This window comes from Streptomyces sp. NPDC127108, assembly GCF_042677545.1.
Taxonomy (GTDB): domain Bacteria; phylum Actinomycetota; class Actinomycetes; order Streptomycetales; family Streptomycetaceae; genus Streptomyces.
The window spans coordinates 1-57,402 of the sequence record NZ_JBHXTE010000027.1 but is presented as its reverse complement, the minus strand read 5'-3'; the positions used below and the strand labels follow the sequence as shown (position 1 = coordinate 57,402).

At 74.0% G+C, this 57,402-nt stretch carries 42 protein-coding genes (1 of these 42 only partly in view); 17 read left to right on the top strand and 25 right to left on the bottom strand.

Features of this window, described 5'->3' with window-relative positions; all coding sequences use genetic code 11:
• Together ACFVHO_RS23325 and ACFVHO_RS23320 are read right to left on the bottom strand one after the other, a co-directional pair.
• Positions 1–879, bottom strand: the 5' portion of a protein-coding gene (locus ACFVHO_RS23325) for a FecCD family ABC transporter permease (RefSeq protein WP_385717769.1). 246 nt of this gene lie to the left of the window's left edge; the window shows 879 of its 1,125 coding nt (coding positions 1–879); it begins with the start codon at positions 877–879; its stop codon lies off the left edge, out of view.
• Entirely contained in the window at positions 869–1,906 is a 1,038-nt protein-coding gene (locus tag ACFVHO_RS23320) for an ABC transporter substrate-binding protein (protein WP_385717766.1), read from the bottom strand. Before ACFVHO_RS23320 ends, ACFVHO_RS23325 begins: the two co-directional genes overlap by 11 nt.
• 226 nt (positions 1,907–2,132) lie before the next feature.
• Here ACFVHO_RS23320 and ACFVHO_RS23315 point away from each other — a divergent pair, with 226 nt between their 5' ends.
• The 5 genes from ACFVHO_RS23315 to ACFVHO_RS23295 all read left to right on the top strand — a co-directional run bounded on the left by ACFVHO_RS23315 (position 2,133) and on the right by ACFVHO_RS23295 (position 7,901).
• Positions 2,133–3,479: an MFS transporter gene (locus tag ACFVHO_RS23315; protein WP_385717763.1), complete on the top strand. Its 1,347-nt coding sequence runs from the start codon at positions 2,133–2,135 to the stop codon at positions 3,477–3,479.
• Positions 3,472–4,359, top strand: a complete 888-nt coding sequence (locus tag ACFVHO_RS23310) for a TauD/TfdA family dioxygenase (protein ID WP_385717760.1) — start codon at positions 3,472–3,474, stop codon at positions 4,357–4,359. The genes ACFVHO_RS23315 and ACFVHO_RS23310 overlap by 8 nt, the downstream gene beginning before the upstream one ends.
• Before the next feature lie 143 nt (positions 4,360–4,502).
• Entirely contained in the window at positions 4,503–4,898 is a 396-nt protein-coding gene (locus ACFVHO_RS23305) for a molybdopterin-binding protein (protein WP_385717757.1), read from the top strand.
• 30 nt (positions 4,899–4,928) lie between these two features.
• Positions 4,929–5,780 (top strand): molybdate ABC transporter substrate-binding protein, encoded by an 852-nt coding sequence (gene modA / locus ACFVHO_RS23300; protein ID WP_385717754.1) that lies wholly within the window; start codon positions 4,929–4,931, stop codon positions 5,778–5,780.
• 84 nt (positions 5,781–5,864) lie between these two features.
• Positions 5,865–7,901 carry an ABC transporter permease gene (locus tag ACFVHO_RS23295; RefSeq protein ID WP_385717751.1) on the top strand — a complete coding sequence of 679 codons (2,037 nt, stop codon included), beginning with the start codon at positions 5,865–5,867 and terminating at the stop codon, positions 7,899–7,901.
• 370 nt (positions 7,902–8,271) lie between these two features.
• On the opposite strand, the gene ACFVHO_RS23290 is transcribed toward ACFVHO_RS23295, so the two are convergent.
• The gene (locus tag ACFVHO_RS23290) at positions 8,272–10,041 is read right to left on the bottom strand and encodes a GAF domain-containing protein (RefSeq protein ID WP_385717748.1); all 1,770 of its coding nucleotides are present in this window, start codon (positions 10,039–10,041) and stop codon (positions 8,272–8,274) included.
• Positions 10,042–10,082: 41 nt separating this feature from the next.
• Positions 10,083–11,120 carry a rod shape-determining protein gene (locus ACFVHO_RS23285; protein WP_385717745.1) on the bottom strand — a complete coding sequence of 346 codons (1,038 nt, stop codon included), beginning with the start codon at positions 11,118–11,120 and terminating at the stop codon, positions 10,083–10,085.
• A 422-nt stretch (positions 11,121–11,542) separates the two neighbouring features.
• Here ACFVHO_RS23285 and ACFVHO_RS23280 point away from each other — a divergent pair, with 422 nt between their 5' ends.
• Positions 11,543–12,802 carry an MFS transporter gene (locus ACFVHO_RS23280; RefSeq protein WP_385717969.1) on the top strand — a complete coding sequence of 420 codons (1,260 nt, stop codon included), beginning with the start codon at positions 11,543–11,545 and terminating at the stop codon, positions 12,800–12,802.
• A 21-nt stretch (positions 12,803–12,823) separates the two neighbouring features.
• Here the strand turns inward: ACFVHO_RS23280 and ACFVHO_RS23275 are convergent, their stop codons facing one another.
• From ACFVHO_RS23275 to ACFVHO_RS23260, 4 genes are read right to left on the bottom strand one after another with little or no spacing between them, the layout of a single operon-like run.
• Positions 12,824–17,353 (bottom strand): SAV_2336 N-terminal domain-related protein, encoded by a 4,530-nt coding sequence (locus ACFVHO_RS23275; RefSeq protein WP_385717743.1) that lies wholly within the window; start codon positions 17,351–17,353, stop codon positions 12,824–12,826.
• Positions 17,340–18,491, bottom strand: coding sequence for an AAA family ATPase (locus tag ACFVHO_RS23270; protein WP_385717740.1), 1,152 nt, complete (start codon positions 18,489–18,491; stop codon positions 17,340–17,342). Before ACFVHO_RS23270 ends, ACFVHO_RS23275 begins: the two co-directional genes overlap by 14 nt.
• 27 nt (positions 18,492–18,518) lie before the next feature.
• Entirely contained in the window at positions 18,519–20,579 is a 2,061-nt protein-coding gene (locus tag ACFVHO_RS23265; RefSeq protein WP_385717737.1) for a trypsin-like peptidase domain-containing protein, read from the bottom strand.
• Positions 20,576–21,094, bottom strand: a complete 519-nt coding sequence (locus ACFVHO_RS23260) for a CU044_2847 family protein (RefSeq protein ID WP_385717734.1) — start codon at positions 21,092–21,094, stop codon at positions 20,576–20,578. Before ACFVHO_RS23260 ends, ACFVHO_RS23265 begins: the two co-directional genes overlap by 4 nt.
• Positions 21,095–21,282: 188 nt before the next feature.
• Between ACFVHO_RS23260 and ACFVHO_RS23255 the strand changes: the two genes are divergently transcribed.
• Positions 21,283–25,074 (top strand): S8 family serine peptidase, encoded by a 3,792-nt coding sequence (locus ACFVHO_RS23255; protein WP_385717731.1) that lies wholly within the window; start codon positions 21,283–21,285, stop codon positions 25,072–25,074.
• Positions 25,075–25,327: 253 nt separating this feature from the next.
• Here the strand turns inward: ACFVHO_RS23255 and ACFVHO_RS23250 are convergent, their stop codons facing one another.
• Positions 25,328–26,872 carry an acyl-CoA synthetase gene (locus ACFVHO_RS23250; protein WP_385717728.1) on the bottom strand — a complete coding sequence of 515 codons (1,545 nt, stop codon included), beginning with the start codon at positions 26,870–26,872 and terminating at the stop codon, positions 25,328–25,330.
• A gap of 498 nt (positions 26,873–27,370) precedes the next feature.
• Complete coding sequence (locus ACFVHO_RS23245; protein ID WP_385717725.1) at positions 27,371–28,981, bottom strand: serine/threonine-protein kinase; 1,611 nt, start codon at positions 28,979–28,981, stop codon at positions 27,371–27,373.
• Positions 28,982–29,233: 252 nt separating this feature from the next.
• Here ACFVHO_RS23245 and ACFVHO_RS23240 point away from each other — a divergent pair, with 252 nt between their 5' ends.
• Positions 29,234–30,118: a RimK family alpha-L-glutamate ligase gene (locus ACFVHO_RS23240; protein ID WP_385717722.1), complete on the top strand. Its 885-nt coding sequence runs from the start codon at positions 29,234–29,236 to the stop codon at positions 30,116–30,118.
• Positions 30,119–30,138: 20 nt separating this feature from the next.
• Here ACFVHO_RS23240 and ACFVHO_RS23235 read toward each other — a convergent pair whose 3' ends face one another.
• The 10 genes from ACFVHO_RS23235 to ACFVHO_RS23190 all read right to left on the bottom strand — a co-directional run bounded on the left by ACFVHO_RS23235 (position 30,139) and on the right by ACFVHO_RS23190 (position 42,910).
• The gene (locus ACFVHO_RS23235) at positions 30,139–30,816 is read right to left on the bottom strand and encodes a hypothetical protein (protein ID WP_385717719.1); all 678 of its coding nucleotides are present in this window, start codon (positions 30,814–30,816) and stop codon (positions 30,139–30,141) included.
• Complete coding sequence (locus ACFVHO_RS23230; RefSeq protein ID WP_385717716.1) at positions 30,806–31,630, bottom strand: FkbM family methyltransferase; 825 nt, start codon at positions 31,628–31,630, stop codon at positions 30,806–30,808. The genes ACFVHO_RS23235 and ACFVHO_RS23230 overlap by 11 nt, the downstream gene beginning before the upstream one ends.
• Complete coding sequence (locus ACFVHO_RS23225) at positions 31,627–31,872, bottom strand: Trm112 family protein (RefSeq protein ID WP_385717713.1); 246 nt, start codon at positions 31,870–31,872, stop codon at positions 31,627–31,629. Before ACFVHO_RS23225 ends, ACFVHO_RS23230 begins: the two co-directional genes overlap by 4 nt.
• Positions 31,872–32,786, bottom strand: coding sequence for a hypothetical protein (locus ACFVHO_RS23220; RefSeq protein ID WP_385717711.1), 915 nt, complete (start codon positions 32,784–32,786; stop codon positions 31,872–31,874). The genes ACFVHO_RS23225 and ACFVHO_RS23220 overlap by 1 nt, the downstream gene beginning before the upstream one ends.
• A gap of 14 nt (positions 32,787–32,800) precedes the next feature.
• The gene (locus ACFVHO_RS23215; RefSeq protein WP_385717708.1) at positions 32,801–33,586 is read right to left on the bottom strand and encodes a class I SAM-dependent methyltransferase; all 786 of its coding nucleotides are present in this window, start codon (positions 33,584–33,586) and stop codon (positions 32,801–32,803) included.
• Positions 33,583–34,980, bottom strand: a complete 1,398-nt coding sequence (locus ACFVHO_RS23210; RefSeq protein WP_385717705.1) for a condensation protein — start codon at positions 34,978–34,980, stop codon at positions 33,583–33,585. Before ACFVHO_RS23210 ends, ACFVHO_RS23215 begins: the two co-directional genes overlap by 4 nt.
• Entirely contained in the window at positions 34,977–39,689 is a 4,713-nt protein-coding gene (locus ACFVHO_RS23205) for an alpha-(1->3)-arabinofuranosyltransferase (protein WP_385717702.1), read from the bottom strand. The genes ACFVHO_RS23210 and ACFVHO_RS23205 overlap by 4 nt, the downstream gene beginning before the upstream one ends.
• The gene (locus ACFVHO_RS23200) at positions 39,686–40,405 is read right to left on the bottom strand and encodes a class I SAM-dependent methyltransferase (protein ID WP_385717699.1); all 720 of its coding nucleotides are present in this window, start codon (positions 40,403–40,405) and stop codon (positions 39,686–39,688) included. Before ACFVHO_RS23200 ends, ACFVHO_RS23205 begins: the two co-directional genes overlap by 4 nt.
• Entirely contained in the window at positions 40,402–41,571 is a 1,170-nt protein-coding gene (locus tag ACFVHO_RS23195; protein WP_385717696.1) for a glycosyltransferase family 4 protein, read from the bottom strand. Before ACFVHO_RS23195 ends, ACFVHO_RS23200 begins: the two co-directional genes overlap by 4 nt.
• 304 nt (positions 41,572–41,875) lie before the next feature.
• Positions 41,876–42,910, bottom strand: a complete 1,035-nt coding sequence (locus ACFVHO_RS23190; RefSeq protein WP_385717693.1) for a DUF3068 domain-containing protein — start codon at positions 42,908–42,910, stop codon at positions 41,876–41,878.
• 251 nt (positions 42,911–43,161) lie between these two features.
• On the opposite strand from ACFVHO_RS23190, the gene ACFVHO_RS23185 reads away from it, so the two are divergent.
• From ACFVHO_RS23185 to ACFVHO_RS23175, 3 genes are all read left to right on the top strand, one after another.
• The gene (locus ACFVHO_RS23185; protein ID WP_193560699.1) at positions 43,162–43,314 is read left to right on the top strand and encodes a hypothetical protein; all 153 of its coding nucleotides are present in this window, start codon (positions 43,162–43,164) and stop codon (positions 43,312–43,314) included.
• Positions 43,315–43,364: 50 nt separating this feature from the next.
• Positions 43,365–44,627, top strand: a complete 1,263-nt coding sequence (locus tag ACFVHO_RS23180; RefSeq protein WP_385717967.1) for a helix-turn-helix domain-containing protein — start codon at positions 43,365–43,367, stop codon at positions 44,625–44,627.
• Positions 44,628–44,878: 251 nt separating this feature from the next.
• Positions 44,879–45,667 (top strand): hypothetical protein, encoded by a 789-nt coding sequence (locus ACFVHO_RS23175; protein ID WP_385717690.1) that lies wholly within the window; start codon positions 44,879–44,881, stop codon positions 45,665–45,667.
• Positions 45,668–45,778: 111 nt separating this feature from the next.
• On the opposite strand, the gene ACFVHO_RS23170 is transcribed toward ACFVHO_RS23175, so the two are convergent.
• A complete protein-coding gene (locus ACFVHO_RS23170) occupies positions 45,779–46,225 on the bottom strand; it encodes a MarR family winged helix-turn-helix transcriptional regulator (protein ID WP_385717687.1) in 447 nt (148 codons plus the stop codon).
• Between the two features lie 156 nt (positions 46,226–46,381).
• Between ACFVHO_RS23170 and ACFVHO_RS23165 the strand changes: the two genes are divergently transcribed.
• Together ACFVHO_RS23165 and ACFVHO_RS23160 are read left to right on the top strand one after the other, a co-directional pair.
• Positions 46,382–47,416 (top strand): NADP-dependent oxidoreductase, encoded by a 1,035-nt coding sequence (locus tag ACFVHO_RS23165; RefSeq protein WP_385717684.1) that lies wholly within the window; start codon positions 46,382–46,384, stop codon positions 47,414–47,416.
• Between the two features lie 121 nt (positions 47,417–47,537).
• Positions 47,538–47,966 (top strand): organic hydroperoxide resistance protein, encoded by a 429-nt coding sequence (locus ACFVHO_RS23160; RefSeq protein WP_385717681.1) that lies wholly within the window; start codon positions 47,538–47,540, stop codon positions 47,964–47,966.
• 213 nt (positions 47,967–48,179) lie between these two features.
• On the opposite strand, the gene ACFVHO_RS23155 is transcribed toward ACFVHO_RS23160, so the two are convergent.
• Positions 48,180–50,750 carry a M14 family zinc carboxypeptidase gene (locus tag ACFVHO_RS23155; protein ID WP_385717678.1) on the bottom strand — a complete coding sequence of 857 codons (2,571 nt, stop codon included), beginning with the start codon at positions 50,748–50,750 and terminating at the stop codon, positions 48,180–48,182.
• A gap of 167 nt (positions 50,751–50,917) precedes the next feature.
• Between ACFVHO_RS23155 and ACFVHO_RS23150 the strand changes: the two genes are divergently transcribed.
• Complete coding sequence (locus ACFVHO_RS23150; RefSeq protein WP_385717675.1) at positions 50,918–51,742, top strand: EI24 domain-containing protein; 825 nt, start codon at positions 50,918–50,920, stop codon at positions 51,740–51,742.
• On the opposite strand, the gene ACFVHO_RS23145 is transcribed toward ACFVHO_RS23150, so the two are convergent.
• Together ACFVHO_RS23145 and ACFVHO_RS23140 are read right to left on the bottom strand one after the other, a co-directional pair.
• Positions 51,729–52,958 carry a pyroglutamyl peptidase gene (locus ACFVHO_RS23145; protein WP_385717964.1) on the bottom strand — a complete coding sequence of 410 codons (1,230 nt, stop codon included), beginning with the start codon at positions 52,956–52,958 and terminating at the stop codon, positions 51,729–51,731. The two genes, ACFVHO_RS23150 and ACFVHO_RS23145, sit on opposite strands and share 14 nt — an antisense overlap.
• Before the next feature lie 146 nt (positions 52,959–53,104).
• The gene (locus ACFVHO_RS23140) at positions 53,105–54,001 is read right to left on the bottom strand and encodes a LysR family transcriptional regulator (protein ID WP_385717961.1); all 897 of its coding nucleotides are present in this window, start codon (positions 53,999–54,001) and stop codon (positions 53,105–53,107) included.
• A gap of 145 nt (positions 54,002–54,146) precedes the next feature.
• On the opposite strand from ACFVHO_RS23140, the gene ACFVHO_RS23135 reads away from it, so the two are divergent.
• Positions 54,147–55,037: an NAD(P)-dependent oxidoreductase gene (locus ACFVHO_RS23135; RefSeq protein ID WP_385717672.1), complete on the top strand. Its 891-nt coding sequence runs from the start codon at positions 54,147–54,149 to the stop codon at positions 55,035–55,037.
• 98 nt (positions 55,038–55,135) lie between these two features.
• A complete protein-coding gene (locus ACFVHO_RS23130) occupies positions 55,136–55,525 on the top strand; it encodes a RidA family protein (RefSeq protein ID WP_385717669.1) in 390 nt (129 codons plus the stop codon).
• Here the strand turns inward: ACFVHO_RS23130 and ACFVHO_RS23125 are convergent.
• Positions 55,500–56,411 (bottom strand): SGNH/GDSL hydrolase family protein, encoded by a 912-nt coding sequence (locus ACFVHO_RS23125; RefSeq protein WP_385717666.1) that lies wholly within the window; start codon positions 56,409–56,411, stop codon positions 55,500–55,502. The genes ACFVHO_RS23130 and ACFVHO_RS23125 overlap by 26 nt on opposite strands.
• 352 nt (positions 56,412–56,763) lie before the next feature.
• Between ACFVHO_RS23125 and ACFVHO_RS23120 the strand changes: the two genes are divergently transcribed.
• Positions 56,764–57,258 carry a DUF3145 domain-containing protein gene (locus ACFVHO_RS23120; protein ID WP_385717664.1) on the top strand — a complete coding sequence of 165 codons (495 nt, stop codon included), beginning with the start codon at positions 56,764–56,766 and terminating at the stop codon, positions 57,256–57,258.
• Positions 57,259–57,402 lie beyond the last annotated feature (144 nt).

The following is a 57,402-nucleotide window of genomic DNA, read 5'->3' as shown; positions in this document are numbered from 1 at the left end:
GGCCACCGCCGTCATCAGGGACGTCACGACGAGCAGCACCCAGCGCGTCCTGCGGACGTCCACACCGAGCGACGACGCCGTGTCCGTACCGAACGAGAACCCGTCCAGGGCGGCCGAGTTGAGCCACAGGACGAGCAGCCCCGCCGCCGTCACCGCCGCGGTCACCGCCGTCGTGTCCCAGCGCGCCGGGGCCATCGAGCCGAGCAGCCACTGCGTGATCGCCCGGATCGCCTCGGAGTCGCCGGACGCCATCAGGACGAGCGAGGTCAGCGCCGTGAAGAGCTGCGAGACGACCACACCGGTGAGGACCACCCGGACCGAGTCCAGGCCGCCCTTCCTGAGCAGCAGCATCAGCAGCCCGAACGACACCATCGCGCCCACGAACGCGCCGCCGGTCACCCCGAGCGAGGCGGACCCGACGCCGAGCACGACCACCGCGACCGCGCCCGTCGACGCCCCCGAGGAGATGCCGAGCAGATACGGGTCGGCGAGCGCGTTGCGCGTGATCGCCTGGAGCGCCGCGCCGCACACCGCGAGCGAGGCCCCCACCAGCGCCGCCATCACCACCCGCGGCACCCGCAGCTCCCAGATGAGCGAGTCCACCAGGCGCGGCAACGGCTCGACGTCCAGGCCCAGATGGAACCCGGCCGTGCGCACCACGTCGGCGTACGACACGTCGGTGGTGCCGATCCGGATGGACGCCACGAGGGAGACGGCGAGAGCGAGGCCGGTCAGGACGTAGAGGGTCGCCGCCGAGGGGGCGGACAGACGCGCGCGGCGCGCCGTCCGCTCCGGGGCCGGGTCCGCCGGAAGCGGCTCGGCCGCGGTGTCCCGGGCCGAGGGGTGCAGCAGGTCCGGGGCGCCCGGGCTAGCGGGCATACCCGAGGTCCTTCATCCCGGCCGTGAGGCGCGGCAGCGCGCCGACCGTGCGGACGGACGGGTCCATCTCCGTGCCCGGGATCTCGATGAACCGCTTCTTCTCGACGGCGTCGAGCTTCGCCGTCACCGGGTTCGCGCGGATCGCCTTGAGCTTGTCGGCCGCGCTGTCGCCGGGCTTGCCGCGCTCCGACAGATCGCCGATCACGATGAAGTCCGGGTCGCGCTCGGCGATCTGCTCCCAGGTGACGGTCGGCCAGTCCTCGTCGATGTCGTCGAAGGCGTTCTTCGCGCCGACGGTCCTGCTCATCTCGCTGGGGATCGCGCTCTTGCCCGCGACGTACGGGGTGTCGCCGTAGACGGAGTACAGCCAGACGACGGTGGGTTCGCCCTTGACCCGGTCCTTGGTCCTCGCCGCCTCGGTGAGCGTGGCCCGCTGCTTCTCGATCAGCTTCGCGGCGCGCTTCTCGACGCCGAAGATCCGGCCGAGGTCCCGGTAGTCCTGGAAGAGCAGCTCGAAGGGCGTCCTGGTCTTCTGCCCCGACCCGGCGGCGTTCTGCTTCGGGCAGTCCACGGCGCTCACGAACGACGGCAGGCCGAGGCCGGCGAGTTCCCCGCGGGTGCCGACGCGGTCCTTGGTGAAGTAGTCGGTGAAGCCGCCGATGGTGAAGTCCGGGGTCGCGGCGCGCAGTTGCTCGCTCGTGAGGATCTTCGGGCTGAGCGCGTCGACCGTGTCGTACGCCTTCTTGTACTCGGGCGCGATCTTCGTCTTCAGGTTGGACGTGCCCGCCATGCGGTCCTGGAGGCCGAGTTCGAGCAGCACCTCGGTGGAGGACTGGTCGAGGGCGACGGTGCGCTCGGGCGGCCCGTCGAAGCTGAGCTTCCGGCCGCAGCTCGTGACGGTCGTCTCCCGGCCGCCCGCCCTGTCGTCCGACGCGGAGCCGCCGCCGTCGGATGACGAACAGCCGACGGCCGTGAGGGCGAGCGTGAGGGCGGCTATGCCGAAGCGGGCGGGGTGGCGGTGACGCATGGGACCTCCGGTCTCGGGTGGGACGCGATAAGGGTACTGTAATGGCAATCATTTTCATTAGTGGGTCCCGGGGTGACTTCCGTCGTTCGACGACGCGTCACCGGCCCTCCGCAACTGCCTCTCTTCGCAGGTGAGTTGGGTGTCCTTCCCGGGCCGCATAACGATTTCGAGATCCGTACGAGGCCGTGGGAGGCCCGGGCGGACCATCAGGAGAGGAGTGCGTGACGTGGCGACTACGCCGATACGGACGGGGGCCGACGAGGCCCAGGAGGGCGACGGGGCCGAGGGCGCGGCCCGGGGGCCCGGGGTGCTGCGGGACCTGGCCTTCCTGCGGCTCTGGTGCGGGACCACCGCGTCCGGGCTCGCGACCTGGGCGCTGCCCTTCGTCCTCGGGCTCGCCGTCCTCGACCGGACCATCGGCGCGGCGACGCTCGGCCTGCTGCTCGCCGCCCGTACCGCGGGCTTCCTCGTGGCCGTCGCCGTCGGCGGGGTCCTCGCCGACCGGTACTCGCGGCGCGGCGTCGTCCTCTGGGCGGGCCTCGCCGCCGCGGCCGCGACCCCGCTGCTCGCCCTGGGCCTCGGACGTTCCCTCCCGCTGATGCTCGCCGCCGCCGTGGTCGCGGGCGCGGGCCAGGGCGCGTGCCGCCCCGCCTTCCAGGCGCTCACCGCCGAAGTCGTCGACGAGGACCGACGGCAGGCGGCCAACGCCGCGATGACCCTGTCCGTACGGGCCACCACGCTCGCGGGACCCTCCCTGACGGCGCTGCTCGCCGTCGCCCTCGACACCTGGACGCTGCTGCTCGGGATCGGGGTGCTGTGGCTGGTGGCGGCGCTGATGCCGGGGCCCGGGGCGGGGCGGCGGGGGGCCGCCGAGGCCGACGGCGCGGACGCCGACGGAGTGGGGGAGAGCGAGGGCGCCCGTCGACGGCCCTCGTTCCTCGCGGAGTTCGCCGAGGGGCTGCGGGAGGCGCGCCGCCACCCCTGGTTCCTCGCCGGGCTCGGCGCGCTCACCGTCGTCATCAGCACCGGCTACTCGGCGACCGGCGTCGCGCTCCCGCTGGTCAGCCGTGACAAGTACGACACCGGCTTCGTCCTCGCCGCCGCCATGACCGCGTACACGCTGGGCGCGCTCGGCGGGGCCGTCGTCGTCGCGCGCTGGCGCCCCCGCGCGCAGGGCTGGGCCGCGCTCGCGGGCCTCGGCCTGTACGGCTTCGCGCCGCTGAGCCTGCTGCTTCCCGTGCACTGGGCGGTCGTCGTGGCCGCGTACGCGGTGGCGGGGATCGGCATCGAACTGTTCAACGTGCCCTGGTTCACGGCGACGCAGCGCGAGGTGGCCCCCGACAAGCTGGCCCGCGTCTCGTCCCTCGACTTCATGCTGTCCTACGGCCTCGCGCCCGCCGGACTCGCCCTGATCGCCCCCGCCATCGAGCAGTTCGGGCCCCGGCCCGTGCTCGCGGTGTGCGCGGTGCTGTGCTTCGCGGCGCCCGCGGCGGCGGCGCTGGTGCCGAGCGCGCGCGGTTTCTCGCGGCAGGAGCCGGGTGCGGGGCGCGAGGGAGGCGTACGGGATGAGTGACTCCCTGCCGGACGTGGATCACCTCCCGGACGTGGCTCACCTGGCGGACGCGGATCACCTGCGGGACGTGGATCACCCGGTGGGCGCGGATCGGCTGACGGGCGGCGATCATCCTGTGGCCGCCGCCCCCGGCTGCGGCATCGTGCCGCCCCGCGTCCCGCCCGAGCGCGTCGACGAGGCCCCCGCGCTGCTCGCCGAGCACGGCGCCGTCGTGCTGTCCGCGTACGGCACCGGCGGCGCCGACCCCCTCACGCTCGCCGCCGCGCGGGTGCTCGGCGCCCGGCTGCGCGAGCTGTACCCGCAGCGGCTGCGGACCTCGCGGGACGGCGGCCCCGTCCACCTGCACGCGGACAGCTTCGACGTGTCGGTGGACGTGGGCGGCGTACCCAGCAGACGCCGCCACCCCGACGAGGACTACGTCTTCGTGCGCTGCGTGCGCCCCGCCCCGTCCGGCGGGCACTCCTTCGCGCTCGACGCGGGCCGGTTCGTGGACGGCCTCGCGGCGGCCGACCCCGGTCTCGCGGAGTTCCTGACCGGGTACGACGTGGATCTGTACGGGGCGTGGGCGGGCCTGCGCGGGCTGCCCGCGACACCGCGCGTCGGCCGGCACGTGGAGTGGACCCGCACCGGGCGCCGGATCCTGCGGCGCACCGACGGCGCGGTGCCCCTGCACCGGGATCCGGAGGCGGAGCACGTCACCGCACTCCTGGACCGCTTCACGCGGACCGTGCACGGCCTCGAAGGCGCGCTGCCGCGGTTCCGCCTCGACGCGGGCGACATCCTCGTCCTCGACAACTACCGGTGCTGGCACGGGCGGGACGGGCACACGGGGGAGCGGACGGTGCGGATCCTGACGGTACGGAGCACGGAGGCGCGGTGACGGGGCCCCGGGACCGCGGTCCGGACCGCGCTCCCGGGCCGCCTTGGCGCTTCGTCCAGCCGGTGGAACGCCCCCTCGCATCTGCGATGTAGGTTCGCCCGAACTTTTACAACTGCCAGGCAAACGGGCTTATCGTGCTGCACATGCAGTCCTACACCATCGGTCAGGCCGCCCGGCTCCTCGGCGTCAGCCCCGACACCGCCCGTCGCTGGGCGGACGCGGGGCGGGTCGTCACACGCCGGGACGACGCCGGGCGCCGCGTCGTCGACGGCCGCGACCTGGCGGCGTTCTCCGTGGAGCTGGCCCAGGCGGGCGCCACCGAGGACGAGGACACGTACACGTCCGCGCGCAACGCCTTCCCCGGCATCGTCACCGCCGTGAAGCTCGGCGACGTGGCCGCGCAGGTCGAGATCCAGGCGGGCCCGCACCGCCTGGTCTCGCTGCTCACCCGCGAGGCGGTGGAGGAACTGGGCCTGGAGGTCGGCATGGAGGCCACCGCCCGGGTGAAGTCCACCAGCGTGCACATCGACCGCGTCTGAACCCGCTCACGCACCCCAGGAGTCCCGCGCATGTCCCCCGTTTCCCCTGCCTCGCTCGTCTCCCGCGCCGTACGCTCCCGGCGGACCCGCCGCCGTGCGGCCGCCGCGGTCGCGGCCACCGCACTGCTCCTCCCGCTCGCCGCCTGCGGTGACGACGGCGACGGCGGCAGCAAGAAGGACAAGGGCGGCAAGGGCGGCAAGACCGGAGCCGCGCCCAAGGCCGACCTGACCGTGCTCGCCGCCGCCTCGCTCACCGACGTGTTCAAGACCGTCGAGACCAAGTACGAGGAGCAGAACCCGGGCACGAAGCTCACCTTCTCCTTCGCCGGGTCGCAGGAGCTGGCCGCGCAGGTCAAGCAGGGCTCGCCCGCCGACGCCCTCGTCACCGCCGACACCAAGACCATGGACGGCCTGAAGTCCGACGTCGGCTCGCCGAGCATCATCGCCAAGAACCGCCTCGTCATCGCCACCCGCGACGGCAACCCCAAGAAGATCAAGAGCCTCGAGGACCTCACCGACAGCGGTCTGAAGGTCGTGCTCGCCGCCCCCGAGGTGCCCGTCGGGCGCTACAGCCAGCAGGTCCTCGACGCCCAGAAGCTCAAGGTCAAGCCCGTCTCGCAGGAGACGAGCGTGCGGGGCGTGCTCAGCAAGGTCGAGCTGGGCGAGGCCGACGCGGGCATCGTCTACAAGACCGACGCCGCGACCGCCCCCGACAAGGTCGACGCCGTCACCATCCCCGACGCGCAGAACGCCGTGGCCTCCTACCCGGCCGCCACGCTCAAGGAGTCCGGGCACAAGGAGGCCGCGGAGGCGTTCGTGAAGTGGCTGACCACGCCCGAAGCGCAGAAGATCCTTCAGGACGCGGGCTTCCAGAAGCCGTGACCCGGCCCGGGCCCCGGCCCGTGAACCGCTGACCCTTTCCGGTCCGCTCCCTCCCCCCGTTCCGCCCCGTACGTCAGGACCTCGATGAACCGCTTCCGCAGCCGACCGAGGCCGGGCGGGGGCCGCGTCCGCGCGCCGTTCGTGCTCGCGGTGCCGGCGCTGCTCGCCGTCGCGTTCCTGCTGATGCCCCTCGTCGGGGTCCTGGCCCGTACGGAGTGGGGGCAGCTCGGCGACCACCTGAGCAGCCCCGGGGTGACCGAGGCGCTCAAGCTGTCGCTCATCGTGTCCTTCTGGACGCTCGGGCTCTCCCTGCTGCTCGGCGTGCCGCTGGCCTGGCTGCTCGCGCGGGCCCCGTTCCCCGGCAAGGCGCTGGTCCGGTCCCTCGTCCTGCTGCCGATGGTGCTCCCGCCGACCGTCGGCGGGGTCGCGCTCCTCCTCGGCTTCGGACGGCGCGGGCTGCTCGGGCCCTGGCTCGAGGACACCTTCGGCATCGTCCTGCCCTTCCACACCTCCGGCGCCGTCGTCGCGGCGACGTTCGTCTCCATGCCGTTCCTCGTCATCAGCCTGGAAGGCGCGATCGCCGGGCTGCGGCCCAGCTACGAGGAGACGGCCGCGTCCCTCGGAGCGTCCCCGGCGCGGGTGTTCCGCACCGTCACCCTGCCCATGGTCGCGCCCGGCCTCGCCGCCGGGGCCGCGCTGACCTGGGCGCGGGCGCTCGGCGAGTTCGGCGCGACGATCACGTTCGCGGGGAACCTGCCCGGGACGACACAGACCCTCCCGCTCCAGGTGTACCTGCTCCTCCAGGACTCACCGGAGGCGGCCACATCGGTGTCCCTGCTGCTGCTCGCCATCGCGATGGCGGTGCTTGTGGCGTTGCGGGGGCGGTGGACCGGGGGAGGCGGGGCCGCGGGAGCGGGCGGGGGGAGGAAGACCGTCGGGGACGGGGGCGGGGACGATCTGGACGATCTGGACGAGGGGGGTGTCGGCGGGGCGCGTGGCGATGGTGTACGTGGTCCGGGTGTCGATTCCGTACGGGATCCGCTCGCCGTCGGACCCCTCGCCGAGGTGGACGAATCCAGCGGGAGTTGGGCGCTGCACGCCGACGTCACCGGGTTCACCCGCCTCACCCTCGACGCCGGACCCGGCACCACCATCGCCGTCGTCGGGCCCAACGGCGCGGGCAAGACCACCCTCCTGCGCGCCCTCCTCGGCCTGACCCCCCGCGCCCACGCCGACCTGCGCCTCGGCGACGTCGACGTCACCGCGCTTCCGCCGCACCGGCGGGGAGTCGCCTGGGTGCCCCAGGACGGCGCCCTCTTCCCGCACCTGACCGCCCTCGGCAACACGGCCTACGGGCTGCGGGCCCAGGGCGTACCCCGGTCCGAGGCCCGGCGGGCCGCGCAGGCGTGGCTCGACCGGCTCGGCGTCGGGCACCTCGCCCACCGCAGGCCCGCGCAGCTGTCCGGCGGGCAGGCCGGGCGGGTGGCCCTCGCCCGGGCCCTCGCCGCGCGGCCTCGGCTGCTGCTCCTCGACGAGCCGCTGGCCGCGCTCGACCAGACGACGCGGGCGTCCGTCCGGCACACCCTGCGGGGGCACCTCGACGGCTTCGGAGGCGTCTGCCTCATCGTCACGCACGACCCCGTCGAGGCCGTGTCCCTCGCCGACCGGGTCCTCGTGCTCGACGAGGGGCGCGCCCTGCAGGACGCGGCGCCCGCCGAGGTCACCCGGCATCCGCGTTCGCCCTGGGTGGCCCGGATGCTCGGGCGCAACGCGTGGCCTGGCACGGTGGCCTCCGACGGTACGCTCGCCCTGGCCGGGGCGGGGCGGCTCGTGGTCGCCGACCCCCTCGACGCCGGGGTGCGGGCGTTGGCCGTCATCGCCCCCGAGGCGGTGTCCGTCCACCGGGAGAAGCCCGCGGGGAGTCCGCGCAACGTGTGGGCCGGGACCGTGCGCGAGATCACCACGGCCGGGAGCCGCCTCCGGGTCCTCGTCACGTCCCCGGACGCGCCCGACCTCGTCGCCGAGATCACCCCTGCCGCCGCGGCCGAACTCGCCCTGGCGGACGGGGCCCCCGTCTGGACGAGCGTGAAGGCGACCGAGGTGTCCGTGGTCCCCCTCTGACCACCAACGCACCCCCGAATCGGCGCTCCGCGCCTCGCCCTCAAACGCCGGACAGGCTTTTCCCCACCCACCCGCCCCAACCATCCGTTCGGACCGAGCAGTCGGCACTGCCTGCCCGGCCAGCCGACGATATTCCAGCCCGTCGTGGGGGTCCCCCTGCTCTTTAAGAGCTTGGGGGAGTTTGAGGACGAGGCCGCAGGCCGATCGGGGCAACCCGGTTCGGGGCTGATGGTGCCGGGCTGTTGGGCTGCTGGTGCAAGTTTGGGCGGGTGGGTGGGAGAGAGCCCGTCCGGCGATTGAGGACGAGGCGCGGAGCGCCGATTCGGGGGCGGGCTGTCCCACCCGAAGGGGACACCCACCCCCGGGCGGGTCACAGCGGGGCCTGCCACGTCACCGTCGTCCCCGCGCTCACCCCGTCCGTCTCCCCGTCGTCGTACACGGTGAGCCGCACCCCACCCCGCCCGTCGGGCAACCCGACCCCCGCGTCGACGGCGACATCGACCCGGGTGACGGCGGCCCGCCGGGACGCCGCGGCGAGGGCCCGGCGCAGGGCCCGCAGGAGCCGCCCGGCGGCCGGGTCGGTGACACGGGTGTCGACGGCGCCGCTGAAGTGGACGGACGGCTGCACGCCGAGGAGCGCCGCGGCCCCGGCGGTCTCCTTGAGCACCTTCCCCCGGAACGTCGTCGGCGCGTCGGCGGGCGGCTGCTGCAACGCGAAGATGGCCGTCCGCACCTCCTGGATGGTGGACTCCAGCTCGTCCACGGCGTGGTCGAGAGCCGTCCCCACCGGCGCCGAACCGGCCCTGCGCCGCGTCGACTCCAGCATCATGCCGGTGGCGAAGAGGCGTTGGACGACGAGGTCGTGCAGGTCGCGGGCGATCCGGTCGCGGTCCTCGAAGACGGCGAGCCGCTGCCGGGACTGCTGCGCGTCGGCGAGGACGAGGGCGAGCGCGGCCTGGGAGGCGAACTGGGTGGCGAGGAGCCGTTCGACGGCGGTGTAGGGGCGGTCGCCGCGGCGGCGCGGCAGCGCGAGGGTGCCGATGAGGCGGCCGCCCGCCTGGAGGGGCAGCATCATGCTGGGCCCGAAGCGGGACCGTACGTGGGTCGTCATGCGCGGGTCGGTCGCGGAGTCCTCGATGAACACCGGTTCGCCGCCGAGGAGTTGTTCGAGGACGGCGCTGCCGGGCTCGATGGTGGTGCCGATGAGGTCGTTCTGGGCGGCAGCGGCGGGGTGCCTGCGCCGCTCGGGCGGGAGCCCGCCGCCCGCGCCGTCCGTGGCGGCGGCCACGATGGACATGCCGCCGGCGGGCGTGGGCTGGAGGACGACACCGGCCGCCGCGCCCGCGAGCAGCCGGGCCTGCTGGGCGACCGTCATCAGGGCGTCGGCGGCGGCCTCGCCGGTGAGCAGGGCGGTGGTGACGGCCGCGGCGCCCTCGATCCAGCGTTCGCGCTGGCGCGCGGTCTCGTACAGGCGGGCGTTGCCGACGGCGATCCCGGCCTGCCCCGCGAGGATCCGCAACAACCCGCGGTCGGCGTCACTGAACGCCCCGGCGGCCCCGGCGGTGAGGTGCAGGATCCCGAACTCCTCGTCGCGCACGAGGATGGGAACACTCAGGACCCTCGCGCCGAGCCCACCCACGGACCCCCCGCCACCCCCGGGGATGCCCCCGCCGTCCGGGCCTCGGCCGGACTCGCACACCGCACCCGTGGCGGCCGTGCCGGGGGAGTCCTCCGCCTCGCCGTCGACCGGGAGTCCGTCGCCGTCCACCGTCCCGTCGGACCCGCGTGTCGTACCTGTGGCGGCCGCGCCGGGAGGGCCCTCCGCCCCGCCGCCGCCCAGGAGGCCGTCGTCCACCACCCCGTCGGCCCCCCGCGCCGTCCCCGTCGCCGCCACACCCAAAGCACCGTCCGCCCCGGCGGAGCCGACCACCCCGCTGCCTCCCGGGCCCCCGCCGGACCCCGCCCCCGCCGTGAACACCTCGCCCCCGCCGACCTCCAGGACGCCCGACCTCGCGTCGGTCAGGCGTACCGCGCTGGTCACGATGTGCTGGAGCGTGGCGTGGAGTTCGAGTTCGGTGCCGACGTCGAGGACGGCGTCGAGGAGCAGGGGCAGTGGGGGTCCGGTGACGTCGTCGGTCATGGCGGCGGCGTACTCCCCGTGGGTTCGGGACCCGGTGGCGGTCAGCCGGCCAGCGGGTCGAGGACCAGTGGTTGGATCTTGCCTTCGAGCATCGCACCGAGACCGAGCACCGCGCACACGTCGGGCCGTTCCGCGATGCGTACGGGCATGCCGGTCGCGTTCACGAGCATCTGGTCGAGGCCGGGGAGCAGCGCGCTGCCGCCGACCATCATGATCCCGCGGTCGGCGAGGTCGGCCACCAGGTCCGGGGGGCAGTCGCGCAGGACCTTGCCGATGCCGTCGAGGACCGCGGTCAGGGGCGTGTGGATGGCGTCGCGGACGGCGGCCGTCTCCACCTGCACCGAGCGGGCCAGGCCCGTCGCCACGTCCCTGCCGTGGATCTCGGTGGACTCCGGACCCTGCGGGGTCAGCCCGTTGCCGCTGAGCGCGAGCTGGAGCGGGCGCACCGACTGCGACGGCAGCATCAACTCGTGCTGGTGGCGCAGATGCTGCACGATCGCGTGGTCGATGGCCTCACCGCCGACGGGGATCCGCTCGGCCGTCACGATCGAGCCGAGGGAGAGCACGGCCACCTGCGTGGTCGCGGCCCCGCACACCAGGATCATCGACGCCTCGGGGCGCTCCACGGGCAGCCCGCAGCCGACCGCCGCCGCGATGAGCGTGTCGACCAGCTCGACGCGGCGCGCGCCGAGCCCGACCATCGTCTCGACCGCCGCCCGCTGGGCGAGGGGGTCCGCGTCGTGCGGGGTGCACGCGGCGGCCCGCAGCCGCGGCTTGCGGCGCAGCGTACGGCGCAGCTTCTCGCCGAGCAGGTGCCGCAGCATCCGCTGGCACATCTCGATGTCGACGACGGTCCCGCCGGACACGGGCCGTACGACGCGGATGTATCCGGGCGTACGCCCCGTCATCTGCTCCGCGAACTGGCCCACCGCGATCAGCGCGCCGGTCCGGGTGTTGACGGCGGCGGCACTCGGCTCGTCGACGACGAGGCCCGCGCCCTTCACGTACACGCGGGTCCGCGCGGCCCCGAGGTCGACGGCGATATGGCAGCGACGCAGCTGTTCCAGGCTGACGGTCATGGCAGATCCTCCCGAGAGCGCAGACCGTGCGGACCGCCGGACGGCGTTCCTGTCTCGCATCGTGCGGGGGCCCGGCGCGGGGCGCGCGCTGGGGTGCGCCGGGCGGGGCGCCGCCGGGCGGGTGATCCTCCACCAGAACCGGGCCGCCGCAGTCCAGGACAGCTTCGGTCCTGGTCGTGGCGGGTTCCGTCCTCGGTCCTGCCGTCCGCGCCGAAAAGGCCTTGAGGGGGATGCCGGTGTGCCGGTTAGCATCCCGTGTGACACGAGCATCTGGGGAAGACGCGCCTGGCGACCGGTCCGAGCAGGACGACCCTCCGATAGCCGGGCGGGGCGAGTCCCGGACATCGGTCGACGTCGTCCCGGATGTCCCCGTCCCCGACCCCGTCCCCGACCCCGCCCCCAGGCGGCGCCTCTTCGCCGACCTGACCCCGCTGCGCACCTCTGTCGACTACCGGCGGCTCTGGGTCGGCAACACCATCTCCTGGGTCGGCCAGGCCATGACGTCGCTCGCCGTGTCGCTCCAGGTGTACGACATCACCCGCTCCACCTTCGCCGTCGGCCTGGTCGGGCTCTTCACGCTCGTGCCGCTGGTGGTCTTCGGGCTGTACGGCGGCGCGGTCGCCGACACCGTGGACCGCCGCAAGGTGGGCCTGTACTCGGCGGTCGGTCTGTGCGCCCTGTCGATCGCGCTGGCGGGCGGGGCGCTGCTCGACTACCAGCACGTGTGGTTCCTGTACGCCGTGGTCGCGCTGCAGGCGGTGTGCGCCGCGCTGAACGCACCGGCCCGCGCGTCGATGATCCCGCGCCTGCTGCCGCCCGAGCAGCTCCCGGCCGCGAACGCGCTGAACTCCCTCACCATGACGACGGGCATCACGCTGGGACCGATGCTCGGCGGCCTGCTCGTGGGCCTGTGGGGCTATCAGTCGGCGTACCTCATCGACGCGGTCGCGTTCACGGCGGCGCTGTACGCGATGTGGCGGCTGCCCGCGATGCGCCCCGGAGCCGAAGGGGCCGACGGAGCCGACGGAGCCGACGAGGGCGACGAGGGCGAGGGCGGCGGCAAGCGGCAGCGTGCCTCCGTCATGGACGGCCTGCGCTTCCTCGCCACCCGCCCCAACCTCCGCATGACCTTCTTCACCGACCTGTGCGCGATGGTCCTAGCGCATCCCCGGTCGCTGTTCCCGGCGGTCGCGGTGGTCTGGTACGGCGGTGACGCGAAGACGGCGGGGCTGCTCGCGGCGGCGCCCGCGGTGGGCGCGATGCTCGGCGGGGTGTTCTCGGGCTGGCAGGGCCGCGTGCACCGCCACGGGCTCATGATCGTGGTGTCCGTGGCGGCCTGGGGCACGGCCATCGCGGTGTTCGGCCTCACCCGGAACCTGTGGCTCGGTGTCTTCTTCCTCGCCGTCGCCGGGTGCTCGGACATGATCTCCATGGTGTTCCGCAACACGATGCTCCAGGCGGCCACGCCGGACGCGATGCGCGGGCGGCTGCAGGGTGTGTTCATCGTGGTCGTCGCGGGTGGCCCGCGGCTCGGCGACTTCCTGGCCGGATCGGTCGGCCAGGCGGTCTCGCCGCGGGTGGCGATCGTCGGAGGTGGCGTCGCGTGCGTGCTCGCCGTGGCCCTGCTCACGGCGCGGTGGCGGTCCTTCCTGCGCTACGACGCGCGCTCACCCGAGGCCTGACGGCGGCTCAGGGGCGGGCTCCTAGGCCCGGCCCACCACGTCGACGATCAGGGAGAGGGCGCTCACCGTGTGCCGGGCCCCGGCGGCGAGCAGGCGCTCCCGGGTGCGGTCGTCGGAGGCGTACCCGACGAACGGGACGTCCAGGGAGCGGGCGGCGGTCGCCTCCGCGACGGTCGAGCCGATCATCAGGCAGCGGTCGGCGGTCACGCCGGGCCGGGCGAGCACGCGGCGCAGGCCGTCCGGGTCGGGCAGGAGCCGGGTGAGGTCGGCGGTGCGGCAGTGGATGCGGTCCGCCCGGATGGCCAGCTCATGGGTGGCCACGTACGTCGCCACGGCGCGCGGGGCGGTGTCGGTGACCAGGCACACGGCGCGGGGGCGGGTGCGCGGGCCGGGCCGGGTGCCACCGGCGGTCCCGGTCCCGGTCGCGGGCTCCGCCCCGGTGCCGTCCGTCAGGAGCCGGACCAGCGCGGCGGCGTGCGGCACGGGCTTCGCACCGAACACGGCCTGCCGCTCGATGCGGTCCAGTTGGTCGGCGAGGTCGGCCGCGAGGCGGCGCTCGGTGGCGAAGGCGCGCAGGACGTCCAGCGGGTGGACGTACTCGCTGCCTCGCCCGGCGCGGGGCACCGGCTCACCGCCGAGCGCCGCCTCGGGGTCGCGCCGCTCCACGACGAGGGCGAGCAGCCGCAGCGCGGCCTCGCGGGCCTTGCCGGGGGCGTAGAGCCGGGTGAGGGTGCCGTCGAAGCCGAGGACGACGGTGTCGGCCTGGGCGAGGGTGTCCCGCAGGGAGGGCGACGTGCCGCTGGGGCGCGCCGTGACGGCCCCGACCCGGCAGATCCAGGCGGTCGATCCCGGCACCGGGACGAAGCGCGTCACGTCCGCCGGGCTCTCCCGGTACAGCTCGTCGTGGACGTCGCCCGGGAGCACGACGACCGCCTCGTCGGCCCCGGCGGCGATGCCGGTGCCCGGCTGTCCTGCCGGGCCCGGGGCGCCCCCGACGGTGACGAGCAGCCCGAGGCCCGCGTACGCGCCCACGGTGAACGGCAGTTCGCGCAGGACCGTGGCCAGGAGCGCGGCGCGCGGCACCTCGGCGGAGACGACCGCGTCCCAGCCGCGCTCGCGGGGAAGCAGCTCGAACTGTTCCGGCGCGGCGCCGCCCTGCGTGAGCAGCCGGGTGACGGTATGGCTGAGCTTCAGCAGGGTGTCCGCCTGCCAGCCGGGGCTCGTGGTGAAGGCGAAGGCGAGGGCGGTGGGCTCCCGCGCCGCCCGCTCGGCGGCACGCAGGCCGCCGAGCTCCTGGCGGAGTTCTCGCAGCACGGCGGGCGGTTCGGTGCCGAGCTCCGCCAGGCGCAGGGTGCGGTACTCCTCGTACGTGGTGATCGCCTCGTCGATGCGGCCCTGGCCCTTGAGTGCCACGAGGTGGAGGCGATGGAGGTCCGCGTCGTGGGGGAACTCGTCGAGCGCGGCCCGCAGGCCGGTGACGGCGCGGTCGAACTGCTCGACCTCCAGGTCGAGTTCGGCGCGGGTGCGGAGCAGTGCGGTGCGCAGCAGGCGCAGCCGCGCGCGGGTGTCCTTCGCCGCCGGGCCGGGGACGTCCGGCAGGGGATCGCCGCGCCACAGCAGCAGGGCGGATTCGATCAGTGTGCGGGCGCGGGTGAACTGCCCGGCCGCGCGGGCCTCGTCGGCGTCGGCGGCCAGCCTCCGGCAGCGCATGACGTCGACGTCCTCGGGGGAGACCGGCAGGGCGTATCCGTCGCCGCGTTGCTCCACGGAGTACGGGCCGAGGGCGCTGCGCAGACGGGACGCGAGCGTCCGCACGCGGTGGTCGCCGTCCGGGTGGCCGGGGGGTTTCCACAGCCCGGCCGCCAGCTCGTCCCGGTGCACGGCCTCGCCCTCGCGGAGCAGCAGCATGCAGAGCAGGGCCTGCCCCTCGGGAGAGCCGACGGCCAGCGGACGGCCGCCGCGCGTGACGCGGAGGGGGCCGAGCAGGTCGTAGTGGCGAGGGTGCTCCTCGTGCAGGGCGAGACGGGCGAGTTGCTGGGCGCCACCCGACTGGCGTGCGGCGTCCTCGGCGACCAACTCACGTACGGCATGGCACAGTTCGCTCTCCATGCGTTCCGGCAGCGCGTGCTCGTCGTTGAGGGGGATCGTGAGCTGTTCGGGCTGGGTCAGCCAGGTGCCGGTGCGCATGAGGTGCACGACACGGCCGAGGTCGCGGAGGTCGGCCGCGCGGCTCGTGTCGTCGTACGCGATCAGCCCGAACCGGTAGAGGACAGGGCCATGGGCGGTGAGCACGACGGAGCGGGTCGAGAGCCGGCCGTGGGCGATCCCGTTCAGGTGCAGTTCGAGCACGGCCTCCGCCAGCCCTCGGACCGCGTCGACGAGTGTGGGGGAGGGCAGTCCGTCCCGGTGCCGTTCGAGCGCGGCGTGCAGCGTCTCCCCGTCGTGGTGCTCCAGGATCAGGTGGGGCGTCCCGCGCAGGGTGCCGTGGCCCCGCAGGGCGGCCACGTTCGGGTGGTTCAGGCCCGTCAGCGCGCGCCGCAGCGGCTCGAAGTGCCGGAGCGATTCCGGCGGCGCGTCGCGGTAGCGCGCCACGACCACGGTGCGGTCGCCCTGCCAGGTGTCCTGCGCGAGCAGGTCGGGACCGCGCCCGAAACGGCCCGTCACCCGGTACCGCCCGTCGATCAGCTCGGGAAGCCCGTCCTCCTCCTGCCCCGCCGCCCCCGTCAACTGCCGCACGCTGTCCGGGCTCACCGTCGCGAACGGCTCCCCCTCGACCGCCGTCGAGGCGGCCCCGGCCCCCCGCGCCACGGCCCGCAGCTCCCCGGGCGCCACCCCGGCCCGCTCGTCGATCAACGCCCCCACCCGGGCCAGGAGTTGCCGTGTCCGCCCCCGCGCCGACCTCGGCACCGTCCCGAGCAGCACCTCGCGCACGCCGTCCCGGAACGCGTACGACCCCGGGGGCCCGTCGGGTGTGCCCGTGAGCATGCCGCTGAGGATGACCTCCGCCAGGTGCTGGGCCCGGGGGTGCCGCTCCACCGCCGCCTGGACGAGCCGCATGACCGGCAGGTGCGGCTCGCCCACCGCCAGATGCCCGGCCAGGCGGAACGCCTCGGGCGACGCGGTGGAGCGGAAGCGCAGGACGAGGTCCTGGGGGGAGAGGAGCGTGACGTCCGCGCGCTCCACGCCGTCGTGGGCGAGCGCCTCGGCCGGGCGTGGCGCGAGCCACCCCACGGAGCCCGGCAGCCGGCGTCCGCCCGCGTCGGCGACGAGCGACGACCAGTTCGCCAGCCACCGCGGGGACGCGTCGAGGACAGGCACGGGCAGGGCGTCCGGGGGGAGGGTGGACGGCTCGGCGGCGTCGGGGTCGAAGGGCTCGAAGGCGTACGTCGCGGCGGGGGCGGCGGCGTGCGGCGCGGCGAGCAGGCCCGGTGTCGCGGGCAGCGCGGTCGTGGACCAGAGGCGTTCGGGCAGCGGCTGGAGCACGGCCAGCGGAAGCCGTGACGCCCAGTGGCGCAGCGTCCGGTACCAGCGGCGCCCGGCCCCGCCGTCGCGCCACTGCGGGCCCATGCAGTCGCTGACCAGGAGGACGACGGTACGGCCCGCGGCGGGCGCGGCGGCCGCGCGGGCCGGAACCGTGCCGTCGGGCGCCGCCCGGTGCAGCTCGACCGTGCGGAAGAGCCCCGACTGCACGAGGGCGGCGTGCAGTTCGCGCACCAGCGGTCGCCACACGGGCATCGTCGGCCCGTCGTCGTACACCAGACAGAGCCGCAGCCAGCGCTCCTCCGCCGGGCGGAGCACCGGCAGCCAGCCGCGCGGCCGCGCGCCGAGCGCCGCGATGCGGTGCGCGGTCGCCTCCTCGTCGAGGACCTGCCCGACGGGCGCGGGCACGCGCCGCCCGAGCGGACGCAGGGCGCGCTGGAGGGCCAGCGGGTGGGCGATCATCGGCGGTACGGGTACGTGGATGACGGCGCCGTCGACTGCCGTGCTGGTGGCGGGAGTCGAGCCCGAGCCGGGTTCCGTCGTGGCGTCCCCGGGGGTGTCCTGGCGGCGGCCTCCTGCGGGGAGGTGCAGAGGGACGCGGGAGTCGGCGGGCGGGGTGGGGGCCGAGGCCGGGGGAGTGCGGCCGGGGCGTGGTGACGCGGCGGGGTCCGGGGTGGCCGGGCCCGCCGAGCCGTCGGGGGCCGTCGGGTCGGCTGGATCCGTGGCGGGTGGCCGGGCTGGGGCGGCGGGGGCCGTCGCGCGGCGGCCGCCCGGGCCCGGGGTGCCGTGCGTCGACGGCCGCGACGCCGTGCCGCCGTGCGCCGCTCCGCCCGGCCCCTCGGGCTCGGGGGGCGGCGGCAGATGCCGGGCGAGCCAGAGGAGTTCGGCGAGTTCGGCGGCGGACGGTCCCTCGCCGCCGCCCGCCGCGCCGGTGAGGACGGCGGCGAGCCCGGCGACGGCGGAGGCACGGGCGGGGGTGGGGACGTGGGCACGGGTGGCGGCGGGGGCGTCCTCGGCTCCCGGGGCGCCCCCGCCCGTGCTCTTGCCCCCGCCCGGCTCAGAAGCCCGCATCGGAGCCCTGGTCCGGCGCGTGCTCCGCGCCCTCGCTCAGGTACGGCATGAGCAGCCGCGCGAGATCGTCGCGCGAGGAGGCCTCGAGACCGGCGGCGCCGGTGAGGTAGATGGCGTTGAGGAGCTGGTCGGTGGCCAGCTCGCCGCCGCTGCCCCGGGCCACGAACCGGTCGATCAACTCCCGGGCGTGGGCGTCGGGTTCGCCCAGGTGGGCGCGGACGATCTCCTCCAGGTGCTCGCCGTGCGGGCGGCGCAGGCGCAGGGTGACGCAGCGGCGCAGGAAGGCGGGCGGGAACTCGCGCTCGCCGTTGCTGGTGAGCACCACGAACGGGAACGCGCGGCAGCGCACCCGGCCCTTCACCACGGTGACCGGATCGTCCGAGCCGTCGGCGGGCAGCGAGGCGGTCGGCGTGTGCCGGGCGACGCGCGCCAGCTCCGGGATCTCGTACTGGCCCTCCTCCAGGACGTTCAGGAGGTCGTTCGGCAGGTCCAGGTCGCTCTTGTCGATCTCGTCGATGAGCAGGGCGCGGGGGTGGGCGTAGGGGAGCAGGGCGGTGCCGAGCGGGCCGAGGCGGAGGTGGTCCTCGATGCCGGTGCGGTCCTGGGACGGTGGTGTGACGGGGGCGGCGCCCGCTGTGGGGCCGGTGCCTGCGGTGCCGGTGCGGATGCCCGTGCCGGTGCTGGGGGCGGTGTCGGTGTCGTTGTCGGCGCGGGTCCCGGCGTTCGGGGCGCTGTCGGCGGCGGCGCGGCCCGCCGCGTACAGGCGGGACAGCGGGTCGTACTGGTACAGGCCGTCGTGCAGCGTGCTGCGGCTCGTGATGTTCCAGCGGAGGACCGGGCCGAGGCCCAGCTCGCGCGCCACCGCGTACGCGAGGCTCGACTTGCCGCTGCCGGGAGGCCCCGTGACGAGCAGCGGGCGGCGCAGGTAGAGGGCGGCGTTGACGAGTTGGACGCACTCGTCGGTCGCGCGGTAGGTGCGGGCGCGGTGCGCGCGGTCCGGGGACGTCGCGGCGCGGTCCGCGCGCGGGGCGTCCAGGACGGGGCCGCCGTCGAAGGCGCGCCACGGCGGCGGCGGGGGCAGCCGCGTGATGCCGTCGTGCGGCTCGTTCGTGCCGGTGTAGACGGGCCACAGGGACATGCGGACTCTTTCCTCGGTGCGGGCGGGTCAGGTGACGGGGGAGCGCAGCGGGGCGGCCGCCGCGTCCGGGAAGCAGCGCGGGTCGTCCCACAGGAGCTGGATGTCCCGGGCCCAGTGCAGCTCGGGCTCGTCGGCGGCGTCCGCGCTCTCGCGCAACGCCAGGACGTGACGCGGGAGTTCGGCGGGCGGCAGCCGGGTCAGATGGGCGGCGAGCTGGTCGAGGAAGACGGATCCGGAACAGGTGGTGGGCGGTGGGCAGGGGGTGGCCGCGGTGTCTTCGGTGCGTGCGCAGGGGGTGGCCCCGGTGTCTTCGGCGCGTGGGGCGGGTCCGGCGCCGCGAGTGTCTTCGGCGCCCCCGCCGTCGCGGCCCCCGGCCCCGCCGACACCCCCGCATTCGTGCCGCCCGGCCCCGCCCGCGCCCTCGGTCCCCCCGGCGTCGTGCTCGCACCCCGCCCGCGGCCACAGCAGCACCGGCGCGGGTGCGTTCAGGGACACCTCGAAGTGCCGCTTCAGGCGCGGGGCACGGGGTGGGGCCGCGAAGCCAGCGAGGTCCGCCTCGCCGCTGCGCAGTCGGAAGCGCAGCTTGTTCGGCTGTTCCCCGGTGACGCACTCGACGCGGTGCACGACCGTCGTGGGCTTGCCGTCGAGCCGCTCCCAGGCGCGGGCCAGCTGGTGTCGCAGGCCGCCCGCGCGGCGCGCCCGGTCGGTGACGACCAGGGGGTACGAGCAGCCGAGCGGGGTCGGGTCGTCGACGCTGCGCTCCCAGTGGGCCACGGGCTCGTTCAGCCACTCCCGGGGCAGTACGAAGGCAATCAACTCCTCGGCGTCCGGCGCGAGTTGCCCGAAGGCCTCGTCGATGCGCTCCTGGACGTACGGCCGCACCTGGCTCCTGGCGAGCGTCCGCGAACCCACCGGGTGCCGGTGCCCGTCGCGGCACGCGGACACCTCGACCAGGACCTGGTCGCCACCGGCGCCGCTGCGGGCGAGTTCGACGAGGATGGGGGACCAGGGGGAGGGCTCGCGCCCGGCCGCGCGCGACGCCGACGGGGTCCCCGGCGAAGCCGCGGCTTCCGGCGCCTCGGGGGCGTCCCTCCCGTCCCGTACGCGAGGACCGTCCCGCACGTCGCGCGCCCGCGGTACGTCCCAGGGCACGTCGCGCCCCCGCGGTACGTCCCAGGCGCGCCCCGACCCGGACCTGTGCCCTAACTCCCCCGCGCCCCCGCCCCGCACCTCCGAGAGTCCCGCGAGCCGGTCCGCGAACCGCTCCACCGCCCCCGGCACGTCCACCTCCGAGAGCACGTACCAGGCCGCCGACCACAGCGACGCGAAGCCGCCCGGCGGCACCGGCGGCCCCAGCGGCCCGACCGCGTCGAGGTAGAGCCGCTCCGGCGCCCACGCGGCCGAACGCCCCACCGCAGGGCCCGCCTTCTCGGCGTCCTCCACCAGGGCGCGCAGGCGGTGCCGCGCCGAGCGGCCCCGGCCGGGCACCGGGATCAGCTCGGCGAGGCGCGGCCAGTAGCGGGCCATGACCGGAGCGGGCAGCATCCGCCCGTTGCGCACCCCGGCCGCGCCGGCCACCGCCGACACCATGCCGACGACGAGCCCGCTGTCGGCGAGGGTCACCGCGGCGCCGCTGAAGCCGGGAGCGAGCGGCTGGCCGTGCGCGCTCCAGGCCTCCAACTGGACCCACTCGTCGGCGATCAGCTGGGCGGCGGTGGCGCGGTACTCGGCGATGGTGCCCTCGGCGTACCCGCGCGGGAAGCCGTACGCGACGAGGCGCGGCCGGGGCTCCAGGTAGGCGTCGTCGGGGGCGGCGAACCCCGCGGGCGGGATCGGCACGGCCCGGTCGAGTTCGAGGACGGCGAGGTCGCCGGAGTGGTCGTCGTGGCCGCTCCAGCCGCCGTGCGCGCCGACGACGGCCGGTACCGCGCCGAGTTCCCTGCGGTGCGGGAAGGAGACCGCGACCCCGGCGGCAGCGCTGTCCCGCACGACGTGCGCGCAGGTCAGCACGTGCCGCTCCGACACGAGGAACCCGGCGCCGGTCTCGCGTCCGCACTGCACCCGGGCGTGCCAGGCCGTACTGCTCATGAGGCGGGCGCGGGCTCTCCGTTCGAGGCCGCGTGCCCCAAGTGCCCGGGGGCGCCCGCGTTCCCCGGGTGGCCCGCGTTCCCGGGGTGGCCCGCGTTCCCGGGGTGGCCCGCGTTCCCGGGGTGGCCCGCGTTCCCGGGATCACCCGCCCCCGAGGCTCCGGCGACCGCTTCCGCCTCGCCGCCCCGCCCGGGACCCCGATCCGGCGACCACGAGAGCCGCACCAGCAGATGCCCCTCCCCGGAGCCCTTCACGATGACCGCCCCCGCTTCCGCCGTCATCCGTACGCCGAACTCGATCTCCACGGAGTCCGGCGCGAGTTCGCCGTCGCGGAACACCCGCAGGGCCGACTCGGCGGCGGTGCGCACCGGGCCCAGGGAGGCCTCGAAGGTGCGGGCGGCCAGGGCGGGTCCGTCGCCGCGCGACACCAGGCGGGCGCCCGACCCGTCGTCGTCGACGTCGGCGAGCACCACGTGCGCGCCGCCGTCCGTCGTGAACTGCACCAGACCGTCCATGTCCGCCCCCCGTTGAAGACCCGTGTCGCTCGCCGACATTCTTGCCGAACGGCCGACCTGGCGGGAAGCCGCCCTGGCAGCTTCCCGCCAGGGCCCGGCAACTCTCCCGCAACATCACGCGCCTGACACTTCATCGCAGCACCCGGGAACCACCCCCCACCCGGAGCCGACGAAGAGAGGTCGCGTTGATGCCGAGACCCCGAAGCGCCCCAGGACGACGAAGAGGAAATGCCCCCGACGGCCGAAGGGCCCGCGGAGCCCGGCTCGGGTTCCTGTCCGCGGGGCTCGCCCTGACCCTGCTCCCCGCCTCCCTGACCGCGACCGCCACCCCGGCGGCGGCCGGGACCGCCCCGGGCAAGGCCCAACGGCCGGGCGCGGGAGCCAAGTCCGCCACCGCGCCGAGGACCGTCACCCTCATCACCGGCGACGAGGTCACCGTCACCCCGCTCGGCCGCGGCAAGCAGACCGTCACGGTGGAGCGTCCGCGCGGAGCGAGCGGCGCCGTCCGCACCTCCGTGGCCGACGGCCGCATCACCGTCGTACCGGACGAGGCGCGCCCCTACCTGCGCGCGGGCGTCCTCGACGAGCGCCTGTTCGACGTGACGGAGCTGCTGCGGCAGGGCGGCGGCCGGAGCGGCGCCAAGGCGACGACACCGCTGATCGTCACGTACGACAAGTCCCGTACGGCGGCGGACGCACGCACCCCGCGCGGCGCCAACAAGGTCCGCTCGCTGCCGAGCGCACGGGCGACCGCGCTCAAGGCGGCCAAGGGCACGGCCTTCTGGCGGGCCGTCACCGCCGGGGACGGCGAGGAGGCACGGGGGAGCGGGCGCCGCTTCGGCGGCGGCATCGCGAAGATCTGGCTCGACGGCCGGGTCGAGGCCGACCTGGCCGAGAGCAACGCCCAGATCGGCACGCCGAAGGCCTGGGAGGCCGGGCTCACCGGCAAGGGCGTGAAGGTCGCCGTCCTCGACACCGGCGCCGACCTCACGCACCCCGACCTGAAGGACCGCGTCGGCCCCACGAAGAGCTTCATCCCGGGCCAGGAGGTCGCCGACCGGGGCGGCCACGGCACCCACGTCACGTCCACGGTCGGCGGCAGCGGCGCCGCGTCCGACGGCAAGGAGAAGGGGGTCGCGCCGGGCGCGGACCTCGCCGTCGGCAAGGTCCTCAGCGACGAGGGCTTCGGCAGCGAGTCGGAGATCATCGCGGGCATGGAGTGGGCCGCGAAGGACGTCGACGCCAAGATCGTTTCCATGAGCCTCGGTTCGCGGGAGCCCAGCGACGGCACCGACCCGATGGCCGCCGCCGTCAACACGCTCTCCAAGGACACCGGTGCGCTCTTCGTCGTCGCGGCGGGCAACACCGGCGCGCCCTCGTCGATCGGCTCGCCCGGCGCGGCCGACTCCGCGCTGACCGTCGGCGCCGTCGACTCCGCCGACAAGGCCGCGTACTTCACCAGCCAGGGCCCCCGCTCCGGCGACAACGCCCTCAAGCCCGACCTGTCCGCCCCCGGCGTCGACATCCTCGCCGCCCGCTCCCAACTCACCTCCGGGCAGGGCTACTACACCTCCATGAGCGGTACGTCGATGGCGACCCCGCACATCGCGGGCGTCGCCGCGCTGCTCGCCGAGCGCCATCCCGACTGGAGCGGACAGCGGCTCAAGGACGCCCTGATGTCCACGTCCCACGGCCTCGACGCGTCCGTGTACGAGCTGGGCGCGGGCCGCGTCGACGTGCCCTCGGCGATCGAGGCGAAGGTCACCGCGACGGGCGGCGCCGACTTCGGCTTCTACCGCTGGCCGTACGCCGGGAACAAGCCGGTGACGAGGACGCTGACCTACACCAACTCCTCCGCCGAGCCCGTGGAGTTGACGCTCGCGGCCCGGGGGGCGGCCGACGGTGTGGCCACCCTCGCCGACACCAGGCTCACCGTCCCCGCGCACGGCACCGCGTCGACGACCGTGACCGGCGACGGCGCGGCGGCCCCCGTCGGCTCCACCAGCGGCGCGGTGGTCGCGAGCGCGGGCGGCAAGGAGGTCGCGCGGACGGCGTTCGGCCTGGTCAAGGAGGAGGAGCGGTACACGCTCACCGTCAAGGTCAAGGACCGCGACGGCGCCGCGACCCCCGCCGACCTGGTCGTCCAGCCGCTGACGAAGAACACCGACCCCTACCCGGCGGCGGTCGGCGGGTCCGGCGAGCTGAAGCTGCGCCTCAAGCCCGGGGCGTACGCCCTGTCCTCGTTCCTCGACGTGCGCGGCGCCCACGGCAAGGACTCCCTCGGCATCGGCTTCCTGGCGGCCCCCGAGATCACCCTGGACCGCGACCGCGAAGTGACCCTGGACGCACGCGCGTTGCGCGAGATCACGGCGAAGGTGCCGCGCAGCGCGGAGACCCGCCAACTCGTCATGGAGTACGACCGCACCGCGAACGGCTCCGCCTACCAGGGTGCCGTGCAGGTGCCCGTGAAGTACGACAGCGTGTTCGCGGCGCCGACGCCGAAGGTCGCCGAAGGCCGCTTCGAGTACCGCACCGTGTGGCGCCTCGGCAAGCCGCTCCTCGACGTCGAGGGCATCGGCGAGGCCGTCGCCCAGCCCGGCTCCACCCTCGGCGAGGGCCGCTCCCGGCTGAAGCTCGTGGACGCGGGCGACGGCTCCCCGGCCGCGTACGAAGGAAAGGACGTACGGGGCAAGGCCGTTGTGGTCACCCGCACGGGCGCGACCGGGCAACCGACCCCCTCGCGGCTCGCGCAGGCCGCGCAGGACGCGGGCGCGAAGGCGCTGTTCGTGACGGACGGCGTGCCGGGCCGCCTGAACGCCTGGTTCGGCACGGACGACAACGCGGACCGGCCGCTGCGGATCGCCACCGTGAACGCGGCGGACGGGGCACGCCTGCGGGACGCGGCCCGGCGCGGCCGGTCGGTCGAGACCGAGGCCACCCCCTACCCGCCATACGTCTACGACCTGGAGGACGGCCACACGGGCGCGATCCCGTCCCGCGACCTGACGTACGCCCCGCCTGCCCGTGAACTCGCCGTCGTCCCCACCAAGTTCCACGCCCCGACCCGCCGCACCGAACCCGGCGGCGAGTTCCGCTACTCCCTCACCGACACCTTCGAGATCGGCCTCGGCTTCCCCGAGCGGATCTCCTACCCCGCCACCCGCACCGACTACGTGGCCGCCGGCAAGGGCCGCCACTGGCACGAGTCCCTGCACTACGGCCCCGACGCCGTCGAACAGCGCAGCGGCCTCGTCGACTACCGGCCCGGCAAGCGCACCCCCCTCGACTGGTTCAAGCCCGTCTGGCATCCCTGGCTCGGCACCGGGCTCGGCTGGGGGCAGCAGCGCAGCGGCGACAACCTCGAATTCAACGCACCCGGCTGGGGTGACTCCGGACCCGACCACACCGGCTTCGGCGACGTCTGGAACGACGACTCCCTGACCCAGGCCACCGCGATCTACGCCGACGGCGAGCTGGTCGACCGCCGCACCAGCTCCGGCGTCTACGTCACCGGCGCCGCCCCCGACGAACGCCCCTACAAACTCGTCACCGACACCACCCTCGACCCCGCCCGCTGGCGCCTCGCCACCAAGGCCCACTCCGAGTGGACCTTCCGCTCCGCCCGCACCCCCGACGACCGCAAGACGTTCCTCCCCCTCCTCAACCTGGGCTTCGACGTCCCCACGGACCTCTCCGGCGACGTCCGCGGCGGTCGGACCGTGCCGGTCGGCCTCTCCGCCGAGTACGTCCGCGACGCCGTTGGCACGGGCCGCATCGGAGCCGCGGCCCTGTCGGTCTCCTACGACGACGGCAAGTCCTGGCGCGACGTCCACCTCGACCGCTCCGGCCGCTCCGCCGCCTGGACCGGCAGGCTGAGGATCCCCGGCGGCGCGGAGGCCATCTCCTTCCGGGCGTCCGTACGGGACGACCGTGGCGGGTCGGTCTCCCAGGAGATCCTGCGGGGGGTGGGGGTGCGGTAACCCTCGCGGGGCGCCCCAGTCCCACCCCTTCTCCGAAACCGGGGGCTGCGCCCCCTGGACCCCCCTGATCGGCGCTCCGCGCCTCGTCCTCAAACGCCGGACGGGCTAGAAAATGTGCCGGTAAGTTCCAGCCCCTCATGGGGGTCCCCCCTGCTCCTTAAGAGCTTGGGGGAGTTTGAGGAGCGGGGTCTGGGGCGGAGCCCCAGTTTCGGGAAGGGGGTGGGATTGGGGAGCCCCCGGCAGGGCCCCCGCCTCAGCCCTTCCCCAGCGCCCGCTTCAAGATCTTCCCCATGTCGTTGCGCGGCAGCGCGTCCACGAGGTGCAGGACCCGGGGCCGCTTGTGGGGGGCGAGGCGGGAGGCGACGTGGGCCGCGAGGGCGTCGAGGGTCGGGGGGAGGGCGGGGTCGGTGGGGGCGATCCAGGCGACGACGCGTTCGCCGAGGTCGGGGTCCGGCTCACCGGTGACGGCGGCCTCACGGACGCCGGGGTGTTCGAGGAGCGCGTTCTCGATCTCACCGGCCCCGATCTTGTAGCCCCCGCTCTTGATGAGGTCAGTCGCCTTGCGCCCGACGATGCGGACGTACCCGTCGGCGTCCCGCACGGCCATGTCCCCGGTGCGGAACCACCCGCCGGAGGCGAAGGCGGCCTCCGTCGCGTCGGGCCGGTTGAGGTAGGAGGTGAAGAGGTTCGGGCCACGGACCTGGATCTCGCCGACCGCCTCGGGCCCGGCGCCCTGCGGGATCTCGGTGTCGGCCTCGTCGACGAGGCGGAGTTCGACGCCGGGGAGCGGTACGCCGACGGTGCCCGCGCGCGGTTCGCCGTCCGCGCGGACGCTGGTGTTCATGAGCGTCTCCGTCATGCCGTACCGCTCGACGACCCGCCGCCCCGTCGCGGACGCGATCCGCTCGTGGTCGTGGACGGGCAGTGCCGCCGAGCCCGAGACCAGGAGCCGCGCCCCGGACAGGGCCTTCACGAGCTCGGGCTCGTCGGGCAGCGCCTCGGCGATCCGGTGGTACATCGTCGGCACCCCGAACAGCATGGTCCCGCCGGTGGCCAGCTCCCGGGCCACGCCCTCGGTACTGAACCTGCCCAGGTGCCGCACGGAGCCGCCGCGCCGCAGCGGGCCGAGGATGCCGAGGATCAGGCCGTGCACGTGGAAGAGGGGCAGGCCGTGCACGAGGACGTCGGCGTCGGTCCACTGCCAGGCGTCCTCCAGGGCGTCGAGGGTGGAGGAGATCGCGCGGCGGGAGAGGACGGCGCCCTTCGGGGGGCCGGTGGTGCCGGAGGTGTAGACGATGAGGGCGGGGGAGGAGGGGTCCAGGGCGGTGTACGGGGAGGCGTCTGCGGCGTCCGCGTCAGCCGAGCCGATGGCGTCCGCGCCGTCGGCACCCGTCGAGCCCGCGCCGCCCACACCCGCCGAGCCCGCCGCGGCCACCTCGGCCTCCACATCCACCCGCCCCAGCCCCACCAGCGCCTCGGGCAGCTCGTCCCCGGCTCCCGCCAGCACCAGCGACGGCTCGCTGTCCGCCACGATGTGCCCCAGCTCCGCCGCCCCCGACTTCGGGTTCAGCGGCACCGCGGGCACCCCGGCCCGCAGCGCCGCCACCACGGCAACCGCCGTCTCCAGGGTGGGCGTGGCCCAGACGGCCACGCGCGTCGCGCCCGCCGCGGTGAGGCGGGCGGCGAGGGCGGTCGTCGCCGAGGCCAGGTCGGCGTAGGTGAGGGCGCGGTCGCCGAAGGTCACGGCGGGGGCGGGACCCGGCGTGGTCAGGGCGGGGAAGAGGGGCTCGGAATCCACGGTCGTACTCCTCGGTGTGTGCACGGCGACTCACTTCGTACTCTTCATCCGGATCCACTCCGACTTCAACCCCTACCGTCCCCGCACCGTCTGCCTCGTCCTTGTCGTTCGCGTGGGCGTCGGCATACATGAAGGCGCCGCCTCCCCGTGGGACGAGGGGAGGCGGCACCGCGGCTCGTTACCGCTGACGGCTACGCGGCCGTCAGACCAGCCAGCCGACGAAGTGGACGACGCCGGCGAGGATGTCGGTGAGCAGGTTCATGGTGGCGCTTCTCCTTGGGACATGGTGGTGCGTGTACGAATGGGACCGCGCCAACTACGGTCTGCAGCCCGTCGCTTGCGCACCGTAAGCATCGTCAATCACGCGTGCCGCACGCAATCCCTGCGGCGACGATCACCTGTTCCAGGGAACAACTGCTCCCTTGTTCGCATGGGGCGTCGGACGGATGCCCGCGTGGGGCCTCGGGCCGAGCGTCCGACGGGGCGTCAGATAGAGCGTCAGTAGGCCGGTTTGAAGGAGGCGAGCGCCCGGTCGAAGTACTGCTTGCCCAGTGCGCGGTTCCGCGCGGGCGCCGAGACCCACACGTCGTGCATCTTGCCGTTCTCGTTCCAGCTCAGGTCGTACGTCACGCGGGGGCCGCCGTCGTCGGCGGTGCCGTTCCAGGTGAACGTCCACAGGGCGGCGGGGCGGCCGTTGTGGGTGGTGCGGGTGACGGAGCCGGTGCGGTAGCCGGGGTAGTTCGACGGGCCCTTGAGGTGGGCCTTGCGCATCACCGCGTAGGGGCCGTCGGGGGTCTTGGGCTGGGGGTGGACGCCGATGCGGAATCTCTTGGCGGCGGAGTAGTAGTAGACGCGGGGTGGTTCGGGGGAGCGGGTGAAGCCGTCGGGGACGGTGAGGGTGAAGCCGGCTCGGTCGGTGACCGTGCGGTAGCCCGCGGGGGGCTTCTTCGTGGACGGGGCGGGGGGCTTGCTCGGCTCCTCGGCCGGGGGTGTCGCCGGGGGAGTGTCCTCGGGTGGCGTCAGGGGCTTCTCGTCCGCGGCCTCGGCCGTCCGCTTGGCTCGGTCGCCCGAGTCGTCCCCGTTCGACGTCAGCAGCCAGGCTGCCGTGGCTATGCCGCCCGTCGCCAGGACGGCGGCCGCTGTGGCCAGGGCTATGGCCGTGCGGGAGCGGGTCGGTGTGGTGGGCGTCTCGATCTTGGTGCGCTGCGCCGGGGCCGGGGTGGGGGCGCCGGGCGTGCTCGCGGGCGGGCTGGATCGGGTGTCCACAGGCGCGGCTGGCTGCGGTGCCGGGTCGTTCAAGGCCGCCCGGAGGGCCTGTTCCGCTGTTGTCGTGGTGAGGCGTTGGGCCGGGTCGCGTTCCAGGAGGCCCTGGGCCACCGGGAGGAGGGGGCCGAGGGCGTCGGGGAGGGTGATCTCGTCCAGGACCACCGCGTGCAGCACCCCGGCCACGGAGTCCCGGTGGAAGGGGGACTCGCCCGCGACGGCCGCGCACAGCAGCACCCCGAGCGACCAGAGGTCGGACGCGGGGCCGGACCGCTCACCCGACATCCGCTCCGGCGCGGTGTACTCGGGGGAGCCCACGAACGCCCCGGTCTGCGTCAGCCGCGTCTGCCCCGCGACTTGCGCGATGCCGAAGTCGGACAGGACGACGCGGCCGGTCTCCGCCTCCAGGAGCACGTTCGCGGGCTTCAGGTCGCGGTGCAGCACCCCGGCCGTGTGCGCGGCCCGCAGCGCGCCGATGAGCGCGAGCGCCACCCGGCCCGCCTCCGCGGGCGAGAGCGGCCCCTCGACCGCCACCCGGTCGGCGAGCGACCAGCCGTCGACCAGCTCCATCACCAGCCAGGGGCGCTCCTCGTACCGCACGACGTCGTGCAGGACGAGGATGCCCGGGTGCTTCACCTGCGCCACCGACCGGGCCTCGTGCAGCGTCCGCTCCTGCTGGCGCTGCGCGTCCTCGGGGGTCAGCGCGTCGTCGACGTGCAGTTCCTTGACCGCGACGGCCCGCCCGAGGAGTTCGTCCCGCGCGCGCCACACGGTGCCCATGCCGCCGCGGCCGAGCCGCGTCTCGATGCGGTAGCGTCCGGCGACCAGTTCCCCCGTGCTTGCCATGGGCGCATCATACGAACTCCCTTGGTCCGCCCCGTGATTGGGCCGCGTCGGAGCGGCCCGCATGGCGGAGGGGCACACGTATGACGCGCATGGGGCGACGGCACATGGCCAAGGTCACGAGGGTGCTCGGGGTGTGCGCGGTCTTCGTCCTCTGAGGGGCCCCGGGGGCGGGTGGTGCCGGGTTGTTAGCCTGCGGGGGCTGTGACCGCGTACGAACAGCGCGTGCGACGCGCGTACGAAGAAGGAGTCCTCGTGCCAGGCCCCCGCATCGCGCTCGTCACCCGCCGTCCGCAGCCCGAGCACGACCGCGACCTGCCGGTCCTCGCGCGGGCCCTCGCGGATGCGGGTGCCGAGGTCCGGATCGTCGGCTGGGACGACCCGGAGGCCGACTGGGCCGGATTCGACCTCGCGATGATCCGCTCCACGTGGGACTACACCTGGCGCGCCGAGGAGTACGTGGCGTGGGCCGACCGGTGCGCCCGGCTCACCCGTCTCGCCAACCCCGCGGACGTCGTGCGGTGGAACACCGACAAGCGGTACTTGGGCGAGCTGGCCGCCGCCGGTGTGCCCACCGTCCGGACGGCCTACCGCGCGCCCGGGGACGGCGACGAACTCCCGCCTGCCGACGGGGAGTTCGTCGTCAAGCCCACGTCAGGGGCCGGGGCGCGGTACGCGGCCAGATACGGCGCGCACGAGCGGGAAGCCGCCCGCGCGCACCTCGCCCGCCTGCACGAGGAGGGCCTCACCGCCATGGTGCAGCCCTACATGCGGCAGATCGACGTCACCGGCGAGCGCGCCCTCGTCTTCGTCGGCGGCCAGTTCCTGCACGCCATACGGAAGGGCGCGGTCCTTGCCCCCGGCACCGCGTACGACGCCGACAAGGTGTCCCACCCCGACCCGCGGCCCTGGCGCTCCACCGACGCCGAACTCGACGTCGTCGAGCGGGCGTTGGCGGCGATACCCGGCTCGCCCGAGCTGCTGTACGCACGCGTGGACCTCGTGGACGGGGACGGCGAGGGCGACGGGGGCGGTCCGCGCGTCATGGAGCTCGAACTCGTCGAGCCCAACCTCTTCCTCCGCTTCCACCCGGACTCGCTGCCCCGGGTCACGGAAGTGATCCTCAAGCACGCCCAGTAGCCGACCCGCCCGGTCCCGGCTCACCCCTCCGGGAACGAAAGGCGCTGCAGCAGCCCCCACGTGAACTCCGCGACACAGCGCCGCCGTTCCCCCGGCTCCCCGTCCGGACCCGCCTCCGGCGCGGTGAACGCCAGCCGCCATCGCGTCGGCGCCGTGCCCTCCATCGGCCGTGCGGGCGCGAACGCACGGGCGGCCTCGTCGACGGTGCACGACCAGGGCGTGAGGTCGCCGAGGGTGCGCAGCGCGGGACCCGGCGCGCCGGGGGCGCGGATCAGCCTCCCCCATAGCTCTGAAAGCATGGGAGGTGCCCCCATGTTCCACACCGCCGCGTTCGGCCCGAGCAGCACCTCGAAGCGCAGGTCGGGCCAGAGCGGCACCGGCCACAGGAGTGCCTCGCACTCGAGGTCGCCGATCTTCCGGGGGATCGTCGCCTCGGGTGGGCCGAGGACCGAGCGGTACCGGGAGACCGCCGCGCGGCCCTTGCGCGCGTGCAGCATCGCCTGCCAGCGGCGGTTGGCCTCGCGCATGTCGGCGATGGACACGCCCAGGGTGTGCCGGGCGTCCTCGACGAGGTCCGGATTGTGGTCGGCCATGCGGCGCAGCAGGACCAGCTGGAAGTCGAGCGGCGTGAACGGACCCGAGGGCTGGCCGGGCGGACGTGAGGAACCCGGACCGGACCCGGCGGAGCTAGCGGACATACGCCCCATGGTCCCGCACGGCCCGCCCGGCCGGACGCCGCCCGTCGGGCAGGAAGAGCACCGAGTTCACATACCGCGGCCGCCGCGGCGTCAGCGCGCGCCGCACCAGGCCCTGCGTCACGACGTACGAGGTGGCGCGCTGGTGCGCCTCCAGGTCGAAGGCGTCCAGGGGCAGCCAGACGTCGTCCGGCAGGACCCAGCCCCGGTAGCCGTGCGCGTGCGCGAGGTGGTCGACGACCGGGGCGATGGGCTGGATGCGGGCCTCCAGCTCGACGAAGAGCGTCGGGCGGTCCCGGTCGAGGAGTTCGCGGGCGCCGCGCAGGACGGGCAGTTCGTGGCCGTCCACGTCGATCTTGATGAAGTGCACGTCGTGCAGGCCGAGGCCGTCGAGCGTCAGGCACGGCACGTCGAGCGCGGTGCCGTGCACGCCGTCCCTGCGCACCAGCGAGGACACCCCGCGGTCGCCCCGGTCGTCCTCGGGCAGCCAGAGCCGGGCCGTGCCTGCCTCCTCGCCCGCCGCCGCCTGGATCACCCGGACGTTGCCGGGCGTGGCCGCCGCGAGCAGCCGCGCCAGATGCGGCACCGGCTCCACGGTCACGACGCGCCGGGCCCGCCGGGCCAGACGGCGCGACCAGGGTCCGTACCAGCCGCCGACGTCCACGGCGGTGCCGCAGTCGGGCGGGCACAGCTCGCCGAGGCGGGCCAGTTCGGGCTCGAAGCGCGGATAGACGAGGCGGGCCACGGCGGCCACCGCGCGGGTGGGGAGCCGGGGCGCGACGCGGGCGGCGAGGGTCTTGCGCGCGGCGGGCGTCACGGCGAGATCAGCTTGAGCAGGCGCTCGTGCTCGTCCTCCGTGACCTGTTCACCGGAGGACGGCAGGAGCTGCGGGATGCCGTCCACGATCGGGTAGCGGCGGTGCAGACGCGGGTTGTAGAGGGCCTGTTCGGGCAGGGGCGCCGGGTCGGCGGGCAGGGCGGCCTCCGGGGGCAGGAGGACCAGCGGCCCCTTGTCCAGGGGGCAGGCGAGGATCTTCAGCAGCGGGTCGTCGGGGTTCATCAGGGCATCAACTCCTTGGGTGGCAGATTCGGTTCGGCGGGCAGGGCGGGTGCGGGGTCGTGCTTGGGCATCACCAGGAGCACCGCCACCGCGAGCACCGTCCCCGCGACCCGCAGCGTGAGCCGCACCGGGTCGTGGGGCAGTGCCTCACCGAACGCGAGCGTCCCGAGCACGGCGGTGAACAGGGACGTCACCGTCGTGCACACCGGGACGATCAGTGAGGCCCGGCACTTCTGGAGCGCCGCCTGCGACATGATCAGGCCGAACGCGCCGGTGAAGAGCAGCAGATAGGGGTACGGGGAGCGCAGCAGGTCGAGCAGGGCGCCACCCAGGCCGTCCGACGTCAGATGGCTGGACACGCCCTTGATGGCCAGCGAGCTGACGCCGTAGAGCAGGCCCACGGCGACGCCGTACTCCACGCCCGTCGTCGGCTGGCGGTGCTTGCTGCGCGTGCGGCGCTCCGCCGACGCGTACAGCCACAGACCGGCCGCGAGCGACGGCAGGCAGACCGTGAGGACGAGCGGCGCGGGCGCGTCGCGGCCCACCGTGTCCGTGCCCTCCTTCAGGGAGAGCACGACCATCAGGAGCGCGGCGAGGATCGCGCCGACCGCGTACCGCTCGCGCCCCGACGTGCGCTCGCCGAGGAGCTTCGCCGACAGGAGCAGGAGCAGCACGAGCCCGGAGACGAAGATGCCCTGGGCCGCCGCGATCGGCAGCGTCCGGTAGACGATCAGCTGCGCGCCGAAGCCCGCCGCGAGGGCGAGCGAACCGCCGATCCACAGCGGGCTCGAGATCACCTGGCGGAGCAGCCGGGCCGGGTTGCGGACGCTGACCGACGGCATAGCGGTGAGCGCCCGCTTCTCCAGGACGAAGCCGGTGCTGTAGAGCAGGTTCGCGAGCAGCGCTGCGGCCACACCCCACCACACGGCTAGGCCTTTCGGGCGTGCAGCAGCAGGATGGAGGCGGCACCCGGCACGGCGCAGGCAAGTCGGTCCAGGGCGCGCAGCGGCCGCGGCACGCCGTGGAAGGGCGCGCCCGCGAGCCGTACGACGTCGAAGCCGGACGCGGCCACGAACTCCCGGAGCGCGCGGGCGGTGTAGAGCCGCAGGTGGCCCACCACCTCACGGCCGGGGCGGCCGTGGATGCCGCGCAGGCTCACCTCGGAGAACACCGGCTGCACGCCCGCGAGCAGCAGCCCGCGGTTGTACCAGGCGGCGAGGTTGGGCGTGGACAGCATCAGGTGGCCGCCGGGCCGAAGGACGCGGCGCAGCTCGTCGAGGGCGCTGTCGGGGTCGACGAGGTGCTCGATGACCTCGCTGAAGAGCACCGCGTCGGCGGCGCCGTCGGCGAACGGGAGCCCGCCGTCGGTGAGTTCGCCGCGCACGACGTGCGGCAGGTGGTTTCCGGCGCGGCGCAGCGCGTCCTGGGACCAGTCGACGCCGATGACGCGGTGCCCGGCGAGCAGCGGCGCCGCGACGCGGGCGGCGCTGCCGTCGCCGCAGCCGATGTCGAGGACGACGCCGGGGCGCGCGGTCGCGGGGCCGAGGGCGGCGGCGAGCATCCGGGCCTGGCGCAGGCTGCGGGCGTCGCCGGACGCCACCGGCACGTCCGGGTTCTCGTAGAAGTCCCGCAGCTCGTAAGGCCGTCGGTCCCCCTGCGTCCCTTCCGCCCCTCCCGTCCCTTCCTCGCGCGAGGTGGTGCTCGTGGTCGTCATGTGCCGCTGCCCTCCGGGGTCGGGTGGAGGTTCTGCGTGGCGTGCAGATAGTGCTCGAAGAGGTCGCGCAGGTGGGCGCCGTCGCCGTGGCTGAGCAGCGTCCGCGACCAGCGCAGGGCCAGGTGCAGGCGGCCCGCGGTGGACGCGGTCGTCACGGTCAGGCCGCGCGGCATCCGGGCGGGCGCGGAGAACCACACGGCGGTGGCCGCACCGGCGTCCCCGAAGTCGAGGGCGTACGGCACCCGCCCGATGTTGCTGAGCAGGGTCGTCGACGTCCACGGCCCGGCGGCCCTGCGCAGGCCGCGGGTGACGGCGGCCCGCATCGTCACCGGCAGGACCGGCGCGGTGAGCAGTGTGGCGCCGTGGCCGAGCTGCGGGCGGGACAGGGCCTTGAGGGCGCGGGTGCGGTCGGAGGTGCGGCGCAGCAGGGCGTGGATCTGGTCGGAGGTCAGGTCGCCGGGGCCCGAGGTGCCGGTGCCGCCCTCCGGCCTCAACTCATCCGCTCCAAAGGGCACTTCCACGAGCCGGGTGCCGTTCCCGATGGGCATCGTCATGTCGCGCGGCCGGTCGTCGACGGGCATGGTGATGCGCAACGGGCGTGGCCTGGAGCCGTGTTCGCGGTTCCAGTGCGCGATCATCAGTGCCGTTGCGACCATGAGCTGGTCGTTGACGGTGTACGGCGCGCCCTTGGGGCGGCGCGGCACCGGCAGGTCGGCGACGAGCATGCCGTTTCCCGGGGAGGGGGCCGGGGTGCCGTGGGCGACACGGGCCGGTGCCGCCCACGGCGACGGAAGGCCGGACGGCGGCTGGTCGGTGCCGCCCCCGCCGTCCGCCGACACGGGCGTACGGGTCGGGGGCGCGGCGGGCGCGTTGTCCCGGCCGCCGTACAGCTCGGCCGCGGTGGCGAGCACCCGCAGACAGGCGGGGCCGTCCAGCGCGGTGTGGTTGATGGTCAGGAACAGCACGCTGGAGGTGCCGCCCGCGTCCGCGTCGGCGACGACCTCCAGGCGGATCGGCGGGGACGCGGTGAGCGGCGGCGCGTCGCACAGGGCGCGCTCCCGGGCCCGCTTCAGGGCGTCCGGCACCGGCTCCGGGAACGTGACCACCTCCACGTCCGGTCCCTCGGTCAGCTCCCACTCGTACCGGCGCCGGTACCAGGGGCCGCGCGCCTCCCGCACCAGGATGCGCGGATGGCGCCGCAACGCCTCGCCGAACGCCGCCTTCAGCCGTGCGGCGTCCGGCGTGCCCGGCAGGTGCACCTCGATGTGGACGGTCTCCGGCTCCTCCTCCTGCAGGCAGTGCCGGGCTACCTCGTCGACGACGGGGAACGGCACCCGGCGCGGCGGACGGCCGGGGCCGTCCGCACGCCGGGCCGGGTGTTCCAGGGCGGTCATGGTGCGTTGTCCTCTCCCGGGCGCGGATCCTCACCCGAGCGCGTACCCCGGCCGGGGGTCCCCTCATCCGTGGGGGCCTCGTCGGCCGGTTCGGGCGTGTCCTTGCGCAGCGGGTCCGGGCCGCGGGCCGACAGGGTCGGGCTCGCGCTGTACGGGGGGACGGCCGGGGGCGCGTCGGGTGCGGGCGCACCGGGCGCGGCGGCCTCGGCCCCACCGTCTGTGCCGTCAGGGCCATCAGCGTCGTCCCCGCGCCTGCGGTGCGGCAGCGGCGGCGCCGTCGGCCCGCCCAGGTCCCGGTCGGGCCCGAGCGGCATGGTCACGGCGTCGGGGGAGCCCTGCGGGTGGGGCGGCGCGGGCGCGGCACCACCCGAACTCCCTGCCCCGGGAGGGCCTGCGGGCATCGCGGGCCCACCGAAGCCGCCAGGACCGGCCGGACCACCGGGGCCACCAGGGCCACCCGGCCCCACAGGGCTGCCCACACCCGCGGCACCCCCAGGCCCACCGGTACTCCACGGATCCCCGGCACCACCGGTACCTCCGGAGCCTCCCGCCCCAGCGGCACCCGCAGCCGCGGCACCCCGCGCGTCGGCCCCGTCCCGCACGCTCACCAGCGCCGCGAACAGCGCGATGAACGCGAGGAGTTGAGCCGCGTGCCCGAAGGCACCCTGGTCCGCCGCGGCGGCCTCGCCCGCACCGGTCGCGGCGGCGACGCCGGCTCCGGCCATCGCCAGGAAGGCGACCGGTACGAGCAGCGAGTGCCGACGCCAGGCGAGCAGCGCGAGGACGGGCACGAGCACGGCGAACCAGCCCGCGACGACCACGGCCACCAGCGTGAGCGCCACCGTGCCGAGCACCGGCCCCGGCCCGGGCGGGGTCACGCCGGGTCCGTCGGGGTTCGGGTCGCGGCGCCGCACGAACACCAGGGCCACCAGGGCGAGGACGCCCACGCCACCGCCGATGAGCCCGGCCTCGTACGCCGTGGACGGCTCGTAGCTGAGCTTGATCGTGCCGCCCTCACCGGCCGGGACGAGCCAGCCCTGCTGCCAGCCGTCGAGCCGCACCGAGCGCAGCTCCTTGCCGTTCAGGGTGGCCTTCCAGCCGTCGTTGACGTTCTCGTACGTCGTCAGGTACTGGGAGGCGCCGTCCCCGACGGTCACCTCGCGGCGGTCGCCGAGCCAGTCCTTGATCTTCAGCTCGCGGGCCTTGGTGACGAGACTGCCCGGGGTGCCGCGCGTGAGGGACACGTCGGTGACGGCGAGCGGACCCTCGTCACCGGCCTCCACGCGGTGCTGCCCGGCGGCGAGGTCCACCGAGGTCTGCTTCTTGTTGTCGTCGCACAGCGTCAGGTCGACGGGGCGCCGGTTCACCAGGTCCCGCACGGTGCCCTCGGCGCTCGTCGCGTACAGCTTGCCGTCGACGGACACCGCGGGGCCCTCGCCGCAGGCGAGTTCGAAGGTGCGGTCGGGGTCGGGCTGCTTGGTGCGGAACTTGTCGAGCGCGGGGACGTAGGCCTCGGTGAGGCCGACGGGCAGCTGCAGCTTCTCGTCCGCCACCGGGTTGTGCAGGGTGAGCGGCGCCGTCTTCGTGATCTTGATGTCGAGGCGGTCGGTGGTGATCGGCGCGAAGCGGGCGTTGCCGTTCTCGTCGACCCCGGCGGTCGCCGCGCCGTCCGGAGAGCTGATCTCGATCTTCTCGGGACGGGTGGAGAGTCCGCCCGCGGGCGGCAGCACGATCTCGCCGACGGCCACCTTGCCGGGCCACCGCAGATGGATGACCGGCTTGTCACCGGCGATCCACGCGGTCGTCAGATCGCCGTCGGTCAGGTTGCGCGGCGAGAGCCCGCCGAGCTCGGACGTCGAGTCGGCGCTGGCGATGATCTGCTCGCGCTGGTCGGGCGCCACCTTGTAGAGGAGCTCGTCGAGCCCCTGGCCGGGGAGGGCGACCGCGCTCGCCTTGATCTTGTAGCTGCCGTCGCCCGTGGTGGTGAAGCGGCGGTGCAGCCCGGCCTCGGAGGTCACCGGCGACAGACCGGACTGGTCGGCCGAGCGGTGCATGGAGTACGTCGTGGCGTCGGCGTCCGCGCCGTCGGTGCCCTTGGTGTCGGCGGGCATCCGCAGCAACTTGGTGACCTGCACCTTGGGGATGCTGATCTCCGAGAACCCGGCGCCGGTCAGGCCCTCGGTGGCGACCTGCGCGTCGAGGATGGTCAGCTTCAGCCAGGAGGAGTCGCCCGGCTTGACCTTGACGCGCTGCGTCTGGCCGTCGGTCCGCAGGTACGAGACCGCCGAGCCCTGCTCGGTCTCCACGCGCACCTTCGTGGGCGCGGACCGCACGCCCTGCTGCGGCAGCGGCGTCACCTTGATCGACGACGGGATGGCGGTCTTCTTCGTGAACTCCGCCTTGATCCACTCGTCGTCCGGGCTGCCCGGGTTGCCTTCCGCCCAGGCCGTGTTCGGGTTGCCGTCGAAGGCGTTCACCGGGTCGAACTGCGGCAGGTGGAACAGCCAGTTGCCGTAGCTGGACGCCGTCACGGACTTGGCTCCGCGCAGCTCCGCGACGGTCTGGTGCTCGACGCCCTTGGTCGGCAGGATCTGCCGGGGCTTCTTGCCGCCGTCCTGGAGCGCGTCCGGCGCGTTCTTCTCGTCCTTGGTGTACGGGTACGAGGTGTTGGTGTTGACCAGGCCGAAGCGCGTGTCGGCGCGGCGCAGCCCGTCACCGACCGCCTGCAGGGCGGGCGGCGAGCCGAGGCCCGGATGGTTGTCGCCGGTCAGCACGGCTGGCCGGTCCTTCATCTCCGGGTCGGCGGACAGCGGGAGCAGCGCCTCGGGGCCGCCGCTGACGACAGCCGTGTTGGCCACCGGCTTCAGGCCCGCCTGGCCGGGGCGCTGGGCGCCGTCACCGGGTGCGTAGATCTCGACCGCGCGCTGGCGCGGGTACAGGCCCTCGACCTGCACCGGCGTGTCGTCGGCGATCCGCCCGCCGGTCTCGGTCGGCCCGAACCCGGTGACCCGCTTGAACCCGGACTCCTCCAGGGTGCGCTTGACGGTCGCGGTCGGGACGTAGCCGATCTGGTCGGGGTCGAGGTCGTTGCGCACGACGACGTAGTAGAGCCCCGCGCGCGTCAAGTAGTCGCGCAGGCCGGGGACTTGGCCGCCGGTCATCAGGGCCTGCTCGACGGCGTCCATGGCGCGCCGGTTGCCCTTGGTGCCGAACGGCACGTAGTCGCGCTGGGCCCAGCGGGACTTGGCGAGCACGTCGAGCGGCTGGTCGATGGGGGAGCCCCAGGTGTAGATGCCGTGCGCGGTCGCGGGCACGACCAGGGCGCGCGAGTCCGGGGAGTACTTGTCCAGCCAGTCGGCCGTCGTGTCCCAGTAGTTGGGCAGCTTCTGGAACGAACCCGGCTGCAGGATCGAGCCGTTGAGGTACGGCCAGGCGAGCCCGGGGATCACCAGGACGGCGGCGACCAGCGGCGCGTACCGCCGTCCGCGCACCGGCCGTGCCCCGCGCGCCCGCCCCGCCACGCCCACCAGGTGGGCCAGGCCGAAGGCCAGGGCGAGCGCGAGTCCGGTCTGGAACTTGTAGATGTTGCGGAACGGTACGAGTCCGCCGTCCAGCCAGCCCTGCACGGTGCCGTGGAAGGGCGCGCCGAACACGCCGCCGTACCCGGCGAGGGTGACGAGCGCGACGGACAGGACCGTGAGCACCAGCCAGCGCCGCTCCGGCAGATCGCGCCGGGCGAGCCCGGCGAGGCCGAGGGCCGCGGCGAACGCCGAGCAGACGATGGTGACCACGGCCGTCGCGACGGTCCACCCGGCGGGCAGCCAGGCCTCGCCGAAGTGGAGGTACGCCACCCAGTTCCCGGCGCCGCGCAGCGTCTCGGTGGCCGACATGGTGCCGGTCGTGGTCGCCGCGTTCTCCACGTACGGCAGGAAGTTCTCGCCGTAGAAGCCGAGCAGGAGCAGGGGCACCACCCACCACGCGGTGGCGAGGAGGACGCCGGGCACCCACCAGGTGATGAGCTTGCGCTTGCGCGGACCGTTCGGGCGCGAAAGGAGATAGAGGGCCACGGGCAGCAGTGACGCCAGCGTCGATGCCGCGTTCACACCGCCCATGAACGGAATGAAGAGGGCCGAGCGGAACGCGGCGATCCGCGCGGTCACGCGGTCGTTGGTCAGCGGGATGAGCACCCACGGCAGGAACGCGCCGGGCAGCGCCGCCGCCGACGTCGACCCGACCACGACGGTGAACGTCGGCCACAGCGCGTACACGACCGCGCCGAGCAGCCGCGAGCCGTTGCTGCCGATGTTCAGGCGTTCGGCCAGCCGCAGCGCGCCCCAGAAGGCGACGGCGACGATCAGCGACATCCAGAGCCGCTCGGCCAGCCACACCGGCAGCTGCAGGAGGTCGGTCAGGGCGTAGTACGGCAGCATAGGGAAGGCGTAGCCGATGTACTGGTCCTGGATGCCGCCGAAGCCGCCCCGGTCGTGCCAGAGCTGGCCGAGGTCGGACAGGAACTGCCAGGGGTCGACGGCGACACCGAGCTTGGTGTCGAACGTCATCCGCCCCGGTTTGACGGCGAGGAAGCACACGAACACCACGGCCCAGAACCCGGCGAGCCAGCGCCGTGAGCGCGGCCCGCGCCCGGGTTCGGGCGCGGGCGCCGTCGGCTTCAGGGCCGCCGGGGGTGGGGACTGGACCGTGGTGGTCATGGACACCGCCTGAGGATGAGGAGGAGGTTCCAGGTGGCGACTTCGCGCAGACCTGGGACCTTCGCGACCGTTTCGGCCCAGAACGGCCAGTAGCGGGAGCGGGCCGAGACGACCTGGACGTCGTCGCGGGCCCGCACCTGTCTGAGCGTGGGTCCGACGTGGTGGGCGAAGAGGTTCTCGCCGAGCTTGTGCTTGGCGGGTTTTCCGGTGCGGCGTTCGTAGCGGGCGCGGGCCCGCTCGGCGCCGAAGTAGTGCAGGGGCGCCCACTCGTGGCCGCCCCAGGGGGAGTACCAGTTGGTGAACGCCACGTAGATGAGTCCGCCGGGGCGGGTGACGCGCACCATCTCGCTGAGGAAGGTGCCGGGGTCGTCGACGTGCTCCAGGACGTTCGAGGAGAACGTGACGTCGGCGACGCCGTCGGCGAGCGGCAGCAGATAGCCGTCGGCGACCACGGAGCCCTCGGGGGGCTTCGCGCCGAGTTCGTGCGGGTCGGGCTCGAAGAGGTAGGCCTGCGCGCCGCGCCGCTGGAACTCCTCGGTGAAGTAGCCACCGCCGCCGCCCACGTCGACGACCACCCGGTCCTTGACGGGCAGGTACCGCTCGACCTGGTCGGCGGCGTCCTTCGCGAGCAGCGCGTAGACCTTCTCCGGATCCTGCTGTTCGCGCAGGAAGGCCCGGAACAGGGTCACGGAGCGGCGCAGTGACGGGTCCCTCACGCAGACCCCTTCACCGACGGCTCGTGCGCGGCGACGGCCTCGGCGGCCACCGCGCGGAACTGGCGCACCGTGTTCGTCCAGCGGAAGTGCGCGGCGCGTTCCGCCGCGGCCTTGCCGAAGGCCCGGCGCCGCTCGGCGCTGAGCGCGAGCGTGCACCAGTTGGCGGCGAACGAGCTCTCGCCGTGCGCGAGCAGCCCGGTCACACCGTCTTCTATGGAGTCGCGTACTCCGGGTACGTCGAAGCCGATCGCGGGCGTCGCGCGCGCCGCGGCCTCGGTGACGACCAGGCCCCAGCCCTCGACGGCCGAGGGGTGCAGGAGCAGCCACGACTCGCAAAGGAGGCGGTGCTTCTCGGCCTCCGAGACATGGCCGGTGAACTGCACGCCGGGGCCCGCCATCCGCTCCAGGCGCTGTCGCTCGGGGCCCTCGCCGACGATCACGAGGCGGCCGCCGGTGACCGGGCGGACCCGCTCCCACAGGCGCAGCAGCAGATCGACGCGCTTGTACTCGACGAGCCGGCCCATGGCCAGGAACAGCGGTTCGTCGGAGCGCTCGTGCAGCGGCCCCGGCTCCTCCACGCCGTTGTGCACGACGCGGATGCGGTCGGGCTCGACGCCGAGGTCCTGCAGGGCCGTCGCGGTCGACGGCGACACGGCGACCAGGAGGTTGCCGCGCTGGGCGCCCGAGAGGGCCCAGTGCTCCAGGCGCCGCCCGAGGCGCGCGGCCGGGGCGAGCGCTCCTTGGAAGCGCATCGACCACAGCTCGGTGTGGACGTGGTTGACCAGGCACAGGGTGGGGCCGCGGTGCCACAGCGGGGCGAGGTAGGGCATGCCGTTGCACACCTCGACCAGCAGGTCGGTGTCGCCGATCTGGCGCGTGAACGCCGACCGGGCGCGCAGGTAGTGGCCGAGGTCGCCGCCGGCCGACACCACGCGGTAGTCGCGGTAGGCGGCGGGCCCGCCGCACAGCAGCGTGACCTGGTGGCCCTGCGCGGTCAGTCCGTCGGCCAGCTTGTCGACCAGGAGTTCTGAGCCGCCTGCGGCCGGGTTTCCCAGGTCGCGGCGGGCGAGGAAGGCGATCCGGCGCGGCTGTGGGGGGAGCGCCGGATGGGGCCACGCGGGCCGTGATGCGACCGGGCGCAGCGACGACGGCACGTGCTGGGGCATAGGTGCTCCAACTCGTCTCGGGGTGCGGAACTGTGGGGGAGTTCGGGTGGATCCGGGGTGGGGCCCGGTCGTACGGGTGGCGCGAATGGATCCGTGGTGCGAGGTGGTGCCGGGTGCTACGGGGTGGTGGTGCGGGGCGGGACTCCGGTGCTCCGGGGGACGGGGGACCGGGGGTTTTGCGCAGTCGTTGTGCTGGGACTGTGCGGGGACTGTGTCTGGGTGGAGTGGATAGTTTTCGCCGCACCGAACGGTGCGGCTACTCACCGGGGTGACAATTTCGGCCCTTCTTGACGCTGACGTCTCATCACATCGTGGTGGGTTGCAGGGAATTTGGGGACGTATCGGAATGTGGACCCATCGAATCCGGTCCTTCACCGTCCCTCCCCGAGCCGTTTGCGTCCTTTTCTCGCCCGCGCACCACGAGGATCACGCCTGCGATCGCGAGCGCACCGCCGAGGAGCGCTGTGACCAGCGGCAACGTCTCCCCGACCAGCTTCAGCCGGGAGCCGTCGTCGTCCGCCAGGTCCACCTGGGACTGCTGGGTCTTCTTGGTGAACGCGATCCGCTCGCTGTCGAGCAGCACCGTCACGTCCTTCTTGCCGCCGGGGGCGCGCAGCGTCTTGCGGGGGCCGATGGCGGCGAAGATGATCCGGCCCGTGCGCTGGTCTGCGACCAGCTCGATGCCGTGGTTGGCGTACCACTCCTCGGCCATGACCTGGCTGCGTTTGGGCTGGCCGACGAGGCGCCCGGGGACCTGGCGGGTGCCGGTCCTGGTGGCCTTCACGGTGCCCGTGAAGCGCAGGCCCTCGTGGCCCTGGATCTTCTTCTTGCCCTGGTAGGACAGCGGCACGGTCGCGCCGAGCGTGCCGTCCCACCACAGGTAGGTGCGCTTCTCGACGTCGAAGGGGAACTTCAGGTACGCCTCCCCCTCGAAATACGGCTTCTCGCCGCAGCAATGCACCGGTTTGTTGGTCTTCCGGTCGGTCACCCAGCGCTCCAGGGTCCACTGGAGCGAGTCGTGCGGATCGGCCGCGGGCAGCGACTTGTCGGGGTCGATCGAGGTGGATACATCCCAGATCGCCCGCCCCGACTTCTCGCTGTCGGCGACGTCGCCGCGCACCTGCCGGGTGATGGTCAGGTCCTGGCCGGTGACGGTTTTGACCTTTCCGGTGTCGAAATAGCTGCCGGTCCCCTTGAAGACCGTTATCTGATCGACATCAGTGGGCGTGCGTTTGGCTCGTGGCTCGACGTACCAGGCCAGCATGGGGGCCAGGACGAGCAGAAAGGCGCCCAGGCCGAGCAGGACCAGGGACAAGGGCGAAGCTGTACGGCGCGTCATCCGGCGCTCCTGCCGTGAGGGCGAACAGGGGTCGGTCGGTCAACTGTGCTGGATTACCGACGAGTTGTGGGACTGATGCGGTGCTGCGGCCGCCGGATTGCCCGAAATGATGCGGCGCTGTTTCCACGGGGTTACTGACCCGTATGGGCCGCGAACGTAGGCGGACCCTTGACGCAGTGTCAATGCATTGTCGACACTGTCCTCCTGCGGAGCGGGGTGGGGACGACCTCCAGCAGAGAGGCTGACCCTGTATGCACCGACTGCTCGCCGCCACGCTGACCGTCGCGGCCGCCGCGGCTCTCGCCGTGGGCGCCGCCCTTGGCATCGTGGCGCTCCTGAACGCCACGCCCGACCAGCCGAACCGGCCGCTCGTGCACTACGAGTCGCCCGAGCGGGACCAGTGACCGACGTGGCCGCCATCTCTGAAAGCGTCTCCGGGGCCGCCCCCGTGAACATCGCGGACGGCGTTCCCGGAAGCCCGGGCTCCGCGCACCAGCGCTCCGCCTGGCGCGACGTCCCGCCGCTCCAGGTGCGCAGATTCGCCGCGCTCGCCTTGGAGGAAGTGCCCATCCTCGCTCAGGACATCCTGCGCGAAATCCGGGCAGAATACCCCGGCCTGCCGGTCGTTCTCGATGACTCCGGCGAGCCGATGGCGCTCATCGGGATCCGCCGCGCCCTGGAGGGCTTCGTCCAGCAGCTCGCCACCCGGGAGGGCCGGCCGCGCTACCACCCGGAGGTCTTCCAGGAATTCGGGCGCGGCGAGGGCCTGCACGGCCGCAGCCTCGACTCCCTCCAGGCGATCTACCGCCTCGGCGTCCGGCTCGCCTGGCGCCGTCTGGCCGAGATCGGCCAGCAGACCGAGATCCCGCCCCCGGCGATGTACGAGCTGGCCGAATCCGGCTTCGAGTACCTCGACGGCCTGGTCGACCAGTCGGTGCGCGGCTATGCGGAGGCCGCCGCCCGGCAGGCCGGTGAGCGGCTGCGACTGCAACGCAAGCTCATGGAGCTGCTGCTTTCCGAGCGCCGCCCCGACATGTCCGCCGCCTCCGCGCTCGGCGCCGAGAACGGCCTGGACGAGCGGGCGGCCCGCGTCGGCTGGCAGCTGCCCGAGAAGGTCGCCGTCGGTGTGCTCCTGCGCCCCGCCCGCGAGGCCGTGGCCCCCGCCGTCGGCGAGGGCGTCCTGCTCGACATGGAGGCCGAGCAGCCCCGCATGGTCGTGCCCGACCCGGACGCCGCGGGCCGCCCCGAACTCCTGCGCCGCGCCATGACCGGCTGGTCGGGCGCCATCGGCCCGCCCGTGCCGCTCGCCGACGCCGCGAAGTCGCTGCGCTGGGCGGAGGCCGCGGTCGCCCTGATGGGGCGCGGACTGCTGCCCTCCGGTGAGGTCCTCTACTGCACCGAGCACACCGAGGCGCTGGTCCTGCTCCAGCCCGAGGAGCTCATCGAGGACCTGTCCCGCCGCTGCCTGGCGCCCCTCGACCACTGCGGTCCGGCACACGGCCGCCGTCTCGCCGAGACCCTGCTCGCCTGGCTGGAAACACGCGGCGGCGCCCCCGAGGTGGCCGCCCGACTGGGTGTGCATCCGCAAACAGTGCGCTATCGGCTGCGCCAGATCAGGGAACTGTGGGGCGACGAGGTCGACGACCCCGACCGCCGCTTCGAGCTGGAGCTGGTGCTGCGGGCGCGCAGGCTGCGGGGGGAGCTGGGGAGGGCGTGAGGAGCCGTCGGCCGACGGCGGGGTGAGGCTCGCCCCGACCCCGGGCGCACCCCCGTCGCCGGTTCGGTCGCACCCCCGCCGAAGCCCGGCCGATCCCCGTCCCCACGTGCGGCAATTCGGGCGAAGCCTGCCCTGCCGTACGGTGCCGGGCACGCCCTGACGCGTAGACACGCCGGAGGGTTCGACTCCGCACACAACATTCACAGCTTCGGCTTCCTCAGTACCGGCGCGGGACCTAGCCTCCATGCCTCATGGACTACTGCCACGCGTGCCACCGGCACCTCAACGGCGCCCTCGCCTGCCCGGGGTGCGGCACCCCGGCCGAAGCCTGCCGTGAGTACGCGGAGGCGCTCGTCGCCCAGGACGAGCCCGACGACCTCGACGAGACGGACGAGGAGCCGTCGCCGCGTGGCCGGGTCCGGGGCCGTGGCCGCCGCCGGGAGCGGAGCCGCAGGGCCGCCCAGCACCGCCGCAGGCGCCGCAAGGTCATCCTGATCGCCGCGGGCGTCGCGCTCGCCGCGGGCGGCCTGAGCCTGGCCGAGCTGGGCACCGAGTCCGCGTCGGACGACTCGAAGGCGACGTCCGCGCGGGACCGTGACGACTCGGCCGGGGAGTCGGAGGGCGCCGCGGCCACGGAGGGCACGCAGGGGACGGGCGCGTCGGCGGAGCCGGTGGCGGAGTCGACGGGCGGTTCGCCCTCGGCCTCCGAGTCGGAGTCGGCGAAGAAGGCCAAGGACAAGAAGGCCGCCAACGACGGCGGGAGCACCCGGGGCGCGGAGGGTGCCGAAGGCGACGAGGGCGAAGGCGCCGACGGGGACGCCCAGGGCTCCGACGGCGGCGCGGACGACGGCGGCACCGGTACGGCGACCGGCGGCACCGGCACCTCCGGCGGCCCGGACCCGGATCCGACGTCCGGCAACCCCACCACGAGCCCGCAGGACCCGGACCCGAAGCCGTCCAGCACGAAGCCCCCGAGCGACCCGGACCCGGACCCGAGTCCGTCGGAGACGTGCGACCGGTTCCTGTGGTGGTGCACGTAGGACGCGTTCCCGTGCTGGTGTGCTCAGGGTGTGTTCGCGTGGCGGTGCACCCAGGGCGTGTTCCCGTGCCGGTGCGCCCAGGATGTGTTCGCGTGGCGGCGCGCGCGGGCCTCAGCCGCCCAGCATCCGCCGCAGCAGGTCCCGCAGCGACTCCCGCTCCGCGCGGGACAGCTCGGCCAGCGGCTCCCGGGCGAAGTCCAGGGACTCCCGGAGGCTGCGCGCGGTCGTGAGCCCGTCCGCCGTCGGCGCGGCCAGCTTCACGCGCCGGTCGGCGGGGTCGGGCCGCCGCTCGACCAGGCCGCGGGCCTCCAGGCGGTCCACGATGCCGGTCACGTTCGACGGCTCGCACTTCAGCTTCTGCGCGATGCGCCGCATCGGCATGGGCTCCAGCGAGAGCAGCCCGAGCACGCGCGCCTGCGCGCCGGTCAGCGCGTGCTTGCCGGCGGCGACCTCGTACTCCTCGTAGTAGCGCGCGACCACGGCGCCGATCAGCTCCACGACCTCGAGGGTCAGCGGATCGACGCGCGGGGCGGGGGTGTCCGGATTCTGGGTGGCCATGCCTTCAGCGTACCCATTTACTTGACAACATGAAATATCGAAGCGCATGCTTATTTCAGAACATGAAGCATTAGGGCGGAGCCCACGGCTCCAGGCCCGCAGTCCGGAGCCGACCGCTCCGGACCTCTCGCCCCCAGCCTGAGGAGGACACCTCTCATGTCCGCAGCCCCCGAGCAGCTCCCGGCCACCGGCCGCGCCTGGCACCTCGTGCGTCGCCCGCACGGCTGGCCGGTCCCGGAGGACTTCGCGCTCCGCGAGGTCCCGGTCGAGGCCCCCGCCGAGGGCCGCGTCCTGGTCCGGAACCTGCACTTCTCGGTCGACCCGTACATGCGCGGCCGCATGAACGACGTGAAGTCCTACATCCCGCCGTTCCAGCTGGACCAGCCCATGGACGGCGGCGCGGTCGGTGTCGTCGTGGCGTCGAACGCGGACGGCTTCGCGGTGGGCGACCACGTGCTGCACTTCGCGGGCTGGCGGGAGTACGCCTCGGTGCCCGTGGCGTACGCGACGAAGGTGGACCCGCAGGCGGCGCCGCTCTCGGCGTACCTCGGCGTGCTCGGCATGACGGGTCTGACGGCGTACGCGGGTCTGCTCGAGGTGGCGTCTTTCAAGGAGGGCGACACGGTCTTCGTCTCCGGCGCGGCCGGTGCCGTCGGCAGTGAGGTCGGCCAGATCGCCCGGCTCAAGGGCGCCTCCCGCGTCGTCGGCTCGGCGGGCTCGGACGAGAAGGTCAAGCTCCTCGTCGAGGAGTACGGCTTCGACGCGGCGTTCAACTACCGCGACGAGCGCCCGGTCGTCGACCAGCTGAAGGAGGCCGCCCCCGACGGCGTCGACGTCTACTTCGACAACGTCGGCGGCGAGCACCTGGAAGCCGCCATCAGCCGCATGAACGTGCACGGCCGGATCACGATCTGCGGCATGATCGCGGGCTACAACGACACCGAGCCGACGCCGGGCCCGCGCAACATGGCCATGATCATCGGCAAGCGGCTCCGGGTCCAGGGCATGCTCGTCCAGGACCACCAGGACCTTCAGGGCCAGTTCGTGCGCGAGGTCGGCGGCTGGGTGCGCTCCGGTGAGCTCAAGTACAACGAGACGTTCGCGCACGGGATCGACAGCGGCGTGGACGCGTTCCTCGGCATGCTCCGCGGCGAGAACACCGGAAAGATGATCGTCTCCCTGGACGCGTGAGCCCGCTGGGCCCACGGGGAGGGTCACCCTTCCCTATCTTCCGCAATCCGATAACCTAATTCCACAATCGCCGGGTCGGGCGGGCGCGCGACACGGCACACCCCAGGAGGGATCGGCAGTCATGTCCATCCAGAACATAGACGTCAAGTACACCGCCGTGGCCACCGCGGAGAACGGCCGTGACGGCCGGGTCGCCAGCGACGACGGCAAGCTCGACGTCGTCGTGAACCCGCCGAAGGAGATGGGCGGCAGCGGTGCGGGCACCAACCCCGAGCAGCTCTTCGCCGCCGGCTACAGCGCCTGCTTCCAGGGCGCGCTCGGTGTGGTCGCCCGCCGCGAGAAGGCCGACATCTCCGGTTCCACCGTCACGGCCAAGGTCGGCATCGGCGCGAACGGCGCGGGTGGCTTCGGCCTCGAGGTCGAGATCGTCGCCTCCATCCCGAACGTGGACGCCGCCACGGCGCAGTCCCTCGTGGAGAAGGCCCACGAGGTCTGCCCCTACTCCAACGCCACCCGCGGCAACATCAAGGTGGACCTGAAGGTCGCCTGAGCTTTTCCCCAACCCCGCCCCTTCCCGAAACCGGGGGCTGCGCCCCCGGACCCCCGCTGATCGGCGCTTCGCGCCTCGTCCTCAAACGCCGGACGGGCTGAAATGTTGCCGCAGCGGCGACATATGTAGCCCCTCCGGCGTTTGAGGAGCGGGGTCTGGGGCGGAGCCCCAGTTTCGGTGAAGGGGCGGGCTTGGGGAGCCTCCGGCAGGGCCCTATCGCACCCCGAACAACGCCCGCCCCACCTGAGCGAACACGCCCTTGGGGTGCCCCCGGAACAAGGGCTCCGTGCCGAAGAGGACGACCTTGGTGGAGCCGCGTGCGCCGCTGACCACGGACGCCTCCCCGGCCGCGTCGGCCGGGCCGCCCGCGCCGGAGGAGTCGGCGCGCCAATGGCCGGAGACCAACGGCTTGCCGCCCGCGTACGCCTGCTCGACGCGGACCCCGTCCCCGAGGCCGGTGAACCACATGGGCGCGTAGACGAACCCGTACCCGGAGCCGGAACCGGCGACGGAACCACCGGCGTTGCGCACCCGGACCACGCCGTTGGCGTCCCCGTTGCCCTGGACGGCCGTGACGGGAAGGAGCCCCGCGGCCTCGTTGAGGGCGGCGCCCCCGGCACCCCGCCCGACGAACCCGCCGCCCCCGGCGAGGAACGCGTCGAGGCGCTTGCGCGCGGCGGGCTTCAGCTTGGCGCGGTCGAGCCCGGAGGACACGAACAGGACGTCGGCCTTGCGCCAGTCGAAGCCGGCGTTGAGGACGGCGGTCGACACCGGCAGCACGTCGAAGTTCATCTCCCGGAGCGCGAACAGCTCTCCTGGCGTGACGGCCGCGGCGACCCGCGTGCGACGCACCACGTCCTTGCCGCGCGCCTCGGTCGCGGAGAACGCCACGTCGTACTTCTTGGCGGCGTCCCGTGCGGCTCGCCGCGCCGAACCCGGCACGACGACACTGCCGCCGTCGGCGGCGCGGCGCACCGAAACACCCTTGGCGGTGAGGGAGTTGAGGGCGGCCACCTCGCGGGGGTCGTCCAGGCGGAGGCGCAGGTTCCCGCGCGGGGCGACGTAGCCGACGCGGGCGGCCGAACCGACCGCGCGCGACGGCACGGCGGCGGGGTCGCCCTTGCGGGCGGAGACGACGGACGCGCCCCACAGCCGGCCGAGGCTCCAGCCCGAGATGTCGTACATCGCCGACACCTTGTCGCTGATGTCCCGCCCGTCCGCGAGGATCACGTTCGCGATGCCCCGCTTGGGCTGGCGCATGTCGACGACGTAGGAGCCCTTCTCGTACGACTTGGTGCCGAGCCGGAAGTCCCGGGTGGCGCGCCGCACCCGCACGTCGTTGGCGAGGAGGTGGTCCACGAGCCGGGCCGTGGCGGCGGCGGAGCGCTGGCGCTTGCCCGCCGGGATGACGTACGCGCGCGGGAAGTCGGTGGTGTAGACGTCCTCGGGGCCGATGCCGGGCACGCCAGGCACCGTCTCCTCGGAGATCTCCACCGGCTTCGCGCCCGCGGCCCCGCGCCGGAACACCTCGATCTGGTCGGCGATCAGCGACGTGCGGTGGCCGCGCGCGTAGTCGAGGGTCGCCTTCATGGCCGCGCCCGCGATGTCCACGTTGATGGCGGAGCGGCGGCGCAGTTCGGCGGCGGGCTGGGAGTCGTACTCCTCGTTGTTGACCTGCATCGGGAACTCGATGGTGTGTGCCGCGACCGCGCCGTGGAACGGCATGTACTGCGGTGTGAAGATCGGCGGCCAGTCGTCCCAGCCCTCCTGCTGGTCGCGGAAGGGGATGACCGCGGGCAGCACGCCGTCCTTCTGCTCGGTGTAGCCGAGGCCGTTGACGGCCTTCTCCATGCCGAGGGCGTTGGCGTAGCTGTTCTTCAGGAACAGGTCGTACTCGTAGTTCTCGCCGTGCGGCGGGGTGGTCGGCTCGATGAGCGTGCCGTTCACGTACCCGTGCAGGTCGAGCATCATCGCGGGCTGCTTGTCGATGGCGATCTGCCGCACCGCGCGCGTCTCGGACTGGGTCCCGGTGATGAAGTCCCGGTTCAGGTCGAAGCCGTTCGCGTTCTCACGGGTGCCCGCGATCCGCCCGTCGGGGTTCATCGTGACGTTGAAGTAGAGGCGGTGGCGGGCGAGCAGCTCGCGGGTCCTGGTGTCCTTGGCCTTCGCCAGCTTCTCGATGAGCTTCAGGGCCGCGTCGGTGCCCTCCCACTCGTTGCCGTGGATGTTGTTGTTGATGAACACCGGCGCCTTGTACGCGGACTTGAGTGCCTTGTCCTTGGCGGCGGCCGCGGGCGCGTTCTCGATGCGGTCGCGCATCTTCTCCTGCCGGGCGGTCTCGCGCGCCGACTCGGGCGCGGTGACCGTCACCAGATACAGGTCGTGCCCTCCGGCCGACCGCCCGGCTATCTCCACGCTGACCCGGTCGCCGATGCCCTGGATCTTGTTCAGCCTGGGGGCGATGGCGTGGTACGGCGTCAGGCCCAGCTTGATGGACTTGTCGGCCGGGTTCTTCGGCACCGCGGCCAGGCGCTGTTCGCGCGGATAGCCGCGGCCCTTCGCGGCGAGCGCCGCACCCGCGCTGTCGTCGAGCGCGCGGTCCGCCGCGCTCTCGGGGGCCCGTGCCGCCCGGTCGGGCGAGTCGAGCGGGGCCTCGTCGCGGATCACGGGCCGGGGCGCGGGCTCCGCGCTCGCGCCGCCCGGGGTGAGCGCGGTGAACAGGAGCGTGCCCGCGGCGGCCGATGCGGTCAGGAGCACGGGTCTTGATGGGCGGGATATCCCCATACGTACCTCCGAAGCGTGGGCCGTTGGCCGACCCGAGCGATCAGTCGAGAGATCAGTAGGGGAGGTCTACAGGGTGAAATCGCGCGCAACAAGGGGGTATTCACGAAACAGCCACCTCACCCGCACCGGTCCCGGGCCGCCGCCGCGGTCCGGATAAGGTGTGCCGCATGCGTGAACTGGGTCGGGGCTTCGGCTATCTGGTGAAGGGACAGCGCTGGGTCGCCCAGCACGGCAAGCAGTTCGGATGGGGACTGCTGCCAGGTCTGATCACCCTCGTGCTGTACGCGGGCGCGCTCGTCGCACTCGCCCTGTGGGGCACGGACCTCGTCTCCTGGGCGACGCCGTTCGCCGACGACTGGTCGGACCCGTGGCCGGGCCTGTTCCGCGGCTTCTTGACGGTGCTGCTCTTCGCCCTGGCCCTGCTGCTCTCCGTGGTGACCTTCACCGCGGTGACACTCGTGATCGGCGAGCCGTTCTACGAGTCCCTCTCCGAAGAGGTCGACATCTCCGTGGCGGGCTTCGCGCCCGAGTCGGGGCTGCCGCTCTGGCGCGAGCTGCTCATCTCCATCCGCGACAGCCTCCGCATCGTCGTACGGGCCCTGATCTGGGGCGTGCTGCTCTTCGGCCTGGGCTTCCTGCCGGTCGTCGGCCAGACCGTGATCCCCGTGATGGGCTTCTTCGTCACCGGCTTCTTCCTGGTGGAGGAGCTGACGGCGGTCGCGCTGCAGCGCCGCGGTGTGCGGCTGCGCGACCGCCTGGCCCTGCTCCGGGCCCGCAAGTCCCTCGCGTGGGGCTTCGGCGCCCCGCTCGCGGTCGTCTTCCTGGTGCCGTTCGTCGCCGTGTTCCTGATGCCGGGCGCGGTCGCCGGGGCGACCCTGATGGCACGGGACCTCATGGGCGAGGACTCGGGCTCCGACGACGACTCCGACGACTCCGACGACACGAGCGGGACCCCCCGGCCGGACGGCCGGGGCGCGCCTACCGCCCGCTAGCCGTCACGGCCGTCACCACGATCTGCCGCACCTGCCCGATGATGTCGACCCGGTTGCGGACGAACTCCGGGTCCGTGACCGTGCCCGTCGCCGGGTCGGTGTTCCCCGCGCCGAACTGCAGGACGGGCGTGTGCACATGCCCGCCGGGCAGCCGGTCGCGCAGCCCGAGCCGGTCGCGCAGCAGCGTCGCCCGGTACGCGATCTCGTTGGACAGGTAGTCCCCGCCGCCGCCCGCCCGCGCCGCGGAGCCCGGAGTCGGCCCGTCCGGCCGCTGCACCGGCGTGCTGCCGCCCGCCGGGATCTCGGTCACGGCCGTGTTGTCGTACACGGGGAAGCGCCCGGTGTCCGCCGCCACGATGTCCTTGTACGGGAGGGTGGTCGTCGTCCACTGCGGCTGCGAGGCCGGGTCGGAGACCGGCACGACGCCGGTGCTCGACAGGTTCTCGTTGTCCCCGAACCCGCCCCGCCAGGCCCCGTTGGTCCGCTCGATGTCGAACTTGCCGACCCGGCCCTGGCTCACCGTCGTGAACAGGTCGACGCGCGGCAGCTGCCGCCGCAGGACCCGCTCCACCTCGCCCTCGGCGAAGTCCGTCCAGCGGACCGGGAACACGGCCGTCTCGATGCGCACCGGACCCTCGGCCGTCTTCACGACCGTGCCGTCCAGGGCCAGCGCGGAGGCCCCGGACGGGTTGCTGATGCGGGTGTCGCGGTCGAGCGTGAACGGGTCGAAGCCGGTCACCAGGACCCGCTTCATCCGGTGGCCCTTGGGATAACTGATCGTGTCCTGGCCCCGGGACGTCGTCTCCAGCTTCCCGAGCAGCCGCTCCCGCCCGGCGTCACCGAGCTCGAACCCGCGCGGCTCCCAGCCCCGCAGCGCCCGCGTCATCCCGAGCCGCGCCCAGTACAGCGGCCGGTCGTCGTCCCGGCTGAGGTCCCCGCCCAGCGGCCCGCGCCCCTGCGCCCGGTCAGTGGCCCGCCGCCACAGGTCCTTCCCCTCGCGTACGACGAGCCGCTCCGCCTGCTCGTAGGAGCGCACCCGGCCGAGGCCCCGCTCGAAGCCGGGCGCGACCCGGTCGAACCCGCCGCGCCGCAGGATCTCCTGGGGCGCCGCGCGGTCGAGGCGCTGCTCCTCGACGGTGGGCGCGTCGGCCCGGACGGTGTCGGCGGCCGACGCGGGCGGCACGAACGTTCCGGCGAGGAGCACGGCGCCGAACACGCCGTACACGCCGATCCTTCGACCCGATATCCCGGGGGTGGGGGACGTAGCCACGAGAGTCCTTCCGTTGCAGGTGAGGTGGCCGAAGTATCGCGGGGCGGGGGTGGCCTGCGCCATGCCTCCACGGGGGCTTTCGCCGACGCGCGCTACGCCGAGTCCCCGCACGCCTCCCGCAGCGCCGCCAGGAACGGGGCCACCGCGGGCGGCGGCGTCCGGCCCCGCGCCGTCGCCGCGTACACCACCCGCGCCGGGACGCCCTCGTCGCGCACCGGCACCAGGGCGATGTCCGGCCGCGCCCCCTGCGCCGCGAGCGCCGGGACCAGCGTCACGCCGAGGCCCGCGGCGACGTACCCCTGCTTGGCCGTCCACTCGCCGACCACATGCGCGATCCGGGGCCGGAAGCCGTGCCGCAGCGCCGCGTCGAGCAGGGTGCCCGCCGGTTCCGGGCTGCCGGAGATCCAGTCCTCGTCGGCGAGCCGGTCCAGGCCGACGCGGGGCTCGGCCGCCAGCGGGTGGCCCGCGGGCACGGCCACGTACAGCGTCTCGTCGAGCAGGTGGTGCAGGTCGTAGGCGTCATCGGTGAGCGGGCCGCCCGTCGTCGACACGACGGCCAGGTCCAACTCGCCCTCCGCGAGCCGCCCGAGCAGCGGCCCGGTGAAGCCCTCCTCGCGCGCGAGGACCACGCCGGGGTGGCGGGCACGGAACAGCGCGATGGCCCGCGGCACGAGCGCCGTGTCCGCAGTGGCGAAGGCCCCGAACCGAAGGAGTCCGCCCGACACGTCGTCCAGGTCCGCCAACTCCCGCCGCAGCAACGCCAGTTGACGCAGGGTGGCCTCGGCGTGCGGCAGCGCGGCCCGCCCGTGCGCGGTCGGCCGCACCCCGCGCGGCAGCCGGTCGAACAGCGGCGCGCCGCCGAGCGCGCCCTCCAGGGAGGCGATCTGACGGGACACGGCGGACTGCGTCCATCCCAGGCGCCGCGCGGCCACGGTGAAGGAGCCGTGCCGGGCCACCGTCACGAAGGCGCGCAGCCAGACGGTCGACACGTCGGCCGCGGCGGTGCTCGACACGTCGGCAGCGGCGGCACTCGACACGTCGCCCGTGGTGGCGCTCAAGACATGCGGATCATGCATGCCTCCCATGCTAGGCATTCGCTTGTGGCATCACCTGCCCGGGCCTAGCGTCGTACGCATGGAACGGAACAGGGAACACAGCACGGAACAGCGCACGGAGCAGTCCGCCCCCGCCCCGCGGCAGCGCGTCGCCTTCCTCGGGCTCGGCCACATGGGCGCCCCCATGGCCCGTCGCGTCCTGGCCGCCGGGCACCCGCTGACCGTGTGGAACCGCACCGCCGCGAAGGCGGAACCGCTCGTCGCGGCGGGCGCGCTCCCCGCGTCGACGCCCGCGGAAGCCGTGCGCGGCGCCGACGTCGTCATCACGATGCTCGCGGGACCGGACGCGCTGCGGCACGTCGCCGACGAGATCGTGCCGGTGCTGCGGGAGCGCGTCGGCGTCCACTGGGTGGAGATGTCGACGGTCGGACCCGACGCCGTACGGGAGCTGGGGGAGCGGGTGCCGGACGGTGTCACGCTGGTCGACGCGCCCGTGGCGGGCAGCACGGACAAGGCGGCGGCGGGGCGGCTCGGCATCCTCGCGGGCGGGGACGCCACCGCCGTCGAGCCCCTGCTCGCCCACCTCGGCACGGTGACCCGCACCGGCCCGCTCGGCTCGGGCGCCGCGCTCAAGGTCGTCGTGAACACCGCCGTGCTCGGCGGCGTCGCCCTGGTCGCGGAGTCGATGGCGCTCGCCGACGCCCTCGGCCTCGACGCCGAGGTGGCGCGGGGCGTCCTGGCCCAGGGGCCGCTCGGCGGCGCCGTCGCCCGCGCCTTCGCCACCGACGTGCACTTCGGCAACGGCCTCGCCGCGAAGGACGTGGCACTCGCCACGAGCACGACGTGGCTGCCCGCGATGGAGGCGGTCCTCGGCCACTACGAGGCCGCGGCGGCGGACCCGGCCGTGGCCCACGAGGACATCGCCGCGGCGGTCACTCGCATCCGCCGCACCCGCGAGCCCCGCACCTGACGCCCCACCAGCCCGACACGACCGCCCCACCGGCCCCGCGCCCGCCGCCCGCCGGTCACCCCGCCCTGCCCAGGACCCACCTCCAGGAGACCGACCCCATGCACGTCACCCTCGACAACCCCGCCGCCGCGCCCCGGCCCCTCGGCCCCTACTCCCAGGTCGCCCGCGTCCAACTCGCCGACGGCGGCGCCCTGTTGTACCTCTCCGGCCAGATCGCCGAAGGCGCGGACATCGCCGAGCAGACCCACGGCGTCTTCGCGGCCCTCACCGCCCTCCTCCAGGCGCACGGAGCGACGCTCGCCGACATCATCAACATCCGTACGTTCCTGACGGACATGGACGACCTGCCCGGCTACGCCGCCGTGCGCCGCACCTACCTCACCGGGACGCCGCCCACGAGCACCACGGTGTCGGTCCCACGGCTGTTCCGGCCCGAGGCCCTGATCGAGGTGGAGGTGGTCGCTACCCGCCCGGCCGGGCGGCCGTGACCCCGCGGTGGGCCATCTCGGCGAGGCGCGACTGCCCGTCCTTGCTGGGGTGGAACCAGTCCCAGTGGCTCAACTGGTCCCCGTCGAAGTGGAAGTCGAAGACGGCCCCGCCGTCGTACCGGCAGCGCTGATCCTTCGCGCAGACGTCCTTGAGCACCTTGTTGTACGCCACCACGCGGTCCTGCACCGACTGGCGCCGGTCGGTGGCCGCCCGGTCCATGTTGTCCGCGTCGGCCAGCATCGACTTGCAGATGCCGAGCTTCCACACCTGCTTGCCGAGCGGGTTGGCGCGCCCCGTGGACCAGAGCCGCTTCAGGTCCGGCACGCTCGCCACGTACACCTGCGTCTTGGGCTGGCCGCGGCGCAGCGCGCGCAGGGCGTCCTGGAAGTCGGCGCGGAACTCCGCGACGGAGGTCATCTCGTCGGCCGACGACCGGCAGGCGTCGTTGGCGCCCGCCATCACCGTGACCAGTTCGGGCTTCCGTGCCGCCGCCCGCGCCATCTGCTCCGGGAGGTCGGCCATCTTCGCGCCGGTCTTGGCGTAGTTCCAACTGTGTGTCGCCGCGCGCTGCTTGCCGAGCAGCCGCCGCGCGAGGCTGCGCACCCCGTCGTCGCTGCCGGTCGCCCAGGACGCCTCCGGGCAGTCGGAGAGCACCGAGCAGGCGTCGAAGCCGCGCGTGATGGAGTCGCCCACGGCGGCGAGGGAACGAGGGCTGGTGTCCCAGGAGGGGGCCCGCTTGGGGGCCGCTCTGTCCTGGGCCGACGACTCGCCCCGTGCCGAGGAGTCGCCGCCGGAGGCGTCGCACGCGGTGAGTGTGGCGAAACCGGTGAGAGCCGCCGTCGCGAGGGCGACGGCGGCCCGTGCGCGGTGCCTTGAATTGGGCATCCTGGTCCCCTCTGTCGTCCAACGTGACGTCGTGCGGGCCGTTCAGGTTGCGTCCCGCCGAGTGCTGATATGTCCCGTGCGCGGTCCTGAGACACCCAACCGGGGGTTTCAGGGCCTCCCAGCGAGTGAAACCCAGGGGATTCCCGGCATGCGGACCGACGGTACGTCACACTCCTTGCCTCGCCGCACGGTAGCCTCGCCACCCAGTGGCACTCGATTTTCTCGGTTCCGCTAAATTACATCACGTCACATCTGTCCCCTTTTTTGACTTTCCTCGCTTTTGGGGAATATCGCTCGGCACGGGCGCGAGGCCGCTGGGGAAGGCGTACCTCGTCCCACACTGGAGGTTCCGGTGACGACACGTGGAGTTCTGTACGTGCACTCCGCACCACGCGCGCTGTGCCCGCACGTCGAGTGGGCCGTCGCGGGCGTGCTCGGCGCACGCGTCAGCCTCGACTGGATTCGACAGCCCGCGGCGCCCGGCACCTGGAGATCCGAGTTCTCCTGGCAGGGCTCCGTGGGCACCGCCTCCAAGCTCGCCTCCGCGCTGCGCGGCTGGGACCTGCTGCGCTTCGAGGTCACGGCCGAGCCCTGCGCGTCGGCGGAGGGCGAGCGCTACAGCGCCACCCCCCAGCTCGGCATCTTCCACGCCGTCACCGGCATCCACGGCGACATCCTGATCCCCGAGGACCGGCTGCGCGCCGCCCTCGCCCGCTCCCAGAGCGGCGAGAGCGACCTGGCGGCCGAGCTGGCCAAGCTCCTCGGCAAGCCCTGGGACGACGAACTGGAGCCGTTCCGGTACGCGGGCGAGGGCGCACCGGTGCGCTGGCTGCACCAGGTCGTCTAGGAGCACTCCCGCGAGCGGATACGTCGAAGGGCCCCCCCCGTTTTACGGGGTGGGGGTGCACGTGGTATAGTGCCCCCGGTGTGTAAACCAAGCGGAACGCCCGGGCCGCTTTTTGGGGGCCCCCACCCAAAGGGGGGTTCTCGC

Bases quoted from the DNA above. Each gene is read 5' to 3' on its own strand.
- ACFVHO_RS23320 (WP_385717766.1), bottom strand. From the start codon at position 1,906: ATGCGTCACCGCCACCCCGCCCGCTTCGGCATAGCCGCCCTCACGCTC.
- ACFVHO_RS23135 (WP_385717672.1), top strand. From the start codon at position 54,147: ATGGAACGGAACAGGGAACACAGCACGGAACAGCGCACGGAGCAGTCC.
- ACFVHO_RS23265 (WP_385717737.1), bottom strand. From the start codon at position 20,579: ATGAGCAGTACGGCCTGGCACGCCCGGGTGCAGTGCGGACGCGAGACC.
- ACFVHO_RS23210 (WP_385717705.1), bottom strand. From the start codon at position 34,980: ATGACCGCCCTGGAACACCCGGCCCGGCGTGCGGACGGCCCCGGCCGT.
- ACFVHO_RS23290 (WP_385717748.1), bottom strand. From the start codon at position 10,041: ATGACCGACGACGTCACCGGACCCCCACTGCCCCTGCTCCTCGACGCC.
- ACFVHO_RS23260 (WP_385717734.1), bottom strand. From the start codon at position 21,094: ATGGACGGTCTGGTGCAGTTCACGACGGACGGCGGCGCGCACGTGGTG.
- ACFVHO_RS23190 (WP_385717693.1), bottom strand. From the start codon at position 42,910: ATGACGCGCCGTACAGCTTCGCCCTTGTCCCTGGTCCTGCTCGGCCTG.
- ACFVHO_RS23255 (WP_385717731.1), top strand. From the start codon at position 21,283: ATGCCGAGACCCCGAAGCGCCCCAGGACGACGAAGAGGAAATGCCCCC.
- ACFVHO_RS23185 (WP_193560699.1), top strand. From the start codon at position 43,162: ATGCACCGACTGCTCGCCGCCACGCTGACCGTCGCGGCCGCCGCGGCT.
- ACFVHO_RS23235 (WP_385717719.1), bottom strand. From the start codon at position 30,816: ATGTCCGCTAGCTCCGCCGGGTCCGGTCCGGGTTCCTCACGTCCGCCC.
- ACFVHO_RS23205 (WP_385717702.1), bottom strand. From the start codon at position 39,689: ATGACCACCACGGTCCAGTCCCCACCCCCGGCGGCCCTGAAGCCGACG.
- ACFVHO_RS23270 (WP_385717740.1), bottom strand. From the start codon at position 18,491: ATGTCCCTGTGGCCCGTCTACACCGGCACGAACGAGCCGCACGACGGC.
- ACFVHO_RS23165 (WP_385717684.1), top strand. From the start codon at position 46,382: ATGTCCGCAGCCCCCGAGCAGCTCCCGGCCACCGGCCGCGCCTGGCAC.
- modA (WP_385717754.1), top strand. From the start codon at position 4,929: ATGTCCCCCGTTTCCCCTGCCTCGCTCGTCTCCCGCGCCGTACGCTCC.
- ACFVHO_RS23305 (WP_385717757.1), top strand. From the start codon at position 4,503: ATGCAGTCCTACACCATCGGTCAGGCCGCCCGGCTCCTCGGCGTCAGC.
- ACFVHO_RS23285 (WP_385717745.1), bottom strand. From the start codon at position 11,120: ATGACCGTCAGCCTGGAACAGCTGCGTCGCTGCCATATCGCCGTCGAC.
- ACFVHO_RS23225 (WP_385717713.1), bottom strand. From the start codon at position 31,872: ATGAACCCCGACGACCCGCTGCTGAAGATCCTCGCCTGCCCCCTGGAC.
- ACFVHO_RS23310 (WP_385717760.1), top strand. From the start codon at position 3,472: ATGAGTGACTCCCTGCCGGACGTGGATCACCTCCCGGACGTGGCTCAC.
- ACFVHO_RS23155 (WP_385717678.1), bottom strand. From the start codon at position 50,750: ATGGGGATATCCCGCCCATCAAGACCCGTGCTCCTGACCGCATCGGCC.
- ACFVHO_RS23245 (WP_385717725.1), bottom strand. From the start codon at position 28,981: ATGGCAAGCACGGGGGAACTGGTCGCCGGACGCTACCGCATCGAGACG.
- ACFVHO_RS23215 (WP_385717708.1), bottom strand. From the start codon at position 33,586: ATGACGACCACGAGCACCACCTCGCGCGAGGAAGGGACGGGAGGGGCG.
- ACFVHO_RS23125 (WP_385717666.1), bottom strand. From the start codon at position 56,411: ATGCCCAATTCAAGGCACCGCGCACGGGCCGCCGTCGCCCTCGCGACG.
- ACFVHO_RS23160 (WP_385717681.1), top strand. From the start codon at position 47,538: ATGTCCATCCAGAACATAGACGTCAAGTACACCGCCGTGGCCACCGCG.
- ACFVHO_RS23170 (WP_385717687.1), bottom strand. From the start codon at position 46,225: ATGGCCACCCAGAATCCGGACACCCCCGCCCCGCGCGTCGATCCGCTG.
- ACFVHO_RS23275 (WP_385717743.1), bottom strand. From the start codon at position 17,353: ATGCGGGCTTCTGAGCCGGGCGGGGGCAAGAGCACGGGCGGGGGCGCC.
- ACFVHO_RS23150 (WP_385717675.1), top strand. From the start codon at position 50,918: ATGCGTGAACTGGGTCGGGGCTTCGGCTATCTGGTGAAGGGACAGCGC.
- ACFVHO_RS23295 (WP_385717751.1), top strand. From the start codon at position 5,865: ATGAACCGCTTCCGCAGCCGACCGAGGCCGGGCGGGGGCCGCGTCCGC.
- ACFVHO_RS23175 (WP_385717690.1), top strand. From the start codon at position 44,879: ATGGACTACTGCCACGCGTGCCACCGGCACCTCAACGGCGCCCTCGCC.
- ACFVHO_RS23130 (WP_385717669.1), top strand. From the start codon at position 55,136: ATGCACGTCACCCTCGACAACCCCGCCGCCGCGCCCCGGCCCCTCGGC.
- ACFVHO_RS23195 (WP_385717696.1), bottom strand. From the start codon at position 41,571: ATGCCCCAGCACGTGCCGTCGTCGCTGCGCCCGGTCGCATCACGGCCC.